This window comes from Sporosarcina sp. SAFN-010 (genome assembly GCF_059415065.1).
In genome coordinates this window covers 1-57,671 of the sequence record NZ_JBPFDS010000017.1, presented here as the reverse complement: position 1 = coordinate 57,671, position 57,671 = coordinate 1, and the positions used below count along the sequence as shown (strand labels likewise).

The window sequence follows — 57,671 nt, the reverse complement described above, 5'->3', positions numbered from 1 at the left end:
TGTAGATAAAATTAGATAATAATAGTTTTCATCGGATAAGATTGGTGCGAGAACTTGCATATTTTCAGTAGACTCGGATTGGATAGTAGTTATATGCTTAATATTAAGTTCTTCATCAAATGTTACTTCCTTTAAATCATATTTATTTGTTTCGAAATCTTGTGTGAGTATATGAACTGAGTTTTCAGTAGTTCCAGACGCAACGATATAATAAGGTATACTATCTACATTGAAACCTTTAGAATCGCCATATCGAACATCTGAACTGTATCCATCTTCTACAAACCCACTGTTATATATACTGAAGAATAATTCTTTTCCAGATAGATAACCAGTTCTTTCACCTGTATATTGTGGAGTGTCCATTTTAAATTTTTTAATAGTGTCGCTTATAATATTTATGTTGTTTTTATCTTCTAAAAGAATTTGATCTTTGCCTACAGCGACGCTTCCTAGTTCAAGTCCTTTCATAGCAAGTGCTTGAACTGAATCATCATCCTGTACAAAAACGCCATAACTTAATCCTTTATTATCAATATCCTGGTCAGCTGTTGTTGATAAATAAATAATTGCTTTAGTGTTCTGTAATAACTCCTTTTCAGAAATTTCATCTGTTGAAAGTAACGAAGTATCAGGGATATTTTTTTCTTTTGAAAGACTAATGACTAAAATAGCGATAAATAATAAGACGGCACCTATTAATATACTTTTCTTCATAGTCAGTACCTCCAGATTAACAAATAAGACCGTCTCAAATTATTTAGACGGTCTTGTTTGAAAGATTAAATGTTTCTTACTAGAGCAGTACCCTTAGCATCTCTAACATCACGTGGGTAAACACCTAATCCACCGTCTACATCTAAATCTAGCGAGCCATTTAGTTTATAAGCAGACCAAATTAATTTGGAGCAGTTTTTAGCTCCAGTATGACTCGTCGAACGATTTGTAGCAAAATTATAAGAATATGATTGTCCAACCTGAGTATTCGCCCAGTTTGCAGCGTTGTTACGATTTGTAGTAGATGTTGTGACCGATTTAACCATAGCTCCAGAGCTATCTACTTTACGTGCAGTAGTTGAAATTGTTCGAACGCCAGCAGAAGGAACAGACTCTACAATTGTTGTTGAAGAAAAGTACATACCAACATGACCATGATCTAAATAAGCAGTTTGTGAAGGTGTGTAATAGAAGTTTCCTTTTGTACTAGAACCCACACTTACAGTTCCCCCAGAACCTCCATAAATAGACATATCGGAGCGGGCTAATTTCTCCTCTTTACCCTTGTCTTGATCATTTTTTAGCTCCGTATAAATTTGCTCAATAATACTTTGTTCTGACTGTCCTGTATTAGATGCAATCATTCGAACATCCTGTAGCAATTCTCGTTTCGAGATATCAGGCTGTAGTTTTAAAATTTCATTTAAACTAGAACTAGCTTCTGCAGAACCTGCTTGGGTAAATAACATAGTTGTTGTTAAAGACAGGGCTAAAATAGTTTTTTTCATGCTTAAAACTCCCTTATATTTATTTGTATTCGCCTTGGCTGTAGATAACAAATAAAATATTACTTTTACAACTTCCAATTACTTAGTTACGTACTCAATAGAAATTTTGCAACAGTGGTACTTTGAAATGTCCGACAAATGATATCTAATTTACGTGTTCGGTTCTTCTTTGTAAATACGTTGAAAAAACGGTTTAAGTAATCACAATATTCAGTCATTTCATTGTGTAATGTATCCAAAATAAGTATTTAAAATAGGAAAGGTACTATTTTAAGGATCATGTACAAGGGTTTTGTACTTTTGTTTCGAAGATATTAACCACCACCAATAAACCATATATCTAACATCGAAATAATTAAATCTAACATGGTTGGCACCTCCTGTCTTTGTAAAAATATTTCCACTCTATGTAATAATACTTTTATTAGGATAGAATGGTTTTAAAAAAGTCGCAAATGACTATTATGGGAGTGATAATAGATGCAGACAAACATAGGTTCAACTATTAAGAAGATTAGAAGTGATAAAGATTTTTCACAGAAATATGTAGTAGATGGAGTAATGACGCAAAGTGCTTATTCGAAATTCGAGTTAAATAAAACAGATATTACTTACTCGTCTTTAGCTAATATACTTGAAAATCTAGAAGTAACATTTGAAGAAGTCTTATATATTCAAAATGGTTTCAAGCATACTGAAAAAGATGCGATATTCAAGAAATTCATTTCAACTTCTTACAATAATGAAGAAAATATAAAAGAGCTATTTAATATGGCAGTAAGCTATTTACACAAAAAAGACGACCAATTAATTACTGATATTAAGTCTTTATGCGAGGCTTTTTTAATACTCCTATACACTGCTGATACAAGAATTCTTCAAACAACTGTCTCAAGTGTATGGAGAAGACTTTCAGATAGAAATCAGTTTTACTTTTCGGATTTATACTTATTAAATTCGATTTTTTATTTTTTTCCACTTGAAACAATGCTTGAAATAAAAAAATTAGCATTTAAAAGTATTGAACGGTACGGGGATTTTCAAAACATACAGCGTTTAAAAATAAACTTCTGTGTAAATATTTCGCTAATGCTAATTAAAGAAAAATGCTATGTAGAGGCATTGGAAGAGATCGAAACAGCTATTCTATTATCAAAAAAACAAAAGGCGTATTTACAATTAGCGGTTTGTTATGTACGTAAAGGTATATGTTTAAACTGCTTAGATAATAACGGATTCCCATGGGTTCAAAAGGGAATCGAACTACTAACTGTTTTAGAAGAACATGAGCTATTACAAATGGCAACAGTTGAAATTAATCTATATTCAGAAGTTTAATAATGTAAACTGGACACCCTGGCGTTTTCAAGGAGGACGAGATTATCATCTCGCACAAGTATGGCTTATTTATCCTGAAAAGTAAGGGTTATTAGGTTATCTACAAAACAAAAAAAGCTGTCCACAATCAGGTTTCCCTTTTCGGCGGACAGCTTTTTTCTATTGTTTAGATCTGTAAATTATGTATGGAGGAGGTAGAGGGATTCGAACCCCCGCGGGTTTTGACACCCCTGTCGGTTTTCAAGACCGATCCCTTCAGCCGAACTTGGGTATACCTCCGTGTTAGACAAGTAATAATATATCAGGCATCAGAGAAGAAGTCAACAATTTTCATTAAAAAATTTAGAGCGGTAGACAAATAGGTGAAAGTTGATTTTTTTACGGGCTACTCGTATAATAAAAGTTGCCGTGCTAGGTGGGGAGGTAGCGGTGCCCTATAACTTGCAATCCGCTCTAGCAAGACTGAATCCCTTTCCTGAGGCCGTCCGTATTGTAGGGTCTGCCTTTTGCACGTAGTGTTGACATTTGGGTCCCGCGCAATGGGAACCCATGAACCATGTCAGGTCCGGAAGGAAGCAGCATTAAGTGGAATTTCTCATGTGCCGCGGGGTCGCCTAAATCGAGCCAACGACAAGAGTAACGCTTATGTGCGGCGGTCGAAGGAAGGTGCACGGCGTACATAGCAAAGCCTCTCATCCTGATGTGGATGAGAGGCTTTTGCATGTTTTTAAGCAGATTTTTTCAAAATCCTTACTTCTTCGTCTCCATAAAAACTCATTTGAAAACACCACTCTCAAACAACGTCTTATCTGTTCGTTTGTGATATACTTATAGGAATGAATGAAGCGAAAAGAAAGGGGAGCGGACGGTTGAGTTATCAAGCTTTTTACCGGGTATACCGGCCTCAGACATTCCACGAAATGTCAGGACAGAAACACGTAAAACAAACACTTCAAAACGCTCTCCTCCATAACAAAACGACCCACGCCTACTTATTTTCAGGTCCCCGCGGAACTGGAAAGACGAGTGCCGCTAAAATTTTTGCGAAGGCATTGAATTGCGAGAACGGACCCGCCAAAGAACCGTGTAACGAATGTGAGACGTGCCGAACGATCACAGAAGGATCGAATACAGATGTAATTGAATTTGACGCAGCGTCCAATTCTCGTGTTGAAGAGATGCGGGACATCATTGAAAAGGTCCGATATGCACCGGCTTCTTCCAAATATAAAGTCTACATTATCGATGAAGTGCATATGCTTTCCAATTCAGCCTTCAATGCGTTGTTGAAAACGTTGGAGGAACCACCTGCACATGCGGTGTTTATCCTAGCGACAACGGAGCCACACAAACTGCCGCTCACAATTATTTCTCGCTGTCAGAGATTCGACTTTAAGCCTATTACAGCCGTTGAAATTGTGGAGCGCATGACGCACGTTTTAAAAGATGCAGACATTGAAGCTGACGCCAGCGCACTAAAAGTAATCGCGCAAGCAGCTTCAGGTGGGATGCGGGACGCACTCAGCATGCTGGACCAAGTTGTCTCTTTCAGTGGTGATCGAGTCACTGCAGAAGAGGCGCTACTCGTCACAGGATCTGTTGGGGAAGATATCTTCCACCAACTTGCAGAAGCTTTGCTCACGAAAGATGCTGGTGCTGCACTGACATTGTTGAATCGTCTCATTGCAGAAGGAAAAGATGTCTCACGTCTAGCGGAGGATTTAATTACGTTCTTCCGAGATTTACTGTTATTGCGGACGGCGCCTGATCTTACAGACTTACTGGAAGTCGTTTCGGGTGATGAACGTTTCGTTGCCTTAGCACAAGCATTTGAGCCAGATACTTTGTACGCTTATATCGACATTCTAGGAGAAACCCAGCAAGAAATGCGTTTCTCTAATCATGCGAAAGTGTATATTGAATCTGCATTATTGAAGATGGTGCAAACGCGCGGCACTTCTAATTCAGGAACAAGCGGAACAGCAGCTTCTCCTGAACTGGAACAAAAGATTGCTACACTGGAACGGATCGTTGGAGAATTGCAGCAACAGCTTGCTAACGGTGGGGGACATGCTGCACAAGCGGGCGAGAAAGCACCAGCAGCACGCAAAAATTCATCCAATAATGCCCGTGCATACAAGATTCCGACCGGTAAAGTCCATCAAGTACTCAGTTCTGCGACTAAGCAGGACATTCAAGTGATCCGGGAAGAATGGGCACGCATGATGCAGACGATGCAACGTTCGCATTCCGCACTGCTGGAAGAAACAGAGCCAGTAGCAGCATCGGATAGCGCGTTTGTGTTAAAATTCAAATATGAAATCCATTGTCTCATGGCGTCTGAAAATGCATCCCTCCGTTCAGGTCTTGCGGAAGCGTTGCGTCAACAAACAGGCAAAGCCTACGACGTAGTTTACGTCCCTGAAGAGGGATGGCTTAAAGTTAGAGAGGATTTCATCCGTAAGAGTGGGATGTCTAAGCAATCATCTCAAACAGAGGAGAACTCCGCGACTAGCGGTGAACCAACTGATGTTTCAGGGTCTGAAGAACCCCCGGCGTTCCTTGATGGCGCCGAACTGACACAAGAAGACCCGGTCGTGTCGGAAGCAGAAAAAATATTTGGTAAAGAATTTATTACCGTCCATGACGAGTAACTTAACTTAAAGAGGAGGAAACAAGAATGCGTGGTATGGGAAATATGCAAGGTATGATGAAGCAAATGCAAAAGATGCAAAAGCAAATGGGTGAAGCTCAAGAAAAACTAGGTGAAGAGCGTTTAGAAGGTGCAGCAGGCGGCGGCATGGTGAAAGTAATCGTCTCAGGCGACAAAAAAGTTGTCGAAGTCATCGTGGACCCATCAGTCATCGATCCTGAAGATGCTGAAATGTTACAAGACCTGATCGTTATTGCAACTAACGATGCAATGGAAAAGGCAGAAGAATTAACGAACTCTACGATGGGACAATTCACGAAGGGATTGAACCTTCCAGGGATGTTCTAGGAGGCAAAACCATGCATTATCCTGAACCGATATCTAAACTGATTGACAGTTTTATGAAACTGCCAGGCATCGGCCCGAAAACTGCGGGCCGGCTGGCATTTTTTGTGTTGAGTATGAAGGAAGATACAGTGCTCGACTTTGCGAAAGCATTGGTTGATGCCAAACGTAATCTAAGATTTTGCTCCGTGTGCGGACATATTACAGACATCGATCCGTGTCATATTTGTCAGGACCAGTCGCGAGACCGCTCCCTCATTTGTGTAGTCCAAGACCCGAAAGACGTTATTGCCATGGAGAAAATGCGTGATTACAAAGGACTTTATCATGTATTGCATGGTGCAATTTCGCCAATGGATGGTGTGGGCCCAGAAGACATTAACGTCCCCGACTTGCTGAAACGTCTACAAGACGAGGAAGTCGAAGAGCTAATTCTTGCAACAAATCCGACGATTGAAGGCGAAGCGACTGCTATGTACATTTCGCGCCTCGTGAAACCGTCTGGCATTCCAACGAGTCGAATCGCTCACGGGTTACCAGTTGGTGGAGATCTGGAGTACGCCGATGAAGTGACGCTGTCTAAGGCATTAGAAGGGCGGCGCCAACTGTGAAGCGGTCCGGTGGACTATTCCGTCGGAAGCACAAGTTAAAACGAGAATATGATGAAAAGTTACGGACATTGATGGTAGATACACGAGAAGAGTGGGAACAGGCGAAATCGATTGAAAAGTATGCAGATGATTTCGATCAGGAAATCGTAATTCGAAAAAAAATCGCTGAAAGCAATCATTTCTATTTGTACAAAGAAGCTAAAATTAGAAATCTTGGCATCGAGTGAACTAAACAACGATTGCTTTGCATAGACTGCTAGTAGTCTATTGTAAAGGGGGCAACTTCTGCTATGAAAGTTGCTATAATTCTTGCACTCGGTGTTGTCCTGCTCTTCGTTCTGCGTTTGACCAAGCCCCAACTGCAAACAGCGGCTGAAAAACTGTCCATTTTATGGTTTAGACTCGCTTTTGCGTTTTTAATTCTATTCATCCTCAACATCGCAGGTGGGTTTGTTGGGTTGTACGTGCCGATTAATATTGGATCAGGCTTTTTACTGGCAGTGCTTGGTATTCCAGGATTGGCGTCTTTACTAGTCCTGGCAGTTTTCCTGTAAGGATGAATAGTTGAAAGATGTCCTACCACGAAGTCAGCCAATGTGTGCTGACTTTTTTTACATAGAAGATGGAGCAGAATCTCATGAGGAAGGAGGAGAAACGAATGGATCATACAAAAAAACCTGTAGTGGAAGCACTGCAGACCTTTCTAGGGTCACAGCCTGTATCTTTTCATGTACCCGGACATAAGCACGGCTTGCTTTCTGGACTACCTGAGGATCTTAAAGCTGCACTACGATACGACGTAACGGAATTGACGGGGCTGGATGATCTGCACGCACCTACTGAAATGCTCGCAGAAGCACAAATGATGTTGGCGGATGTATATGGAGCGGATCAAAGCTTTTTCCTAGTAAACGGTTCTACAGTTGGCAACCTTGCAATGATCCGTACAGTTTGTGCACCGGGGGATACATTGCTCGTACAACGCAACGCACACAAATCCGTGTTTCATGCAGTAGAGTTGGCAGGTGCACAAGCTGTTCTACTTACACCGGAGTGGGACGAAGCAACTTGCACAGCAGGCGCAGTTTCAAAGACAACTGTTGAAGAAGCGTTAGAACGGTATCCAGATGCAAAAGGCGTAGTCGTTACATACCCGACCTATTACGGAACAACAGGTAGTGACTTGCAGACAATTGTTGAAAAATCGCACGATAAGGGTATACCTGTACTGGTAGATGAAGCGCATGGTGCGCATTTTGTAGTAGGTACTCCATTTCCGGCATCTGCGCTTAGACTCGGTGCAGATATTGTTGTTCAATCGGCGCACAAAACATTGTCCGCGATGACCCAAGCATCTTTTCTACACGCAAACTCACAGCTAGTAGATATAGACCGACTAACGCGCATACTTTCCATGCTACAAACAAGTAGTCCATCGTATGTGTTGCTAGCATCTCTTGACGATGCCCGGGCGATGATTGCTACTTATTCAGAGGATGACAAGCAAGCATTTCTCGTATGGCGTGGTGAATTTATCGATCAGCTCAGTAAGATTAAAGCACTTGAAGTGATCGAGACAGAGGATCCATTGAAAATTCTGCTACGACAAAAAGAAGCATCCGGCTATACACTTCAGCATTCATTGGAAGAGGTGGGGATCTATACAGAACTCGCAGACGAACGACAAGTGTTATTCGTACTTCCTTTGCTACCTGAAGCGATTTCATACCCAACTCAGTCCGTTTGCGAAGCAGTCGAGTCAGCGGTACAACTTTTGCAAAGAGACTCTGTGCAGGTTCCTGAAAAGGATGAATCGAATGAGGAAGAGTCGCGTAAGTTGATAATTACAACGAGTTCCCATTCAAAAAAAGATACGGAATGGGTGCCTGCAGAGTCTGCAAATGGATTTCAAGCAGCTGCAGCAATTATTCCCTACCCACCAGGAATTCCACTGGTCTTAAGCGGAGAGCAATTGAATGCACAACTAATTCAAGAGGTATGTCATATGATGGATTCAGGGGCAAAGTTTCAAGGAGCAGTTCGAGTAAATGGACCAGCAACGGAATTTGAAGTGTTGAGTGCACAAGGAGAAGATTGGAATGGCTAAAGGATTATTCATCACATTCGAAGGACCAGAAGGCGCAGGGAAAACGACGGTCATTAAAGAAATTTATAACCGTTTGCAACAACAAGGAAAATATTCGGTTTTAACACGGGAGCCTGGCGGAATCCGAATTGCAGAGAAAATCAGGACGATTATTTTAGATAATGATCATGAAGAAATGGATGGTCGGACAGAGGCGTTATTGTACGCAGCTGCAAGACGACAACATCTTACCGAAAAGGTCATCCCTGCTCTGGAAGAGGGTGCGATTGTCCTTTGCGATCGGTTCGTTGATAGCTCTCTCGCGTACCAAGGGTATGCAAGAGGTCTAGGAATCGATGAAGTGCTCGCGGTTAACGAATTTGCGATTAATGGACTCATGCCTGACCATACAATTTACTTTGACTTATCCCCGGAAGCCGGTTTAGCAAGAATTGCAGCGAGTGGTGAAAGGGAACAAAATCGTTTGGATAATGAAACGCTGCAATTTCATAAAGACGTTGCAGAAGGTTACCGTCTCGTACAGAAACGGTTTCCAAAACGGATTCAACCCATTGACGCGAGCGGTTCAGTAGAAGAAGTTACAGAAATTGTCTGGAAAACGATTGCATCATTCATTTCTTAAGGCATTTCATGATATAATAAAAGAAAGCGGAAAAGGAGAGATACCTCGTGAAACTTATAGTGGCAGTAGTACAAGACCAAGACAGTAATCGACTTTCATCGGCATTGACGAAAGGTGACTTTCGTGCAACGAAATTGGCAAGTACAGGTGGATTTTTGAAATCAGGGAACACGACGTTTTTGATCGGTACAGACGATAGTCTTGTCCCGAAAGCGTTGGACCTCATTCGAGATAACTGTCGTTCGCGTGATCAAATGGTAGCTCCCGTCTCACCAATGGGCGGAAACGCTGACTCCTATATCCCATATCCAGTTGAAGTTGAAGTCGGTGGCGCAACGGTTTTCGTTCTGCCAATTGAACAATTCCGTCATTTCTGATTCATATCGGAGTGAATTTTAATGAAAGTTAATAATGAGTATCGCACGGGTCTCGATAAATTGCGTAACGACCCGTTAAAGTCTCCTCAAGGTGGGGAGCGATTTGGTCAAATGGTTCAAAAACAGGAATCACGCCTGCATGGAGAACAGATTACTCGTCTACTTGGCGACATTTCCAGCGCAGGTGACCGGCTTGCCCGGTCTCGTAACTTGCGGGACATGGCTAAATTTAAAATGCTCGTCAAACGTTTTCTAAAAGAGTCTGTCGAAACCGGTCTAGGTCTGAAACAGTCACATACGTGGAACCAGTACGGAGAAGGACGGCGGCTGAAAATTGTTGAGACAATTGACCAGAAGCTAATCGAATTAGCGGAACAATTGCTTCAAGATGAAGAGTCATCCGTGGAACTTCTCGCTAAAATTGGTGAAATCAAAGGACTTCTCATCAATCTATATACATGAGGACGTTTTCTGATACATAAGAAAACGTCTTTTTTATACGAAAGGGGGCAGCCGTATGGAAAATCAGTTAAACAGTCGAATCGCTACCGAACAGCCGGCAGTTGCTGCTAGATTCAGTGCTGCCTACCGCAATCATCGGATTGGTCATGCTTATATATTTGATGGTGAAAAAGGGATTGGGAAACAAGAGGCTGCATTATACTTCGCCCAATTATTATTGTGTGAACAACCAAACGAGGATGTTCCATGTGGAACATGTAGCGCCTGCAAGCGCGTTGCTTCAGGAAATCACCCAAACATTTTAACGATTGAACCTGATGGTCAAGACATAAAAAAAGAACAAATGGCAGGATTACTCACAGTTATGACGAAAAAGGGATATGAGAGTGGACGCCGTATTTATATGATTGATTATGCTCATCGAATGAATACAGCCGCAGCTAATGCACTCCTCAAGTTTTTAGAAGAACCTGAAGGAGATGTGACTGCAATATTGCTGACAGATGCCTATCATATGGTATTGCCTACAATTCAGTCTAGATGTCAGCGTATCTCTTTCCTTCCACCACAGCGGGAACAGCTGTTGGAAACCTTGAAAGCTGAAGGGATTTCTCCATCACTTGCAGCTACGGTAACTTCACTTACTGCAGATTCAACCCGTGCTGCTGAACTGGCATTAGACGAGCAGTTTGTAAGTTTGCGAAAAACAGTGGTAAAATTAGTTCAAGCCATCGATTTGAACGTGACAGACGCATTATTACTCATCCAGTCTGAATGGGCGCCATTCTTGAAAGAAAAAGTAGATACCGAGATGGGGCTGGACTTGCTTCTGTACATGTACCGTGATATTGTGGCGAAGAAAGCGGGACTGTCTGCAACACCCGCATACCCGGATTTAGATGAATTCATAACCAGTCTAGCAATGAAAATGACTTATGATCAGTTGTCCACAATCTTGGAATCAGTTTTGCAGGCAAAAAAGCAATTGCATCGCAATATGCACCGGACGCTTTTAATGGAGCAATTGGTGCTCAGTATGCAGGAGGGGTTATTCGTTGTATAACGTTGCAGGAATCCGCTTTAAAAAAGCGGGTAAAATACATTATTTTGACCCAATGGACTATGACTTGAAAGTCGATGATTACGTAATCGTCGAATCTGCACGTGGTACAGAGTATGGGAAAGTGGTTAGCATGATGGTGGATATGGATGGTTCAGACTTAGTTCTGCCTTTAAAGAAAGTGATTCGTCCCGCCAGCAAAGAGGATAAGGATAAGGTGGAAGAAAACCAACTGGATGCCCAAAAAGCATTTACTACATGTGTCGCCAAAATCCAAGAGCACAAACTTGATATGAAACTTGTCGATGTGGAATATACATTTGATCGTAATAAAGTGATTTTCTATTTTACAGCTGAAGGTCGAGTCGATTTCAGAAACTTGGTGAAGGACTTAGCATCTATCTTCAGAACTCGGATTGAGCTACGCCAAATCGGTGTAAGAGATGAAGCTAAAATGCTTGGCGGAATTGGTCCTTGTGGCAGAATGCTTTGTTGTTCTACATTTTTAGGTGATTTCGAACCGGTTTCTATTAAAATGGCAAAAGATCAAAATCTATCATTGAATCCTTCAAAGATTTCGGGATTATGTGGAAGATTGATGTGCTGTTTAAAATATGAAAACGATGAATATGAGGAAGCCAAAGCACTCATGCCTGATATTGGTGCACGTATTGAAACGCCAGATGGCTCAGGGAAGGTTGTCGGTCTAAACTTACTTGAGCGTTTGCTGAAAGTGAAGTTAACCGACCAAGACCAAACACTTGAATATGCTTGGGAAGAACTGTCGAAGAAGACGGGACAGCCCGTCAATTGATGAAGTGATGAGGTGACAAAGTTGAAAGAAGGGAACTTTCTCGATAAGGTAATCGAATACGAACAACAACTCGACTCTATGCACAAGCAATTCCGTGAAATAATCGGTTTTGTTGCCAAGATGACGGAAGAAAACCATTCACTTCAACTTGAGAATCATCATCTGCGCGCACGTCTGGACGAGTTGGATCAACAAGCTGCTACTGACAAAAAAAACGCAGAACGCTCGCAACGGGCAGACGTTGGCGAAGGCGTAGACAATTTGGCTCGTATTTATAATGAGGGATTCCACGTGTGCAATGTCCATTATGGAAGCACCCGTAAAGGTGAAGATTGTCTGTTTTGTCTCTCGTTTCTAAGTAAACAAAATTTGTGAATTTTAGCCGATCCCTATTACTATCTAGGTGTCGGTTTTTCTATATTATGAAGTCACTATTCTCTTAAAGGAGTATCCGATGGAACCAATTGAATTACGAGGTGACGAACGCCTCGATTACTTACTTGCAGAAGATCTGCGAATTATCCAGAGCCCATCTGTTTTTTCATTTTCACTAGATGCTGTACTTCTGTCACGTTTTGCTTATATGCCCATAAGACGCGGAAAAATCGTGGATTTGTGCGCAGGGAATGGCGCAATTCCGCTGTTTTTAAGTGCACGAACCTCAGCGGATATTATAGCGGTGGAGTTGCAAAAACAACTAGCGGATATGGCAAGTCGTAGTATTGCTTATAATCAGCTGGAGCAGCAGATTACAATGCTATGTGACGACGTCATTGGTATCGCCTCTAAAATAGGGTTTGATCAATATGATGTAGTGACATGCAATCCACCGTACTTTAAAGCGTATGAAAATAGTGAACAAAATCAAAAAGAACCGCTGACCATTGCTCGGCACGAAGTAAAACTGACTCTCGATCAAGCGGTTCGTTCTGCGAGTGAATTACTTAAGCAAGGCGGGAAAGCGGCATTTGTCCATCGTCCAGGAAGGTTACTGGATATTATAACTTCGATGAGAGCGAATCGGCTGGAGCCGAAGCGTATTCAATTTGTATATCCGAAAGAAGGAAAGGAAGCGAATACGTTGCTAATCGAAGCGACGAAAGATGGGAAGCCTGATTTGAAGATACTTCCGCCGCTATATGTTTATCAACAGGACGGTACGTATACTGAAGAAGTGAGGAAATTGTTGTATGGAACAGAAGCATGACCATCTGTTTTATGTACTTGAATGTAAGGATGGTTCCTACTACGGAGGATACACAACGGATATAGAACGTAGGGTTGCCATGCATAATTCAGGTAAAGGAGCAAAATATACGAGGGCAAGAAGGCCTGTTCGTTGCATTCATCACGAAAAGTTTGAGACGAAGCGGGAAGCGATGCAAGCTGAGTACCGTTTCAAACAGTTGACGCGACCCGCTAAAGAACGGTATTTGGAACAAGAGGAGGCAGGCGAATGATTACACAAAAAAGTGCGGAATACGAGAAGGGTGTGCTGTATTTAGTAGGTACACCAATTGGGAATTTGGAAGATATGAGTTTTCGTGCTATCCGCATTTTAAAAGAAGCAGACATGATTGCGGCTGAGGATACTAGAAATACTGTGAAGTTATCGAATCACTTTGAAATTGACACGCCTTTCATGAGTTACCATGAGCACAATCTAGAGGTGGGGGGGAGAAAGATTTTAGAGTTGTTGGCAGATGGTAAAACCGTTGCGCTCGTGAGTGACGCGGGGATGCCTTGTATTTCAGATCCTGGTGCCGATATTGCAGAAAAAGCAATCGCAGACGGTTATGCAGTCGTACCTGTACCTGGGCCGAATGCAGCCATTAGTGCATTAGTTGCGTCTGGTATTCCTACACAGCCCTTTTTGTTTTTCGGTTTTTTAGATAGACAGAAGAAGAAGCGTCGTATTCAGTTGGAAGCGTTACAGAATCGACAAGAGACTTTACTCTTTTACGAGGCACCTCATCGATTGAAAGATACGTTGCGTGCATTGAAAGAACAGTTTGGACCGAATCGGCGTATTACACTTGCGAGAGAACTAACAAAACGTTATGAAGAATTTGTTAGGGGGACAGTTGAAGAGGCACTTAACTGGGCAGAATCAACAGAGATTCGCGGAGAATTTTGTTTAGTCGTAGAAGGTACAGATGAAGTGAAATCAGAAACTGAGGAAGTATGGTGGAGTGCGTTAACTCCGGTTGAACACGTTGAACAATTGATAGAACAAAAAGGATACACATCAAAAGAAGCAATTCGTGAAACCTCAGCCGATCGGGGTGTGAGTAAAAGGGAGATTTACCAGGCATATCACGTTGAATAAAAAAATAACATCTGTGCCTACTTGAATAGGCACAGATGTTATTGAAATAAAATCATTAAATCAAGACATTTTGTCTTCGATTTCAGCAATAAGTTGCTTAGCACCTTCAGGACTAAGAATCAGTTTACCATCGATGAGTGTTAAGTTGTCATCTGAAACTTCTCCAGTTACTGAACACGTCATGTTAGGCATGTATTTCTTCAAGATGATTTTGTCGTCATCCACATAAATTTCTAGTGCGTCTTTTTGAGCTATGCCGAGTGTCCGACGTAATTCGATAGGGATAACTACACGACCAAGTTCGTCGACTTTACGTACGATTCCAGTAGATTTCATATCAGGTTTCCTCCTAAAGTAAAATGGTGATTCGTCAGATTTCGACATTTTTCTCTTGTCTGTCTATTATCATACCAAGTCTTCCAATTAACGTCAATAGCGAAGCCTATAAACTATTTAATGAATAATAGATACATGAAAAACGCACATAAATGTGAATGAAAGTTGCAGATTTTGAGTGGCTAGAAAGTATTTTACATAAAACTTTCTTAAAATTAAAAAGAGGTTGACTTTCCGTGTTACTCACTTTATAGTTGAAAATAATTCTTGCACAATCGAATAGCAATACATCACTTTCTTATCCAGAGAGATCGAGGGGCAGGCCCTATGACATCTCGGCAGCGGGTTCATTACACATGAACACTGTGCCAATTCCTGCAAATGCTTTATGCATTTGGAAGATGAGAACGGAGATGGTTTCATATTATATTGAAGCCCTCTTTTTTCTCGTTCTAATGAGAAAAAAGAGGGCTTTTTTCGTTCAACCAAAAGAAAGTTCGATGACTGCGCTCATTGCTGCACAGAATCATTACAGTAAGAAAAGGGGGCCCAGCATGATTGAATTTAAACAGGCGGTTAAGACATTTAAACTAGGAAAGCGAGAGGTGACGGCGGTTAAGGACGTGAGTTTGTCCGTTGCACAAGGAGAAATCTTCGGAATTATCGGGTTTAGTGGTGCAGGGAAAAGTACATTGCTTCGACTCGTTAATATGCTGGAGCGTCCGACCACGGGTTCTATTCAAGTACAAGGAGTAGACCTAGCAACACTTTCTCAAAAAGATCTAAGAAAGCTTCGTCGTCGAATCGGGATGATTTTTCAGAACTTTAATTTGTTTACATCCCGAACGGTTGCAGGGAATGTGGCATACCCACTAAAACTTGGGGGCGTAGCGAAAAAAGAAGTGACTGCGCGAGTAGCAGAACTATTGGACTTTGTGGGACTGTCTGATAAAGCGAATGATTACCCGGAACAACTTTCCGGTGGTCAAAAACAGCGGGTGGGTATCGCAAGAGCACTCGCTACATCGCCTGATATATTAATTTGCGATGAGGCTACCTCAGCTTTAGACCCGGATACGACAGCTGACATTCTTAGACTACTAAAAAAAGTGAACAAGGAGCTTGGAATTACGATTCTACTGATCACACATGAGATGCATGTCATTCAAGAAATATGTGATCGTGTCGCTGTGATGGAGGATGGAGAAGTGATTGAAACAGGTTCTGTATTCGACACATTTACAAATCCACAGCATCCAACGACAAGACGTTTCATCCAGTCAGTACAACAGGATCGACCTTCAAATGCATTGCTTAAGGAGTGGCGTGCAAAGGGAGGGAAAAAACTGTATCGAGTGATTTTTAAAGGTGAAGTAGCTGGCGATCCAGTTCTCTCAAGGCTCACTCAAAAGTTTGGTGTGAATTTCAACATTGTTTATGGATCCATACGTGAACTGCAGGAGAAGTTTTTTGGGAATTTGTTAGTTTCATTCGATGGAGATGAGCAATCTGTAAGCCTACTAATTGCTTCATTGAAGGAAAGCGTAGAGATTGAGGAGGTTGCTGTTCATGAAAGTTGATTGGACCACATTTTGGCCAAGAATTATAGAGTCGACCGGTGAGACAGTTCTCATGGTCATTGCAACGCTCGTCTTTGGCTCAATATTAGGAATAAGTATCGGTTTACTGCTTTACGTAACGAGAAAAGGAAATATTTTAGAAAAGCAATGGGTGTTTCAAACATTGAATATCCTCATCAATATCATTCGCCCGATTCCCTTCATTATATTCCTTGTTGCATTAAGTCCTGTTACAAGGGCAGTTGTAGGTTCCACAATCGGAACGTGGGCGGCTATCTTTCCAATGACGATTGCAGCCTCTTTTGGAATCGCTAGGATTGTGGAAAATAACTTGGTAGGAATAGATCCTGGTGTTGTGGAGGCAGCTAAAGCGATGGGGGCAAGCCCTTTTCAAATCATTTTTACAGTTCTAATACCAGAGGCTCTCGGTCCTCTAATTCTTGGTTTAACATTTGTAACAATTAGTTTAATCGACTTCTCAGCAATGGCAGGTACCGTCGGAGGAGGGGGATTGGGACACGTCGCAATGACATACGGATATCAGCGTTTCGATGGAAGTGTCATGTTGGTTACGGTAGTCATTCTAATTATTCTTGTCCAAGTCGCTCAATGGATAGGAAACACGTTTTCCAGAAAGGTTATGAGACGTTAGTTTTTTGATCAAACACATACTTGGAGGAGATTATAAAATGAAGAAAGCAATTATCTACTTAGGAACTATTTTACTGTTATTAACACTTGGAGCTTGCAGCCAAAAGACATCGGGACAAGAAAAAGATTCGAAAACGGTGAAAATTGGTGTGACGGGGTCAGATGGTGAAGTATGGCCAATCCTTAAAGAGAAAGCTAAAGCAGAAGGAATTGAAATTGAACTCATCGAGTTTGCCGATTACACATTACCGAACCAGGCTTTAGCAAATGGAGATATTGACCTAAACTCATTCCAGCACATTGCATTTTTAAGTCAGTTCACAAAAGAGAATAATGCAGACTTAACACCAATTGGTGCCACAATCATTGCGCCGATGGGGATTTACTCAGAAAAGCTGAAGTCAATTGACGATATTGAAGATGGAGCACGTATCGCAATCCCAGATGATCCATCTAACCAAGCACGTGCTTTGAAATTACTAGAATCCGCAGGCCTGATTAGACTAGCAAATGATTTCGGATTGTTCGGAGATCCGTCGAAAATTGTCGAAAATCCAAGAAAACTCGACATTTATCCAATAGTAGCTCAACAAACTCCGCGTGTACTGCCGGATGTTGCTGCTTCTGTCATTAATAATGGAGTCGCTGGGCAAGCAGGGTTTGATCCGGTGAAAGATCCTATCTATTTAGAAGACAGCAGTGATGAAAATACATTGCCATATGTAAATATCTTTGCAGCTAGGTCAGCAGATAAGAACAATGAAACCTATCAGCGAATTATTGAGCTGTATCATGAAGAAGATGTGAAAAAAGCGGTGGAGGCAGATACAAATGGCGGTTCTGTCGTAGTTGATATTTCAAAGAAAGAGTTACTAAAAGTCTATAAAGGACTATAAGGGAGGGAAATTATTATGAGCACAATTATTTCTAATCGTGATGTTATTGTAAGTTCAATTGAATCGAACCGGGATCTATACATTCAAACGAGTCAAGAAATCCATGCCACACCTGAAATCGGAAACCAAGAATTCTTTGCTAGCGAGAAACATGTCAAGCTATTAAAGGATGAAGGTTTTGAAGTTACAACGGCCGTTGCTGGACATGAAACATCATTTTACGCGGTGAAAGACAGTGGTGTTCCAGGACCCACCATCGCTTTTCTTGCGGAATACGATGCACTCCCAGGATTAGGCCATGCGTGCGGGCATAATATTATTGGTACAACTAGTGTAGCTGCTGGGATTGCTTGTTCAAAAATACTATCCGAGAGTGGAGGACAGATCGTTGTGCTGGGCACGCCTGCTGAAGAAGGCGGTCCGAATGGAAGTGCAAAAGGAAGCTTTGTCAGACATGGCTACTTAAAAGGTGTCGACGCAGCACTTATGATTCATCCATCTGGGAAAACAGCATTGACGAGTGAGACATTAGCTGTTGACCCGCTAGACTTCCATTTTTACGGAAAGCCTGCGCATGCATCAGGTTCACCTGAAAAAGGAATCAATGCATTGGACGCGGTTATTCAACTCTTTAATGGAATAAACGCACTTCGTCAGCAGCTTCCATCGGATGTAAGAATCCACGGAATCATTACACATGGCGGAGATGCTCCTAATATAATTCCGGAATACGCATCCGCACGATTTTTCATCCGAGCGAAAACGTGGTCAAAAACCGAGGAAACTTCTGCTAAGGTTCGAGCTATAGCTGAGGGTGCAGCACTTGCGACAGGAGCTAAAGTTGAAATAAAACGATTCCAAAATGAAGTCAAAGATTTTGTGTTGAACTCTGTATTAGATGAAGTTTTACATGAGGAATTAGAAACGTTCGGTGAAGTCGTTCATACTGATAAGAAAATAGGTAAGGGTTCTACAGATGCCGGGAATATTAGTTATGAAGTCCCCACAGCGCATCCTTATATAAAGATTGGCCCGGATGACTTAGTTGCCCATACGGATGAGTTTAGAGAAGCTGCAAAATCACCTGTTGGAGATGAAGCACTCATAAAAGGTGCAAAGGTTTTGGCGTCAACAGGCTATAGATTGTTAACAGACGCTGAGCTTCTGCATCGTGTTAAGAAGGAATTTGAAAAAAGTTTGAAAGAGAAACAATAAGGTCACTTATAATAAATTCATCTGTTAAATTGAATCGAGACTAACAAACAGTTTATTCTTCCTTATTCAAGGAAAGAATAAGCTGTTTTTGAATTGGAGATAGTTAATAGTAAAGGGAAATCCGCTCTTTATTTCAAAAAAGGTCTGGATGTGTCAAGGGTTCAAGGATTACATTGCCCAGAATAGTATTTGAAAAACATTTAAATGATAGTGAAGGTACGGATTTTCTGTGAAATCGATACAATCTTTACACACCTCACCATAGCTAAATTATCAGAAGTTCGATAAAATGAAATAATCGATAAGGGTACAGGAGGAATTGCAGTGGCTGAACAGAAAAAGACATTTTATATTACAACACCGATTTATTATCCAAGTGGTAAATTTCATATTGGTACGGCGTATACAACCGTGGCATCCGATGCGATGGCACGTTACAAAAGACTCCGGGGATACGATGTACGCTTCTTGACGGGAATGGACGAGCACGGACAAAAGATTCAAGAAAAAGCAGAAGAAGCAGGACGTCCTCCTCAAGAATACGTCAACGACATCGCTGACTATGCAAAACGGATATGGAAGTTGATGGACATTACGTATGATGACTTCATCCAAACAACAGAAGAGCGTCATAAAAAGACTGTCCAGAAGATTTTCCAAAAGTTTCTCGATAATGGAGATATCTATAAAGGGGAATACGAAGGGTGGAAATGTATTCCGTGTGAATCCTATTTCACTGAAGCGCAGCTAGTAGATGGGAATTGTCCAGATTGTGGGCGTCCTGTAGAACGCATAGCTGAAGAGTCGTATTTCTTTAATATGAAAAAGTATTCCGATCGCCTTCTTCAATATTACGAAGACAATCCAGGGTTCATCGAGCCGGAATCTCGTAAAAACGAAATGATTAATAACTTCATTAAACCGGGTCTTGAGGACTTATCCGTGTCGCGTGTTTCCTTCGACTGGGGCATTAAAGTACCAGGAGATCCGAAGCATGTCATTTACGTATGGGTCGATGCGTTAACCAACTACATTACATCACTTGGATACTTGTCGGATGATGATTCGCTATTTAACAAGTACTGGCCAGCTGACGTTCAAGTGGTTGGTAAAGACATCGTTCGTTTCCACACGATTTACTGGCCGATTTTCTTGATGGCACTAGACTTACCGCTACCGAAGAAAGTATTTGCACACGGATTCATCATGATGAAGGACGGTAAAATGTCCAAGTCTAAAGGAAATGTCGTCTATCCAGATATGCTTGTAGAACGTTACGGCCTGGACGCGACTCGTTACTTCCTATTACGTGAACTACCGTTTGGTCAAGATGGAACGTTTTCTCCAGAATCATTCGTTGAACGAACGAATTATGATTTAGCCAATGACTTAGGAAACTTGTTGAACCGCTCAGTTTCTATGATAAACAAATATTTTGATGGTGTGGTGCCTGTTGAACTCACAGAGCCAACGGAGTTTGACGAAAGTCTTCAATCCGCAATGACATCTACTGTGCAAAAGTATGAAGAGTCTCTTGAGAAAATGCAGTTCAGTATTGTGCTTTCCGAGCTATGGTCACTCGTATCGCGAACAAATAAATATATTGACGAAACGTCACCTTGGGTTCTTGCAAAAGAAGAGGCAGATCGCGGAAAGCTTGCCTCTGTAATGGTCCACTTAGCACAGTCACTACGCCATATCGCAGTGATGTTACAACCATTCATGACCGAGTCACCGAAAAAGATTATAGAGCAGCTCGGCTTAGACGAATCCCGATTGGCATGGGACACGTTAGGCGATTTCAATACTATTCCAGAAAACACGAAAGTTATTGAAAAGGGCGTACCAATTTTCCCTAGACTGGATAATGAAGTTGAAATTCAATACATTAAAGAACAAATGGCGATTACCGCTCCTAAAGAAGCAGAAAAAGAAGAGCCTAAGGAAGAAAAATTGGTGGAGGAAACTCCTGAAATTACAATTGACGCATTCAATGCCATCGATTTGAGAATTGCAACGGTAACTGCGTGTGAAAAGATACCGAAAGCGGACAAATTATTGAAGTTGCAAGTCGACTTAGGTTATGAGCAGAGACAAGTAGTTTCAGGTATTGCTGAACATTACGATCCAGACCAATTGGTTGGACAAAAAGTAATTGTGGTAGCTAATTTAAAACCCGTTAAATTGCGGGGCGAATTGTCTCAAGGGATGATATTAGCTGGTACGTCAGACGGAGTGTTAAAACTCGCTACAGCAGACGCATCTCTTGCAAATGGATCGCGTGTAAAATAATATAGGACAGCGGCTTTCTTCGGAGAGCCGCTGTTGTCTTTTGTTTGTAACCGTTTTGTAATGAAACTGCGATGTTTGTGTAAAGACAGGGCAGTACACTATAACTTATGTGAGGCGATAGAAATGTTAATAGACACACATGTCCATTTAAATGATAACCAGTATGAACAAGACATAGACCAAGTTATTCAGCGCGCACTTGACGCAGGTGTTGAACGAATGGTTGTTGTCGGTTTTGACCGCCCCACCATTACCAGAGCAATGGAGCTTACAGAAAAACATAGCTTTATATACGCGGTGGTCGGTTGGCATCCGGTTGATGCAATCGATTGTACCGAAGAAGATTTACAATGGATTGAAGAGTTAGCGGCACATCCGAAAGTTGTTGGAATCGGAGAAACTGGACTCGACTATCATTGGGATAAGTCACCAAAAGAGGTTCAGCAAGAACTGTTTCGAAAGCAAATACAACTTGCTAAAAAAGTGGATTTGCCGATTATCATTCATAATCGAGATGCAACAGCGGATGTCGTACAAATCTTGCAAGAAGAAGAAGCCGGAACGACGGGTGGCATTATGCACTGCTTTAGTGGAAGTGTAGAAACTGCTAAACAATGCATAGATATGAACTTTATGATTTCGCTCGGAGGCCCGGTGACATTCAAAAATGCCAAGATGCCGAAACAAGTTGCGACTGAAATTCCTCTCGAGTATTTACTTGTAGAAACAGACGCTCCATATCTTGCACCCCATCCACACCGTGGTAAAAGAAACGAACCTGCATATGTTGCACTAGTTGCAGAACAAATCGCAGAACTAAAAGGAATATCACTCAAAGAGGTAGCTCAAATTACTACTCAAAATGCTATGAAATTATTTGCCATCAACTGACTTGATTTGCCGGGAGAATCACCCATTCTTTGAAGATAGGTGACTTCCGGCATTCCTATGCGGGAAAGTTAGAACGGTTGACAGCGTGAAATTGAGCCTATATAATCAGCCGAGTGAATAAGGAGGAGATTTTTTTCATGACGAAACGTACCATGGGAAACCAATTCTTTCAATCACTGAGGATACAAAAAATCGCAGCTGGCATAGCGATACTAGCGATTTTTATAACTGTTCTTTCTTTTGCTTTCTACGAAGGCACGAAGAAAAACATCACGCTTGAAGCGGGTGGCGAAACAGTAGAATTTAAAACACACGCGAAAACAGTTAAAGATGTACTGGCACAGCGTGATATAGAGATTGGGTCCCACGACGTAATTTCACCCTCAGCAACAACATCCATCAAAGATGGAATGACGATTGATTGGAAACAGGCAAAACCCGTTGCAATAAATATGAATAACGACTCAACGACGATTTGGACGACCAAGTCTACAGTAAAAGACATCCTTAATGAAGCGGGTGTGGAACTGGCAGATCATGATTCAGTTGAACCAAGCCTAGAGAGTAGAGTTGGTAATTCAGATGAAATATCGATTGACAAAGCGTTCCAAGTTACACTTAAAGACGGTGAGAAGTCTACAAAAGTATGGTCCACTTCGACTACGGTCGCTGACTTTTTAAAGAACGAGAACATTCAACTTAGTGAGTTGGATCGATTGGAAAGTGATAAGGAGCAAATGCTGCTACCGAAATCTGTTGTCTCAATTGTTCGTGTGGAAAAGGTCACCGATGTAGTGGAAGAGCCGACGGATTTTGACGTGAAAACACGTACTGACGATAGTTTACTGAAAGGACGAGAAAAGGTTGTCCGAGAAGGTGAAAATGGTAAAGTCAGAAAGAGATTCGAAATCGTCAAAGAGAACGGAAAAGAAGTATCACGTAAGCTTATGCGTGAGCACGTTGTCGCACATCCAAAAACTAAAGTAGTTTCTGTAGGTTCGAAAGTTGCGCTTGCAAGTGCAGCACCGAAATCTTCTACTGTGAAGACTAGTGTTTCACGTGGAAATGGAAGTGAGTCCGGCAAAGTGATGTATATGAACGCAACTGCTTATACAGCACATTGCACGGGATGTAGTGGGATTACTGCTACTGGCATTAACTTAGCTGCCAATCCGAACTTGAAAGTCATAGCGGTCGATCCGAGTGTCATTCCACTCGGTTCAAAGGTATGGGTTGAGGGCTACGGCTACGCAATTGCTGGCGATACAGGTGGTGCTATAAAAGGCAATCGTATCGATTTGCACGTACCTAATGACGCTGTTGCCAAAAAGTTCGGTAGACGTCAAGTAAAGATCAAAGTATTAAAGTAATAGCACGCCGCACAGTCTATAGAGGTAGGTCCAACAATCCGCATGGCTTGAAACTAGCCATGCGGATTGTTGTGGTATTTACGTATTCTGTACAATAATGGGTACAGCCGTTAGAATTGAAGAAGACTTATTTTCAGGAAAGAGGAATACAGTGGATATAAAAGAAGTTATCGTCGTCGAAGGAAAGTCTGACACGATTGCCATAAAGCGGGCAACTGGAGCAGATACCATCGAAACCAATGGTTCAGCAGTCAGTCAAGAAGCCCTTACTAAAATTCGTCATGCTCAAGATACACGTGGGGTTATTGTATTTACGGATCCGGACTATCCTGGTAGAAGAATCCGAGCAATCATCGAACAACAAATTCCAGAAGTTAAGCATGCCTTCTTAACAAGAGATCGTGCGATTGCGAAGAACGGAAAAAAAGTTGGAATTGAGCATGCCACGGATGAGGACATTAGAACTGCTCTCCAAGCCGTCTACACAGTTGATACAACTATAATAGAAGAAACACCGCGCGAACTACTAATTGAAGCACGTTTAATTGGGCATCCTGAAGCTAAAAAGCGCCGTGATCGCTTAAGTGAGCTTTTGAAAATTGGTCATGTGAATGGTAAAGGACTCCAAAAACGGCTTACCATGTTTCGGATTAGTGAAACTGTGCTCATGCAGGCACTTTTAAAGATAGACGAGGAGGAACAAGAATGGTGAAAGACATCGCAACCCCCGCAAGAACAAAGGAAATTCTGGAAAAGCACGGATTTTCTTTTAAAAAAAGTTTAGGGCAGAACTTTTTGATCGACCCGAATATATTAAAAAACATCATTTATCATGCTGGTATCGATAAGCGATCGGGTGTCATCGAAATTGGACCGGGTATTGGTGCACTTACAGAACATATTGCACGTGCAGCAGGTAAAGTTGTCGCTTATGAAATAGATGATCGTTTGCTACCAGTTTTAGAAGATACTCTTTCTCCCTACTCAAACGTCACAGTCATTCATCAAGACATACTGGACGTTGATTTAAACGCGGCTATTGAAGAACAATTCTCAGATGTTGATGAAGTGACCGTCGTTGCAAACCTCCCATACTACGTCACGACACCGATCATTATGAAGTTTTTGATGGGCAAGGTACCCATTGAGCGAATGGTCATTATGATGCAACACGAGGTGGCTGATCGTATCACTGCTGTTCCGGGCACAAAAGCGTATGGATCTCTCTCGATTGCGATTCAGTATTATATGGACGCAGAGGTTTCGATGGTTGTCCCAAGAACGGTATTCATGCCACAGCCTAACGTAGAGTCTGCTGTCCTTCGTTTGTCGAGAAAAGCACAACCACCTGCTTCAGTTATTAATGAAGAATTTCTATTTCAAGTGGCGAGAGGATCTTTTGTGCAACGACGAAAGACCATCTTAAATAACTTACAAACGTCTCTTCCTCAAGGAAAGGCGAAGAAGGAAGCAATCATTGCTGCACTTACTGAAGCAGGAATAGATCCAGTAAGAAGAGGAGAAACTCTTTCTATTGAAGAATTCGCGAACCTGTCGAATGCTTTGTATGAGGAGTTTTATAGTAGCGAAAAGTAAGGCATCCTGAAGTTATGACTATTTTAAGAAAAAAAGAATGTCGAAAGGTGAGAAATTGCTATAAAAGGATTGACAAAGAGGATTTCAACCTGTTAAAATTTAAATTTTAATTGACAGAACTTTTTAACTGTGTTATGATAATACACAGTGAGGTGGAAGCGACGTGCCAAAAACATTAGCGGACATTAAAAAGTCATTGGATGCTCACTTAGGAAAACGTCTGCACCTTCGTGCAAACGGCGGTCGTAAAAAAACGATCGAAAGAGCTGGAATCCTTCGTGACACGTATCGTGCGGTATTTGTAGTGGAACTTGATCAGGACGAAAATGCGTTTGAACGGGTATCATACAGCTATGCGGATATTTTAACTGAAGCAGTTGAAATAACGATACTGGACGGTGGAGACACCACAGCGTTTGAGATTAAATAGCACTTTTATCATTTTTGATTTATTTTTAAACAAAACACCTCCTACTTTCCTTTGAAAGTAGGAGGTGTTTTTTTGTGGTTCATGTTCATACTACACTTGTCAGCCAAGAAGGAGGAAACCTAAATGGCGAGAAGAAACGGCGTAATGTCTGAGCAACTTAAAGAAGAGATTGCAAAAGAACTTGGATTTTACGATGTGGTTCAACGTGAAGGTTGGGGAGGCATCAAGTCTCGAGATGCGGGCAACATGGTGAAGCGCGCAATTGAGATGGCAGGACAAGGTATGGCGGATAAAGATCGACCACAATAATGTTCATTGGACCTTGTACGACCCAAATCCAACGTAAGGCTGACAAAAGGGGCTGTTGCTATGCACACTGTGTGCCTTGCACGGCTCTTTTTTTGTATTCAACCATTGTTTTTTTATCGAATCTAGGCACTTTTAAACCCTCCTATGGTAAAATAGTGAGCAATGAAGTTTGAATGGAGGCAGCCAGATGAGTATGGTATCTGAAAAAGCGCCAGCTAAAATAAATTTAACGCTCGATGTCCTACAAAAACGTCCGGACGGTTTTCATGAAGTTGAAATGATAATGACAACAGTGGACCTAGCAGATCGTATTTGGTTAAAACCTTTAGATCGAGGCATTACAATCCGTTCTTCGGAACGGTTTGTACCGAATGATAAACGCAATCTAGCGTGGCAAGCAGCAGACATTCTAAGGAAAAAATTTGATATCCGAAGTGGTGTGGAAATCACTCTCGACAAAAACATTCCGGTTGCTGCAGGCTTAGCGGGTGGTAGTTCCGATGCAGCTGCTACCTTAAGAGGATTAAATAGATTGTGGAATCTTGGACTCTCATTGGACGAGTTAGCGGTACTCGGTGCAAGTATTGGTTCGGACATCCCGTTTTGTGTGTATGGCGGAACAGCACTTGCTTCCGGACGCGGTGAACAAATTCAACACTTACCCGTTCCACCGAATTGCTGGGTTGTGTTAGCAAAGCCTCCTATCTCAGTATCGACTGCAGATATTTATGGGGGTCTGGACATTCGAGGTATTCAGCATCCTGATACTGCGGGCATGATGCAGGCACTCGCTTCATCCGATTATCAAACGATGTGCAAGAAGGTAGGCAATGCATTAGAGCCGGTCACGATGCGTCTACATCCCCAAGTAAGTGTACTAAAAGATCAAATGTTGAAGTTTGGAGCGGACACAGTACTGATGAGTGGAAGTGGTCCTACGGTGTTCGGACTCGTTCAACATGAATCCCAGGTCGCTCGTATTTATAATGGACTAAAAGGATTCTGTCCCGAAGTTTATGCAGTTCGAATGATGGGGGAACGTATCAACCTTGCTTGAAAACGGACGATTGTGGTAGTCTGAAGTTATAATATTCGGGTTTTAGGAGTTGTTGGATATGAAATGGAAGAGGAGTGAACGTCTCGTTGAGATGACACGCCATCTGTTGGAGAACCCTCATCAACTCATTCCGCTAACGGTTTTCTCAGAACGTTTTCAGGCCGCAAAGTCATCAATTAGTGAAGACCTGACGATAATCAAAGAGACATTTGAAGAAAGTGGAACCGGAAAGCTATTGACAGTTTCTGGAGCTGCTGGCGGGGTGAAATATATTCCGTTGATGTCTGATCGAGCGGTGCGAGAGGTGATCGCACAAATGATCGAAGAATTGAGTCACTCTGACCGGTTATTGCCGGGAGGATACTTATATTTGACTGATTTACTTGGGAATCCGCAGCTGATGGACAAAGTAGGGCGAGTGTTTGCCTCAGCTTTCTCGAATCACAAAATTGACGTTATTATGACAGTAGCAACGAAGGGTATCCCAATTGCCCAAGCGATTGCCCGTCATTTGAATGTTCCTGTTGTGATTGTGCGGAGAGACAGTAAAGTGACAGAAGGATCGACAGTTAGTATTAATTACGTTTCCGGATCGACCCGAAGAATCCAAACAATGGTGTTGTCAAAGCGTAGTATGAAAAGCGGACAGCGAGTCTTATTGACGGATGATTTCATGAAAGCTGGAGGTACAATGCTCGGTATGCGCCACTTGGTTGAAGAGTTTGACTGTGAACTGGCAGGTGCTGCCGTACTCGTTGAATCTGAACACTCAGAAGAGGTCCTTGTCGAAAACTACCGATCTCTCGTGAAGTTGTGCAAAGTGAATGAGAGAAATCGAACAATTGAGCTGGAAGAGGGAAACTACTTTTTGGAAGGTGGAGATGAAAGATGAATTATGTAGCTACTGATCAAGCACCGAAAGCGATTGGACCTTATGCACAAGCAGTGAAGGTGAATGGTTTGGTTTACACGTCTGGCCAAATTCCGTTGCAAACAGATGGGGAAATTGCAGGGACGACGATCGAAGAGCAAACGAACCAAGTGTTTGAAAACTTGAAAGCAGTGCTTGCAGAAGCGAACTCATCTCTATCTCAAGTGGTCAAAGCTACGGTTTTCATTAAAGACATGAATGAGTTTGGCGCACTTAACGAAGTCTATGCAAAGCATTTTGGAGATCACACGCCAGCGCGTTCAACAGTAGAAGTGGCGCGACTTCCTAAAGATGTAAAAGTTGAAATTGAAGTTGTTGCAGTTACAGCAGAATAATAGAAAACGTTCCTTTAAGGGGACGTTTTTTTGTGATTCAATGAAATTTTAAATTATCCGAAAAATTTAAAATTGCAAAAAGGGATTTTAAAAGATTTGTAGAATGGTTACAGCATACAGTTTTCACGAAAGGGGAATGGGAACGAGTATGCAAGTTACTAATGTTCGCTTACGTAAGATAGAGACCAATGGGAGAATGCGCGCAATCGCTTCAATTACATTTGACGAAGAATTTGTCGTGCATGATATACGAATTATTGAAGGGAATGACGGTCTGTTTGTTGCAATGCCAAGCAAACGAACGCCGGACGGAGAGTTTAGGGATGTAGCGCACCCTATTAATCCTGCATCGCGGACAAAGATTCAAGATGCCGTTTTAGATGCATATTTTGCAGATGAGAAAGAACCAGCTTTAGAGGAAGTAACTGTTTAAAAGAGAAACTGTCGATGAATTGTCACAGAGCCGCCGCCATTTTGCGCAGCGGCTCTTTCCACGCGATTCTGACTAACTTTAAATAGAAAAAGATATTAATAATAGAATATTGACTTCAACTTGTCAAGTAGGAATAGTTGAAAAATCCAACCCACTCAGCTATAGTCATATATGAAAAAATAGATGGAGGACGACTCATGACACATACATATGCAATTGTTTTGGCGGCTGGTCAAGGCACACGCATGAAGTCCAATTTATATAAAGTGCTTCACCCCGTTTGCGGTAAACCTATGGTTGAACATGTGATTGATCACGTAAAAGGTATAGGGGCAGACCGAGTAGTAACTGTCGTTGGCCATGGCGCGGAACTCGTTGAAGAGACGCTAGGTCAAAAAAGTGAATATGTCCTTCAAGCTGAGCAGCTTGGGACGGCACATGCAGTTCAGCAAGCAGAAAACCTATTAGGTGACTTGGAAGGAACTACACTCGTTATTTGTGGAGATACACCGCTAATCCGTTCTGAAACAATGGAGGCACTTGTGAGTAAACACAAAGAACTTGGTGCGAAAGCGACTATTCTTACTGCGATTGCAGATAATCCTACTGGATACGGCCGAATCATCCGGGGCGACCAAGGACAAGTCCTTCGAAATGTGGAGCAAAAGGATGCAACACCTGAAGAACAAGCAGTCACTGAGATCAATACCGGAACGTATTGTTTTGATAACCGTGCTCTTTTTGAAGCACTCAAAAAAGTGAAGAATGACAATGCGCAAGGTGAATACTACTTACCGGACGTAATGGGCATACTTCAATCTGAAGGAGCACTTATTGGTGCTCACGTTTCAGACGATTTCAGCGAAACACTTGGTGTCAATGATCGTGTCGTACTTGCGCAAGCAGAATCAGTTATGCGCCATCGCATTGCAGAGAAGCACATGCGGAATGGAGTTACAATAATTGCTCCTGACACAACTGTGATTAGTGCAGATGCGATCATCGGTCGAGATACGGTTATTCAACCAGGAACAATTATTGAAGGCCCGAGTGTAATTGGTGAAGAGTGTACCATTGGACCGAATAGCCACATTGTGAACAGTGAAATCAGTAATCGGACATCGATACATTCTTCTGTGGTCAAGTCGAGCAAAATCGGATCGGATACAACAGTGGGACCGTTTGCCCACATCCGTCCAGAGACAGATCTCGGTGATCACGTGAAGGTCGGAAACTTCGTTGAAATTAAGAAATCTTCATTTGGACATGGAAGTAAAGTATCACATCTAAGTTATATCGGGGATGCGGAAGTTGGATCTGCTGTTAATATTGGTTGCGGCTCTATTACGGTTAACTACGATGGAAAAAACAAGTTTAAAACGACGATTGAAGACGAAGCATTTATCGGCTGTAATTCGAATTTAGTAGCACCTGTCACAGTAGGAAAAGGCTCTTACGTTGCTGCAGGTTCAACGGTTACTAAGGATGTTCCACAAGATTCACTTGCAATTGCACGGGCTCGCCAGGAGAATAAAGAAGGATATGCAACAAAACTAAATTCTAAACGATAAAACAGGAGGTCCATCATGGGCAATGAATATCCGAATCACAAACTGAAACTTTTTACGTTGAACGCAAACGAACCTTTAGCGAAAGAGGTAGCTGATGTAATTGGACGACCACTCGGCGAATGCTCTGTAAAGCGTTTCAGTGATGGAGAAGTTCAAATTAATATCGAAGAAAGCATCCGGGGCTGTGATGTTTTCGTAATTCAATCGACATCGTATCCTGTAAATGACAACTTAATGGAGCTCCTTATTATGATTGACGCATTGCGTCGAGCATCTGCCCGGACGATTAACGTTGTTATGCCCTACTATGGTTACGCACGTCAGGATCGTAAAGCTCGTTCACGTGAGCCGATTACAGCGAAACTTGTTGCAAACTTGCTTGAAAAAGCTGGAGCAGATCGCGTAATTGCAATGGACCTTCATGCACCACAAATTCAAGGATTCTTCGATATTCCTATTGATCATTTGGTTGCAGTACCTTTGCTATCAGATTACTTCAAAAACCAGGGATTCAAGGGTGACGATATCGTTATCGTTTCGCCAGATCATGGAGGAGTAACACGAGCTCGTAAAATGGCAGACCGTTTGAAAGCTCCAATTGCAATTATCGACAAACGCCGACCAAAGCCGAATGTCAGTGAAGTGATGAACATTGTTGGGCAAGTAGATGGTAAAATTGCAATCCTGATCGATGATATCATTGACACAGCGGGTACAATCACTGCAGGTGCAAATGCAATTATTGAAAGCGGAGCTAAAGAAGTATATGCATGTTGTACACACCCAGTGTTGTCAGGACCTGCTATTCAACGCATTAATGACTCAAAGATTAAAGAACTAGTCATTACAAATACGATTGAACTCCCAGAAGACAAGAACTCACCAAAAATCAAGCAACTATCTGTTGCAAAACTTATGGCTGATGCAATTGTACGTGTCTTTGAAGAGAAGTCGGTCAGCACTCTATTCGACTAAGCCGACAACATAGCTAACTGTGAACGTGCATGAAATGTTTTGGAACGTCTTGTAACGGGTATTTACTATGTAAGAAAACTTTTATATACAAAGGGGATTAAACATATGAGTACAGCATTACAGTCAAAAAAACGAGAATCTGCACCACAATCAGCATTGCGTCAATTACGTCATGAAGGAAAAGTTCCTTCTGTCGTATACGGTTTTAAAACAGAGTCAACTTCAATCACTGTTGAAGAACGAGACCTCATTAAAACGATTCAAGAACATGGTCGTAATGGAGCGTTCAAATTAGACGTTGATGGGAAGAAAGTAGACGTCATCTTAAGTGACTTTCAGGCAGACGCATTAACAGGGAAAGTCGAACATGCTGACTTCTTGGCAATCAACATGTCTGAAGAACTTGAAGTAGACGTTACAATTCACCTCTCAGGAGAGTCTGTTGGTGAAAAAGCAGGCGGCGTTGTTCAGCAGCCACTTTGGGAAGTGAAAGTGAAAGCGAAGCCTTCTGATATTCCAGAGCACATTGATGTGGATGTATCTAAATTGGATATCGGTGAAGCTATTCAAATTTCAGACTTACGTGCAGGCTCGAATTTTGAAATCCTTAACGAAGACGAAGAAACGGTCGTTCTCATTTCTGCTCCACGGACAGCTGAAGAACTAGAAGCGCTCGATGAAGATACTGCTAGCGAAACTGCAGAACCTGAAGTTGTAAACGAGAAGGATGAAGACCAAAAATAATCACCGAGAGCGCACGGCAACCCGTGCGCTTGTTTTTTCGTTTGTCGATTTTTTCTAAAGAAAGTGAGTAATTAGATGAAAATGATAATTGGACTCGGAAATCCGGGCAAACAATATGCGTCGACCCGCCATAACGTTGGATTTCAAGCAATCGATTTATTGGCAGAGCAACTAAATGCACCTGCTATGCTAACAAAATTCAATGGAATGATTACTACAGTTCATGTGGGATCGGAAAAAGTCATGCTCGTAAAACCATTGACGTATATGAACCTATCCGGTGAATGCGTACGCCCTCTTATGGACTATTACGAAATAGATGATGACGAGATTGTCGTCATTTATGATGATCTAGACCTGGCGCCTGGAAAGTTACGTCTTCGTGCGAAGGGTGGTGCGGGTGGACATAACGGTATGAAATCTTTGATTGCCCATATAGGAACAAACGAATTCAACCGAATCCGTGTCGGTGTCGGCAGACCTGATGGACCTATCAGTGTCGCAGATTATGTACTAAGTGCATTTAGCAAAGACGAACAGCCGCTCATTCAGGAGGCTGTGGTGAGAAGCGCATCCGCTTGTCGTGCGTGGTTAGATCGCCCGTTTCTTGAAATAATGAACGAATATAATGGAGCTTAAGCATAAGTCATTCCATCCATGCCTATACTTGTACAAAAAGAGAGGCGGTCTACTGGGTGATTTCTTATCGTTGTAAACATTGCCAAACGGAAATCGGCTCGATTCCGTTCGCGTCCGTCGAGGAAACAATCCGAGACTTATTAAAGGCTGATGAAACGAACGAGGAGCGCTTTGTCGAAGTATCTCATCATGGCGGGCTTGAAGTTCGTTGTATTTGCGAACAGTGTGAGCGTGTGATGCATGCGACTCCAGAGTATTATACAGTTGAAAAATGGCTTCAATAAGAAGCCGGGCTTTGGCACCTCATCGAGGGTGTGCAAAGCTTTTTGTGCTTATGCATTTCAGGGAGAAAGGGACGGATTCGAATGGATTCACTAGTAAACTATTACGAAACGACTTCGGAAATTGAGCGATTGACGAGCGAACTGAAACAAGGCCGAGATCGACAATTGCTGACTGGGTTGACGGGCGGTGCAAAAACACTTCTATTCAAAGCACTACAAAAAGATACGAGCCGTCCAATGCTCATCGTCTCGCCGAATATGTTGCAGGCACAGCGTACATATGAAGACCTTGTCAAGCTGTTGGGCGAAACCCAAGTCCATTTATATCCTGCAGAAGAGCTAGTTGCCGCTGACTTTGCTTTTGCCAGCTTTGAACTGCGCGCGGGACGAATTGACACACTCAATCATTTGGCAAAACACCGTGAAGGCATTTATATCACACCTGTAGCGGGTCTGAAAAAAATTGTTCCTTCCAAGGAACGGTGGGAAAGCAGCACGTTATCTGCAGCAATCGGTGATTCGATTCAAACAGACGAATGGCTTCAGCGCTTGATAAGTATGGGATACTCCCGACAAGATATGGTCACGGCGCCGGGTGAATTTGCCCTCCGTGGCGGTATTTTAGACGTCTACCCACTCACTACGGAAGACCCTGTACGGATAGAGTTATTTGATACGGATATCGATTCTATTCGTACGTTTTCAGCTGAAGATCAGCGCTCTACAGGAAAACTAGACCAAGTGACTCTCTTACCTGCAACCGAGTTCACCTGGTCTGAAGAGGATCTCAAGCAGATTGCAGACAAGCTTGAGGGAGCTCTTTCAAAAAGCTTGAAGAAAGTAAAAGATGAACTTGTAAAAGAGAACTTACTGCTATCTATCTCAGGAGATATAGAACTGATGAGGGCTGGAGTTCAGCCGGAGAATATGGTGAAGTATGCTGGTTTTGCGGGAGACCAAGTAGCGGAACTTGGGAGTTATCTGCCTGAAAATGCGCTTGTCATATTTGATGAAATCAATCGCATACAAGAAACAGCTGCAACTCTTGAAAAAGATGAAGAAGAATGGCGCATGTCTTTGTTGGAAGAAGGAAAAATCGTTCATGATGCTAAACTCTCGGTATCATTCATCGAAGCCCATGTAGCGCTGAACACGAAAACTATATACATGTCACTATTTACAAGAAGTCTGCCTGGAATTACGGTGAAAGAAATCATTTCCTATTCGTGTAAACCGATGCAGCAATTTCATGGTCAAATGAATTTGTTAAAATCGGAAATGGAACGTTGGCAGCAAAATCAGTTCAATGTTTTCATCCTTGCTGAAGGGAAGGAACGTGTCGATCAGGTCCACTCTATATTGAGCGATTACGATATAGATGCGACAGAGAACGGGGTTGCGACAAAAGAAGGAATGATCACTGTTGTGGATGGAAGTCTGCATGCGGGCTTTGAGCTTCCGTTGCATCGCCTTGTGGTTCTTACGGACGGGGAGCTATTTAAAGGGAAACCCAAACGGAAAACACGTCCACAAAAAGCTTCGAATGCAGAGCGTATTAAAAATTATTCTGAGATCCAACCTGGCGATTACATCGTTCACGTCAATCATGGTATTGGTAAGTATTATGGAGTCGTCACACTGGAAGTCAGTGGGATCAGTAAAGACTACCTCGATATTCGGTACCGTGGAGAAGACAAGTTGTTTGTCCCTGCCGACCAAATCGACTTGATCCAAAAGTATGTTGCTTCCGGTGATAAGGAACCGAAACTCCATAAACTAGGCGGAGCAGAATGGAAAAAGACGAAAACGAAAGTCACTGCCGCAGTTAAAGATATTGCGGATGATCTCATTAAGCTCTATGCCGAACGTGAAGCACAAAAAGGATACGCGTTTTCAGAAGACGATGACCTTCAACGGTCGTTTGAAAATGCTTTTCCTTATGACGAAACCGAAGATCAACTTCGCTCGATTGTTGAAGTGAAGAAAGATATGGAAAAAGAGCGCCCTATGGATCGGTTGTTATGTGGAGACGTAGGATATGGCAAGACGGAAGTTGCAATTCGTGCTGCTTTCAAAGCAGTATCAGACGGCAAACAAGTTGCCTTTCTTGTACCGACGACTATCTTAGCGCAGCAACACTACGAGACTATGAAGGCCAGATTTGCAGATTTCCCGCTAGAAGTATCGTTGTTAAATCGCTTTCGTTCCAAGAAACAACAAACCGAAACGAAAAAAGGACTTAAAAATGGAACAATCGATGTAGTAGTTGGAACCCACCGACTACTTTCTAAAGACGTGGCCTATCAAGACCTAGGATTGCTGATTGTTGATGAAGAGCAGCGGTTCGGTGTTACGCATAAAGAAAAACTGAAACAGTTAAAGACGAATGTCGATGTCTTAACGCTAACTGCAACTCCTATTCCACGGACGTTGCATATGTCGATGATCGGGGTCCGTGATCTGTCGATTATCGAAACCCCACCTGCGAATCGTTTTCCAGTTCAGACGTATGTCATGGAAAATAACCTTGCGTTAACACGTGAAGCGATAGAACGTGAGATGTCTCGAGGGGGACAGGTTTTCTATTTGTATAACCGTGTGGAGGATATGGCGAAGAAGGTCGATGAAATCCGTCAACTTGTCCCTGAAGCGCGCGTTGGATTTGCCCATGGTCAAATGGGGGAAGCGGCGTTAGAAGAAGTCATTCTTAGTTTCCTGGAGGGGGAATACGACGTTCTCGTCACCACAACGATAATTGAAACGGGAATCGATATCCCGAACGTCAATACGTTACTCGTTCATAACGCAGATCGAATGGGTCTCTCTCAGTTGTATCAGCTAAGAGGGCGCGTTGGACGTTCGAATCGTGTAGCGTACGCGTATTTCCTATATGAACGTGACAAAGTCCTAACGGAAGTTGCTGAAAACCGCCTTCAAGCGATTAAAGAATTTACGGAATTAGGATCTGGTTTTAAAATTGCAATGCGTGATTTGTCTATTCGAGGAGCGGGTAACTTACTTGGCTCCCAGCAACACGGATTCATCGACTCTGTCGGATTTGACTTGTACTCGCAAATGCTTCAAGACGCGGTTGAGGAGAAACAAACAGGTATCTCCAAAGAGGATCGTCCTGATCTAGAGATCTCGCTCCCAATCAACGCCTATCTACCGGATACGTATATTAAGGATGGCTATCAGAAAATCCAAATGTATAAACGTGTCAAAGCAATTGAGGTGGAAGAAGACTTTAATGAGTTGTGGGATGAAATGACGGATCGCTTCGGAGATCTGCCGTTTGAAGCCGAATTATTGCTTCGTGTTGGTCGTATCAAGGCATGGGGGAAAGCAGCAGGAGTGGTGTCGATCAAAAAACGACAAACTATGATTGAAATTCGCTTTTCATCCGAAGGAACCGCAAAAATAGATGGAGCCAAACTTGTTTCGGAGACGCTCAATTACGGTCGAGCTGTCGGTTTCACAATGGATAATGGAACTTTGCTCATTACAGTCGATGATCGACGATTAGGACAGCACACGGAGTTCGATATATTGGAAGCAATTATGCAACTTTTACAAGATGCATCGAAGGAAACAACTGAAGTTGATGCCGGATAGAGCCACCCCTGCATAAAATGCCCATGTATGAACCATACTGAAACCGTAGCGCGGATTTCATATGGAAAGTGAGGCATCATGCATGAAGGCAACCGGTATCGTCCGCAGAATCGATGACTTAGGAAGAGTGGTCATCCCGAAAGAGATTAGACGAACACTTCGGATACGAGAAGGAGATCCACTCGAAATTTTTACAGACCGTGATGGGGAAGTCATTTTAAAGAAGTATTCCCCGATTTCAGAGCTCGGCCAGTTTGCAGTAGAATATGCAGAAACCCTATATCAAACACTTGGGACTCCCACACTCATCAGTGATCGGGATGAAGTAATTGCTGTAGCGGGGCTTGCGAAAAAAGATTACATGAATCGGCAAATCTCCGCCGATGCAGAAGAAATGTTAACTAAGCGTACAATGATCACTGAAAAGATGGAGAAGACCGTTGAATGGGTACCTGGACAAACCGAACAGGTAAAATCGTATTGTGTGACTCCCATTGTCGTAAACGGCGATACGATTGGAGCCATTTACCTTCTCTCGAAAGTCCATTTCATTGGTGAAGCGGAACAGAAAACTGCTGAAACGGCAGCTCTGTTTTTATCGAAGCAAATGGAACAATAATGCACCTGCACAACCTGAGTACATCGGGATGTGCAGGTTTTTTTGTGCGTATCTTGTCATGCTGTCGTTTCAAGCTTCGAATGGTATAATGGACACCATCTACAAGACGAAAGAGGATTCAGTATGGCAGCATCGGAATGGAATATGAAAACATTCATGAAAGGTGCATCGATTTTAACGATATCTGCACTGATTGTGAAACTACTTGGGGCTGTCTATCGCGTACCGTTTCAAAACTTGGTCGGGGACAAGGGATTTTATATTTACCAACAAGTGTATCCTTTTATCGGGATATTCATCATCTGGACAACGTATGGAGCAGCAGTTGCAATCTCCAAGTTACTGGCGAGTACTCAACTTCCAGAAGAACGACGTGCCATTTTAAAGTTATCTTTTGTATATTTAGGTGTGCTGAGTATCGTCGCTTTCATCACTCTGCTTGCGGGCGCGTCTTGGATAGCCTCTTTGATGGGGGATCCTGAGTTAGCACCTCTGTTACAAACCGGCGCATATGTACTGCTTATTATGCCGTTTCTAGCGGTATATAAAGGAACCTTTCAATCCCGTGGAGAAATGGTACCTATAGCAGTGTCTGGTGTCGGGGAGCAAGGAATCCGTGTTGCGATTATTCTTGTCGGCACATGGATAGCAGTTCAATCAGGCGCATCGCTATACGAAACTGGAACGATAGCCGTTTGGGGGGCAGTCATCGGTCAAACAGCTGGGGTTGTACTGCTTTTTTTATGGAGCCGCAAGTCGGTAAAGGCGCCGGCTATCGCATTTCCTATTGATAAGCGAAAAGTAATAAAAGAGCTCACACTGATCAGCTTAAGTGTCAGTGCAAGCTCACTTATTTTACTGCTGTATCAGATGGCGGATGCGTTTACGATTTTGAATTTATTGACAAATCATGGTGTTCAAGAAGAAGCTGCTATGACAGTAAAAGGTGTGTACGATCGTGGGCAACCCCTCGTTCAGCTCGGTAGCCTCATTGCTACAACGCTAGCAATGGCAATTGTTCCGCTCATTTCACACCATACAACGATGTCTGGCGGACGAAGCGCATGCCCATTTGTTCGTTTGACCTTCCGTGTAGCAATTTTGTTTGGGTTGGCAGCGGCAGTAGGACTCGCAGCTCTGTTACCGCAAGTAAACGTGTTGCTATTTGAAACGAGCGAAGGATCATTTGCACTTGCTGTGTTTTGTGTACAGATATTCTGGCTGTCGCTTGTGTTGCCGTTATGTGCAATTTTGCAAGGGGCGGGTTTAGGAAAAGTACCAGCAGGGTTACTACTTGTTGGGCTTGCTGTGAAAATCGTCGCGAACGTTCTGCTCGTTCCCTTATACGGAATAACGGGGGCTGCATTCGCTGGAAACATTGGATTTGCTGTGACTGCAGCAGGGTTAATCGTGTACTTTAAGCGCATGTGGCCAGAGCGGCTAGCCCCCGGACGTTTTTACGGCTGGATTTCACTTGCAACGATAGCCATGGTTGGTGTGGTTGAGTTGTGGTTATGGATTAGTAGCACCTTCACTCTAGGTGAAAGCGCGAGGCTAGCTGCAGCACAGTCTGCATTTCCTGCAGTGGTGCTGGGGGCGACGGTGTTCCTTATAATCGTTATGAAGTCTCGTGTCCTCGCAGAAAAGGACTGGTACTTACTGCCGTTCGGGAAGCGATTGGCACGAGTGCAATTATTATTGACGAAAAAGAGAAGGTGAAGGCATGTATCCAATTACGATTGTAGGACTTGGTTCAGGTGAACTGGATCAGCTGTCTGTGGGAGTTTATCGGAAACTAAAGGCTGCACAGACACTCATTGTTCGTACAGATCAGCATCCAGCTGTGGACGAATTGAAGGCAGAAGGCGTACAAATGACGAGTTTTGACAGTGTGTATGAGTCTCAAGATGCATTTGAAGCCGTTTATGATGAAATCGTTGCGAAGTTACTAGTGATGGCAAAAGAGAAGCCAGTCACTTATGCAGTACCTGGTCATCCGCTTGTTGCGGAGCGTACGGTTCAATTGCTCATTGAGCAGGAAAAAGAGGGACAGGCTGTACTCGACATTGCAGGAGGGAATAGCTTCCTAGATCCAATATTTGCTGCGCTTCGAATTGATCCGATTGAAGGATTTCAGTTAGTAGACGGCACAGAATTACGTCAAGACGATGTGCAGATGCGTCAGCACGTGCTGATCGGCCAAGTGTATGATGCGTTTGTTGCTTCTGATGTAAAATTAACGCTGCTTGAAAAGTATGCAGTTGACCACCCCGTCACGATTGTGACAGCTGCAGGGACGTCTGCTGAAGAAGTGCGTACCGTTCCTCTAGTTGAACTAGACCGAGAAACACGTATCGATAATTTAACGACCGTTTACGTGCCGCCTGTTGTTGAACAGACGGATCGTTTGAAAGAATGGCAGACATTCCGCGAGATTATTGCAAAACTACGGAGTCCTGAAGGATGTCCTTGGGATCGCGAGCAGACACATGAATCGTTGAAGCGATTCATGATTGAAGAGGCACATGAAGTGTTGGATGCGATCGACCGTGAAGATGATAACGACCTAATTGAAGAATTAGGGGATGTTTTGCTGCAAGTATTCTTGCATGCCCAAATCGGCGAGGATGATGGATACTTCACGATGGAGGACATTTTGCAGGCGGTTGGCGATAAGATGATTCGCAGACATCCGCACGTCTTCGGAGAAATTGAAGTGGCGGATTCTGATGAGGTCTTGAAAAACTGGCAAGACATTAAGAGTGAAGAGAAACCGAAGAAGAATTCATTGCTAGACGGACAAACGTTGTCCAGTTCTTCTCTACTAACGTCTTTCAACTACCAGAAAGCCGCTGCGCGAGTCGGATTTGACTGGCCGGACGTTGCTGGTGCATTCGATAAGTTTGAAGAGGAATGGCAAGAATTCAAAGACGAAGTGGTAGGCGGAACTCAGGACTCGCGGACAGACGAGCTGGGGGATGTCTTTTTCACACTTGTGAACATCGCACGATTCTTAAAGTTGTCTCCAGAAGAAGCGATGCAACACGCCAATCAGAAATTTAATAATCGTTTTTCTTATATTGAACGTTCTGTAGCTGCAGGTCGTGGGTCGTTTGAAGATTATACGGTGGATGAACTTGAAGAATTTTGGCAACAAGCAAAACGATTAGGGGGAAACTAGAATGAGACTCGATAAATTTCTAAAGGTGTCAAGGTTAATCAAACGTAGAACTCTTGCGAAACAAGTAGCTGACCAAGGTAGGATTACAATTGATGGAAAAGTAGCGAAAGCATCGTCGGACGTTGCACCGGGGAATGAACTTGCGATTCGCTTCGGCCAAAAGATCGTTACAGTTAAGGTAAACGAGTTGAAGGCATCTACGAAAAAAGAAGATGCGGCGATGATGTATACGATTGTGAAAGAAGAAAAACTTGAAAAAGTCGATCCGGAGTTCGTGGATGACGAAGACTAATTGGACATGACAGGAAACTTCCTGTCATGTTTTTTGTTGTACGTGCATAGGATGGCAGTGTACAAATCAGACAGGGGGACAGACTATGCAAACTCAAACTGAAAGCCCAGCTTACACAATTCCATCCGGTGATCACGTTGTGACCATGCGGAACCGTAAACGAATGGATCTTACATCTGTTAAAACGATTGACCGGTTTGACCAGGAAGAGTTCTTAGTCCGCACATCGCAAGGGATGCTTACCATTAAAGGAGAAGAATTACGCATCGTTCACTTGGATGTGGACAAGGGACTTCTCACACTCGAAGGTTCTGTTGCCACGCTTCAGTACGATGAAGAAGAGACTGGTTCACGTAATTTCCTCCATAAATTGTTCGGATGAGCATATCCGCGCAGTTTGTGAGCTTACTTGCAATGATTGGAACAGGAATCATTGCAGGTGCATTCATGGATATGCTTGGAACGGGTATTGCCAATACAGGGAAAGCGTCCATTATTCGCAGAAGAGCCATTTGGCTTGAAACAATTGGGTGGTTACTTGCCGGATGCTTCGCATTTGCTGTGTTGTTCGTCTTTCGAGATGGGGCGTGGCGGATGTACGACCCGCTCGCCCAGCTGTCGGGATTGTTGTTGTATGCAACAGTATTCCACAAACCTTTTAGACTCCTTGGGAGAATTATTATTGCCTTGCTCATTCGTCCAGTCCTAATGGTTTTTCGATTGATTTTCTGGTTCATCAGATATGTATTGCGAGTGATTCGTGCAATTATTTTGCTTCTGTCCCAGCCCTTTCGGTTCATCTATCGTAGATTTTTCAGATATCACTTCAAAAAAAAGCCAAAGTAACGTATACTAGATAATTATGATATCTGTAAAATTGTAATTGAGGGGATGTGCAGGAGATGGAGCAAAAGGGTAGGAAGTTCACTTCCTCATCGGTTGCATCGATTGAAACTGAATATGTCCGCTCCATGCAACGAAAAGAGGACTGGCGACGTAAGCAAAAGAAGCGGCTTAAAGTGAAGCTGCTCATTTTTGCAATGATTGTCGTAGTCACATTCGGAGGCATTGCGAGCTACAATCACCAACAGAAAAAGATGTTGGCCTCAAAACAACAAGAAAAACAGGAACTGGTAGAACAGCTAGCTGTAAAAACTAGTGAGCAAGAACAACTCAAGAAGCAGTTGTTGAAACTGGATGACGAAGAGTACATTGCAAAGCTTGCACGTAAGGAATACTTTGTATCGAACAAGGATGAAATCATCTTCTCTCTTCCAGAAGGGAAGAAAAAATTAAACAAAAAAGACGACGGAAAAGAGTAGTCTTATTGACACTCTTTTTTTGTTGGATATAATGAAAGTAGGAATCTTGCGCAGGCAAGACCCGTAAAAACGGTTGCTAGGCTTCTGAAACAGGAGCCCGCTTAAATTCTAAGGAGGAGCATTTTTTTTATGTCAATTGAAGTAGGCAGCAAGCTAGAGGGTAAAGTGACAGGGATTACAAATTTTGGGGCATTCGTTGAATTGCCGACCGGCGTAACAGGACTCGTCCACATCAGTGAAGTGGCAGATAACTACGTCAAAGATATTAATGACCATTTAAAAGTCGGCGACATGGTTGAAGTGAAAGTCATGAACGTCGGTTCTGATGGCAAGATTGGTTTGTCGATCCGGAAAGCAAAACCGGAATCGGAACAACGGCCGCAGCGCCCGCAGCGACCGTCACGCCCTCGTCAGGGAGGGGGACGTCCTCCTGAGCGTCCAGAGAATTTCGAGACGAAAATGGCGAAATTCATGAAGGAAAGCGAAGAAAATCTAACAACACTTAAGCGAGCAACTGAGTCGAAACGCGGAGGCCGCGGAGCACGCAGAGGCTAAAAGTGCTTTAGAACGGTTGGAAACGACCCTTTTGAGCTGTTTCAATGCAGGAAAAAATGTCTTATAGATGAAAGCTGAGGATGCGCGTTGCGTGCACTCAGCTTTTTTTGTGGTTCTATAATATTTGTTGGGCTAAAATGAGAAAACTGCTGGATTTGATGGAGGATCCAGTTCTGGTCCGATTCGATTGTTAGTGCAAAGGAGTCTTCCCGAAAAACAAGCGAAGCGCTACCAATTAATGTCCTAAATCGGTTGAATTGTGTCCCGTTCTCGAGAAATTCCACGTTGTGTCGGAGAAATTCATAGATGTGATTGAGAAACTTTCCTCTCTGATGAACAAATTATTCTCAGTGTCGGGCAATACCTCACGACTGAAGGAGAAAGTTAACAGGTGCGTAATGGAGTTCTCTTTGTGAGCGGAAGATAGATTTTATGATCACAAATCGAGGTTTATGAGCGGAAAGCAGAGTTTATGATCACAATTCGAGAGTTATGAGCGGAAAGCAGAGTTTATGATCACAATTCGAGAGTTATGAGTGGAAAGCAGAGTTTATGATCACAATTCGAGAGTTATGAGCGGAATCCAAAGTTTATGATCACATTCCCAGATATATGATCATCCCTCGCAATACCAGGATCCGTAAGCACAAAAAAGGACTTGTCCAAGTGGACAAGTCCTTTCCAAAACATTTTTATGGCGGCAGAGGGGATCGAACCCCCGACCTCACGGGTATGAACCGTACGCTCTAGCCAGCTGAGCTACGCCGCCGTATTAGGGTGCGTCAACATGTTGTTCACGACCTTATTCATCATACAGATTATTTTTCAATCTGTCAACGGTTTCTAAAAACTTTGTGTGGCATAGAAAGTTGCTCGTAGTCATCATCGTCCACTTACTGATCTTTCCCTATTGAAAACATCCCCGTAAACCGTCGAAATGTTTTTAGGACCAGGTGTCAGAAACAGACAAATTATTAGACAACGGGTCTGTATACTAATGGCAATAGGTCATAGGGGGAATGAGATGATGAAGATGATCAGTAGTAATACAGAGAGATCACTGTGGCAACAAGTTCAGGGTGTAGTAGGGTCAATCTTACAACGGAAAGTCCACTTGCTGACAACGTTTCTATTCACGATTGGATCGTTCTTTCTATCACAAGCCGTGTTGTTTGACGCGGCGGTACCATTTTTCTTACCTGTTTGGGCCCTAGCAACGATGCGCTATCCTAAGTATATGTTACCTGTATTCATCGGGGGAATCAGTGGAAGTTTGTTCGTCGGTTTGGGACAATCTATTATTTTCATTTTGCAATTGCTTTTATTTAACTTGGTCATTCGACATCCGTTTACGAGAAAGTCCATACCGCTTACTGTCGCAGGTACCGTTATTTTCACACAAGTGTTTTGGCAATTGATTATGTATGCAGGACAACCACCGCTCACCGTACAGGTTGCGATTGGATTTGAAGCATTGCTTGCCTTACTTATGACAGTCTTTCTTTTCATCGCATTTCCGCAAGTGGATAAGTTGCTGTATACGCCATGGCGAGCAGAACAACTCGGGGCAGCGTGTATCGTAGCTGCTATGGCAACAACAGGCATGAACAATCTGATTATTGGGTATATTTCAGTCCCGGGGTTGTTACTGTATACAGCTATTTTGATTGCCGCTCTTGCTGGCGGCGTGTTATTTTCAACGACAATCGCCATGCTGATTGCCGCGATTACAGGGATGGCAGAACTGTCGTTCACTGGAATGATGACGGTTTACGGAATGACTGGATTCGCAGCTGGATCTATGAAGGGATTCGGAAAGCTAGGTGTCGCAACAGGAGGCATCTTTGCATCTGTCTTTTTCCTATTATATGACTTGACGTTGCCTCTTGATGAAACACATTTTGCGACAATAGGTGCCGCGACGCTCCTATTTCTTCTTATTCCGTCGAAACGACTCGCATCCGTCCGCGAAGTACTCGTTCCAGAGCAACAGGATTTATCAGAAAAACGTCAGCAATGGTTGGCGCGACGGTTGGATGAACAACTCACGGACTTCCAACAATTCGCCTCCTTTATGTCGACAATGGTGAATGATCAGTTCCCTGTTCAAGAATCGCGTCAATTGGAACAGGTACAAGAAACGCCGAGTGCGTGTCGATCTTGTTTCCGCTACTCTAAATGCTGGGCATCAGATGATGACAGTATTCCGAATTTACTTTCTGAGTGGGAATCGACGTATTCTGCTACGAAAAAAGCAGCGCGTCATAGGGTGGAAGAGAAAATTAGATACAAGTGTGTACGTCATACGGGATTGCTCGAAGAATTGGAAGAGCGTGGTGCAGACCGGTTGCTGATGGGACAATTGCAACACGGAAGAAAAATGCTCGCTTTACAGTTACGGGATATGAGTACGCATCTAGAAAATATGATGAATGAGATTAAAGAAGATGTGACGATTTATCGCCCATCTGAAGAAGAACTTGGGAAAAATCTACGAGCACAAGATATCGATTTCTTCCAAATCGACATTTTGTCTGAAGAAAAAGGAGCCATGCGCATTGTGTGCTCCATTCCAGAAAGACGATCCTCCTTTGAAACAGATACCACTGTTGCAGAAAGGCTTATTCTACCGATTCTTGAAGAGATGTATCAGGAGCCGTTCCAAGTTGAAAAGGCACTTATGCGAGAGCAGCCATTCGCCCATTTGCAGCTAACCTTTACATCGGCAGTTCGTTTTTCGATGCAGTATGGTGTTGTCGCAACCGCAGGAGGGGGATCGTTTTACGCGGGTGATGCGTATGAGGTGTTCCCGATCCATGATGGGTTAACTGCAGTGTTGCTATCAGATGGGATGGGACAAGATATGAATGCCTACTATGAAAGTCAGAAAGTAATCCGATTGATGCGCGAATGTTTGGATCGTAAAATGGGGCCTGAGACAGCGATGCATACCCTCCACTACATGATGGCGTTAAACGGTTTGGATGATATGTATGCGACGCTTGACTTGGCGCTTGTCGATTTACAGGATGGGAGACTGTGGTCGTGGAAAGCGGGCTCTATGAGTACCTACATTAAACGGGGAGAAGAGTTTTTGCGTGTAGATAGTAAAGCTGTTCCATTCGGTTTTCTACCATCATTCACAGTAGAAGCAAAGAACGAAGAGTTGAAGTCAGGGGATATTATTGTGATGATGACGGACGGAATGTTTAACGGGGACGTCTTATTAGAACAGCAGGAGAAGACGTTATGTCAAACTCTTTCGCACCATGCAAATCTCGAGTGTGATGCGCTAGCGGATCGAATTATGGGGGAAATGGAGCGTAAATATAAAACTACAGCGGATGACCGTACCGTGTTAGTCATGAAAATAGACCATATTGTTCCAAGATGGTCTAGTGTGAAAGTACGCACACCCTCACTATTTCGTCAAAAAGTGGTAGGATGAAGATAGAAAATGGCGGAGGTGGTTAAGATGAAGGATAAGCTATACAAAAAGGTTCTGGCCTTCATCCGCCAGGAACGTTTGTTGATTAAAGGTGACCGAGTGCTAATTGCATGCTCAGGAGGAGTCGACTCGGTCGCCCTATTACATTTTTTAAGTGCGCAACGCGAGAGACTGGAAATCGAAATAGGGGCCATCCACGTAGATCACTGTCTTCGAGGAGAGGAATCTGCACTCGATGGTGAAGTTGTTCGGATACTTTGCGATAGTCTTCAAGTACCGTTTTACGGAACTGCCTTACCGGTTCCGGATTTACTGGAAGCACATGGGGGAAATGTTCAAGAAGTTTGCCGCACCGGACGCTACGCGTTATTTGAAGGAACGATGCAGAATGAAGGATTTACTGTTCTTGCTGTTGCTCATCATGCAGAAGACCAACTAGAAACGATTTTAATGCAGCTTGCTAAAGGGAAAAGACCACAAGGAATGCCTGTTTCCCGTCCTTTTGGGGAGGGACTTCTCATCCGACCGTTTTTGTCGCTTATGAAAACAGACTTGTATGAGTATGCTAGGTTACACAAGCTACCGTTTAGAGAAGATCCAAGCAATGAAAAAGATGATTATACCCGCAATCGGTACCGTCATCACATCGTCCCTGTAATGTTAACTGAAAATCTCATGACCGCTGAGAATTCTGTACGTATGGCGGCGACACTTCAAGAAGAGGATGAGTTTCTGGAAGGACTGGCAAAAGAACATCTGGAAGGCCTTTTAACCTTTACGGATAAAGGGGTGCCTGTTATCCATTCAGCTACATTCCGTACCATGCACCCCGCTTTACAAAAGAGGGCAGTTCCTCTACTATTAAAGTATCTTTACAATGGGGAAACTATACCTGCAATTTACAATGCCGACTTGTTGAATCATCTCATTCGTCAGTTGTCTGCTGACACGGGGAGTGCGTCAATTAGCCTTCCGGAAAAGTGGTCGTTACAAAGAGACTATGGAGTTTCAACGTTTGTTTGTGAGGAAGAAGAGCCGATGAACCAAATCGTCCCATTTCCACCAAACGAATGGGTTCAATGGGGACAGATGAGATTGCGTTGGTGCAAGTCCTCAGCTGTTGAACCAGCCACGCTAGAAGGTGTGACCGACTGGCGTTATTTCCAATCGGAAGAAGGGGAGTTACCTTCTGGAATTCGATCGAGACGATCTGGAGACCGGATCCGATTACGTGGAATGGAGCACCCTAAACGGTTGAGTCGTCTGCTGATTGATGAGAAAGTCAAACAATCGGAACGAGACAGACTTCCTGTCGTCGTATCTGAGCAGGGTGACATCTGTGCAATTCCCGGCGTGCGATACAGCGAATCATTTACTAAACAAACGTCTTCTGATCAGGCGTACATACTGATGATGGTTTGGCAGCAATAACAGCAACTGCTGACATTTGTACAGACCTACACACTTTAGGAGGAATTTTTTCATGTTGGAAAAAGATATTCAAGAAGTTCTGATTTCTGAAGAACAGTTACAAGAAAAGGTTGCAGAACTTGGAAAGCAGTTAACAGAGGAATACCAAGACAAGTTTCCGCTTGCTATTGGTGTGCTGAAAGGCGCTTTGCCGTTCATGAGCGATCTTATTAAACGGTTCGATGCATACATAGAACTCGATTTCATGGATGTTTCTAGCTACGGAAATGCAACAGTCTCTTCAGGTGAAGTTAAAATTATCAAAGACTTAAACGCTAGTGTAGAAGGTCGTGACATTCTGATTGTCGAAGATATTATCGACAGTGGAAAGACGCTTAAGTATCTAGTGGAACTGTTTAAGTATCGTAAAGCAAAATCGATTAAGATTGTAACTCTACTTGACAAGCCGACTGGCCGGAAAGTTGACTTGAAAGCAGATATGGTAGGTTTTGAAGTGCCGGATGCTTTTGTTGTCGGTTACGGACTTGACTACGCAGAAAAATATCGTAACCTCCCGTATATCGGTATCTTGAAAAAAGAAATTTACACAACGTAAGTGCTTTTTGAACCCTTTAGAGAAAGAGCGTTATAAGACTTTTTTCTTAAGGCATTTTCTTTGTGATTCAAATTGCATATGTGATAAGATTGTCAATAGTTTTCTGTTGAAGAAATGAGGAGGCTTGGGATGAATCGAATATTTCGATACTTTCTATTATATGGGCTGATTTTTCTAGCGATCATGGGAATCTTCAGTTCGCTGAACAATCCAAACCCTAAGATGGAAAAGATCCGTTATGACGAATTTCTCACGGCATTAGAACAAGGGAAAGTAGAGTCTGTCGAAATTCAACCTGTCCAACTAGTATTAGAAGTAAAAGGACATATGAAAAACGCCAAAGACGATGCAACTTTCACTACAAACGTTCCGATGAATGATGAGATGACAATGAACGATATTCGCGATATTGCACTTGCAAAGAACGCGAAAGTAGAAATTTTGCCAGCGCCTGAAACAAGCGCATGGGTTTCATTCTTCACCGGCCTAGTGCCATTTATCATTATCATCATCTTGTTCTTCTTCTTGTTGAACCAAGCTCAAGGTGGCGGTGGTGGCGGAAAGGTTATGAATTTCGGGAAAAGTAAAGCGAAATTGCATACCGATGACCGCAAGAAAGTTCGTTTTACAGATGTAGCAGGTGCGGATGAAGAGAAACAGGAACTGGTCGAGGTCGTCGACTTCCTGAAGGATCCTCGTAAGTTCGCTGCCGTTGGTGCACGTATTCCTAAAGGTATCCTCCTTGTAGGACCTCCAGGTACAGGTAAAACTTTGTTGGCTCGTGCAGTTGCTGGTGAAGCAGGCGTCCCATTCTTCTCGATTTCAGGTTCTGATTTCGTTGAAATGTTTGTCGGTGTCGGTGCTTCCCGTGTTCGTGATTTGTTTGAGAATGCAAAGAAAAATGCACCATGTATTATCTTCATCGATGAGATCGATGCTGTTGGACGTCAACGTGGCGCGGGCCTTGGTGGCGGACACGATGAGCGTGAACAGACGTTGAACCAGTTGCTAGTTGAGATGGATGGTTTCGGTGAAAACGAAGGAATCATTATCGTAGCAGCAACAAACCGTCCGGATATTCTAGATCCAGCATTACTACGTCCAGGTCGTTTTGACCGTCAAATCACTGTAGGTCGTCCAGATGTTAAGGGTCGTGAAGCAGTACTTAAAGTACATGCTCGCAATAAGCCGCTTGACGAAACGGTCAACTTGAAAGCACTAGCTCAACGGACACCAGGTTTCTCGGGTGCAGATCTAGAGAACTTGCTGAACGAAGCAGCGCTTGTTGCAGCTAGACGCAACAAAACAACAATTGATATGTCGGACATCGACGAAGCGACAGACCGTGTTATTGCAGGTACTGCGAAAACGAGTCGGGTCATTTCTGAGAAAGAGCGTAATATCGTTGCGAACCACGAAGCAGGTCACGTTGTCGTCGGTTTAATACTTGACGATGCAGAGATTGTGCACAAAGTTACAATCGTACCTCGTGGGCAAGCAGGCGGTTATGCTGTCATGCTACCTAAAGAAGATCGATACTTCATGACTAAACCAGAACTCCTCGACAAAATTGCTGGACTTCTTGGTGGACGTGTATCTGAAGAAATCGTCCTTGGCGAAGTGTCTACAGGTGCCCATAATGACTTCCAACGGGCAACCGGAATCGCACGCTCCATGGTGACGGAATACGGAATGAGTGATAAGCTCGGACCGATGCAGTTTGGTCAAGCACAAGGTGGAAACGTCTTCCTGGGCCGTGACTTCAATTCCGAACAGAACTATTCAGATTCAATTGCTTATGAAATTGACCAAGAAATGCAGTCGATTATCAAAGGTGAGTATGAGCGTACAAAACGGATTCTTACCGAAAACCGTAGCTTACTCGATTTGATTGCGAAGACGCTTCTAGAAGTAGAAACGCTCGATGCAGAACAAATCAATCACTTGAAAGACCACGGCACACTTCCGGACCGCCCTTATGAGCGAAAAGAAGTTGGCGAAGGTGCTGAAAGTGAGGCGAATCCTGATGTTACTGGAGCTCCAGCAGATCCTTCTGTAGGTGATTTACCGAGTAGCGAAGGAACAAACGAGCCGCTAGATTCGATTGACGAAAAACGAAGAGATTAATAATAATCAGCTGACTGTCCGTTAAAAGACAGTCAGCTGTTTTTTTTGAAATGATATGTGGTATGATGTGAGGGAAAAAAGACTATTGACGTTAGTGAGGAATCAGTCATGCTCTTAGTTTTAGATACAGGGAATACGAATATTGTACTTGGTGTTTATGAAGGCACGGAGTTAAAACACCATTGGCGGATGGAAACATACCGACAAAAGACAGAAGACGAATACGCAATGCAAGTGAAGGCATTATTTTCGCACGTTGGACTAGAATTCACGGATATTGATGGGATTATTATTTCATCTGTTGTACCACCAGTTATGTTCCCGTTGGAGCAAATGTGCAAAAAGTATTTTAATCAGGAACCAGTCATTGTGGGTCCTGGAGTGAAAACAGGACTCAACATTAAATATGAAAACCCACGTGAAGTGGGAGCGGATAGGATTGTCAATGCAGTAGCAGCGATTAGCGAGTATGGAAGTCCACTCATAATTGTTGATTTCGGTACAGCGACTACGTATTGCTACGTAAACGAACATGCAGAATACATGGGTGGTGCAATTGCTCCAGGCATTAACATCTCCATGGAAGCGCTGTTTGACCGTGCTTCTAAATTGCCACGCGTGGAATTGACACGTCCGGAACACGTCGTTGGGAAAAATACAGTGTCTGCGATGCAGGCAGGTATCTTATACGGGTATGTCGGACAAGTCGAGGGACTTGTGGGGCGGATGAAGGCCGAAAGTAAGAAAGTACCTACTGTTATCGCAACTGGAGGACTTGCTCCTCTAATTGGCAAAGAGACGGATGTAATCGATGTTGTGGATGACTATCTCACATTAAAAGGGTTAAAACTGATTTATGAACGTAACCAGCAAGGAGAGAATGGTAAATGAATGATTATCTTATAAAAGCACTAGCGTTTGACAGCACAATTCGTGCGTATGCTGTTACAACTACAGAAGCAGTAGGTGAAATGCAACGTCGCCACTATTCATGGCCGACTGCAACAGCTGCGATTGGTCGTACGATGTCAGCGACAGTCATGATGGGCGCTATGATGAAAGGCGAAGAAAAGTTAACGGTGAAAGTGGATGGAAACGGCCCGCTTGGTGCGATCGTTACAGATGCCGATGCAAAAGGGCGCATTCGTGGCTATGCGCTTAATCCACAAACACACTTCGACTTGAATGAACAAGGGAAATTGGATGTCCGTCGCGCTGTCGGAACCGAAGGGATGCTGACGGTCGTGAAGGACCTTGGTTTACGGGATATGTTTACCGGCCAAACTCCTATCGTATCTGGAGAAGTTGCAGAAGATTTCACGCAGTACTTTGTTGTTTCCGAACAAGTACCTTCCGCTGTTGCGCTAGGCGTTCTTGTTAATCCGGATAATACAGTAAAAGCTTCAGGTGGGTTCATCCTGCAAGTGATGCCGGGTGCTACAGACGAAACCATTACAGAATTGGAGCAGCGCATCAGTCAGATGGAACCGATTTCTAAAATGATTGACCGTGGTCTAACGCCTGAAGAAGTTTTAGAAGAGGTTCTTGGGAAGGAAAATGTCCGAGTTGTCGACCAAATGGAGGTCAACTTTGATTGTAATTGCTCGAAAGAACGTTTTGGGACTGCTATAAAGAGCTTAGGTGAAGAAGAAATTCTTACAATGATGAGTGAAGATGGCCAGGCCGAGGCGGAATGTCATTTCTGCCTGGAAAAGTACGTCTATTCAAAAGAAGAGTTAAAGGAATTTGTCGATGAAATCCGGTCTGGATCGTAATCGGGGAGGGAACGAACCTCCGAAGCGCCGGTTAAAAGCCAAACCACTCGTTATGCTGATTGCGATTTTAGCGCTAGGGAATCTCTTGTGGTTCATCGGCTGGCTCATTCCGGACAAAGCGGAAAGTCCATTTCAAGCTGGTGAAGAAGTGGCATCCGTTGCGGGAAAGCCGATTACGCGAGAAGAGTGGATGACCGCGATGGAACAAGAGGTCGGTCGTGAAGTGCTACTTGACCTGGTAAATGACAGGGTTATGGAAACCGCTGCGAAAGAGTACAAAATCGACGTTTCTGATGAAGACGTTGACCGTGAATTAGCATTGCTCTCTTCTCTTGATGGTAAAGCATATACAGGACTGGATGCCGATCAAATGCGTAGAAAAGTTCGTTCTGAACTCATTCTGAACCGTGTGTTAACAAAGGATATTGTAATTGAGGACAAAGCGGTGAAATCGTATTATGAGAAGAATGAAGATCAGTTCGAAATTCCGACCACTTACCGGACTTCTTTACTTGTCGCATCCACGGAATCAGATGCGAATCGGGCGCTCGAGGAATTGAAAGACGGGTCTAGTTTTGATGTTCTCGCTAAAGAACGTTCTGTCGATTCGTCCTCTGCTTCTATTGGAGGCGATCTTGGGTATATTAGTAGTCGAACGGAAGAAGTTGACCAGTCGATTCTAAAGACAGCGAAGAAGTTGAAAGAAGACGGTGTTAGTGATGTGTTTAAACTTGAAGAAGGTACGTATGCAATTATTCAAGTGCGCGACATTCTGAAAGGTCGTTCATTTAAGTTCAAAGAAGTTAAAGAACATATACGTAGTGAATTGGCTCTGCAGCAACTTTCCCAATCGGTGTCGCCGGAAACGTTTTGGAAAGAATTCGATGCACACTGGTTTTATGGAAAGTAAAAGCTTCGCTCTTGTAGCGGAGCTTTTTGCTGTTTTGAGGCGATTGGTTTGGTTTGACAAATGGCACATTTCTTCTGTAAACTGAATACATTATAAAACCTACCTATTAACTAAGGATTGGAGTGTTGGAAATGAAGAAAGTAGGAAACTCTGTTGCGGATTTAGTCGGTCAAACACCGCTGGTAAAGCTGAATCGCCTTGTAGGACCCAATGATGCTGACGTCTATTTGAAACTGGAATACTTCAACCCGGGCTCCAGCGTGAAAGATCGTATTGCACTCGCGATGATTGAAACGGCTGAAAAGTCAGGAGAACTACAAGAAGGCGGTACCCTGATTGAACCAACGAGTGGAAACACCGGAATTGGGCTTGCGATGATTGCGGCTGCAAAAGGTTACAAAGCAGTACTCGTGATGCCGGATACGATGAGCTTAGAGCGGAGAAACCTATTACGCGCATACGGCGCTGATCTAATTTTGACGCCAGGCTCTGAGGGGATGAAAGGTGCCATTTCGAAAGCCGAACAATTGGCGAAGGAAAACGGATGGTTCCTCCCACAACAATTTAACAATGAGGCGAATCCGGAAGTTCATCGACTGACAACGGGACCTGAAATTGCAGATGCGCTAGACAAGGTAGATGCATTCGTTTCTGCAGTCGGTACAGGTGGTACAATTACTGGTGTAGGTAGCGTCCTAAAAGAACGTTTCCCGGATATTAAAATCATTGCAGTAGAGCCGACAGATTCTCCTGTACTTTCAGGAGGGCAGCCGGGACCGCATAAAATCCAGGGAATCGGCGCAGGATTCATTCCTGGAGTACTCGATACCGATATTTACGATGAAATCACACAAGTGACAAATGACGAATCCTACGAATATGCGCGCAAGATGGCGAAAGAAGAAGGGATCTTAGGCGGGGTTTCATCTGGCGCAGCTGTGTTTGCAGCACTTAAAGCCGCGAAGGAACTGGGGAAAGGAAAAACCGTCGTTGCGATTTTGGCTTCGAATGGCGAGCGTTACTTGAGCACACCGCTCTACCAGTTTGAAGAAGAGTAATGAAGAAGCGAGAGGGAGCGTAATTGCTTCCTCTTTTTTATATCGTTCCAGTAGGAAAATGAGAGAGTAACCGGTAAACTGATACAAAAAGCTGTTTTAGGATGAACGGCAAGGAAAGAAGTGTGCGCAGTGGAATTGGATTATGCAAAAGCACCGTACCGGTTGGGCGGGACGGACATCGACTTTTCAAAAGAAACGGTCGTTATGGGGATATTGAATGTAACACCGGATTCATTTTCGGATGGCGGACGATATAGCCAAACGGATGCAGCGCTTCTTCGTGCAACAGAAATGCTGAAGGACGGTGCGAAAATTATCGATATTGGCGGGGAGTCTACACGACCTGGGCATACGCCAGTTTCGTTAGAGGAAGAACTAGAACGTACGATTCCTGTAATCGAAGTGCTATCTAGGGAACTGGACTGTGCGATTTCGATTGATACATATAAAGCAAGTGTTGCTGAAGAGGCGATGAAAGCGGGTGCTCATATCATTAATGATGTATGGGGGGCGAAGCGTGAGCCGCGGATTGCAGAAGTTGCGAACCAGTACGGAGCTCCAATCATTTTGATGCACAACCGGGAACAGGCGATCTATGAAGGGAACTTTGGGGATGAATTACTTGCTGATATCGAAGAGAGTATTAGGATTGCGCGGAATGCGGGGATAGCGGAGCATAATATTTGGTTGGATCCAGGAATCGGGTTTGCAAAAGATATTCACGAAAACATTGAAGCAATGCAAAGTTTGGATCGACTATCGGCGCTAGGGTACCCCGTGCTGCTCGGGACATCGAAAAAGTCGTTGATTGGAAAAGTGCTAGACTTACCTATAGATGAACGAATGGAAGGAACAGGGGCAACCGTTTGTTACGGCATCGAACATGGTTGTCACATTGTGCGTGTCCATGATGTGAAAGAGATTGCTCGAATGGTCCGGATGATGGATGTGCTAACGAGAAAGCAGAAACTTACAATCTAGGGGGAATACAAATGGATTTCATACATTTAAACGAAATGCAGTTTTACGGCTATCACGGTGCACTAGCGGAAGAAACGGTTTTGGGACAACGGTTTACGGTGTCGGTATCAATGGCTGTCGATTTGACTGAGGCGGGAACAAATGATGATTTATCCAAAACAGTGAACTATGCTGAAGCTTATTCAGTCGTCCAGTCTATTGTGGAAGGGGAACCTGTTAAGCTCATTGAAGCAGTTGCGGAGCGGGTTGCTGGGAAACTACTTTCCGATTATAAGGACCAAGTTTCGGGGGTTCGCGTGTTGATCGTGAAACCAGATCCTCCGATTCCAGGACATTATGCGTCTGTGTCAGTAGAGATTGAACGAGGTCAGTTGTCATGAATACAGCGTTTTTGTCGGTTGGGACGAACATGGGAGATCGCGAAGCGTATTTAAAGTTGGCGACTGCATCCTTGAGGGCGATGGAAGGAATCGAATTGGTTGAAACATCCTCAATCTATGAAACCGCGCCGGTAGGGGTTACTGATCAAGCTGACTTTCTAAATATAGTTGTCCGTTTAGCAACCACGCTTGCACCGCTGGAACTACTGGCGGTCTGTCAACGAATCGAGCAGGAGCTGGGCAGGGAGCGGACGATTCGTTGGGGTCCTAGAACGGCAGATCTTGATATTTTACTATATAATGACGACGCTATTGAATCGGAGACGCTTTCCGTTCCTCATCCTCGGATGCGGGAGAGAGCTTTTGTGTTAATCCCTTTAACGGAACTGGCTCCAGAGTGTACAGATCCGGTTACGGGACGTCAATTTCGAGATGAGCCTGCAATGCAAGAAGGCGGGGTAGCATTGTGGGGATCATTAGAGGTGGGGCGTCTGTAATATTCATTGCAGGGGGTGTACCCTCCATTCTGGTTAGCGATAACAGAATTTGGTGCGGGTCTCGTGATTGGTAATAAAAGATATCATGTGAAATGCGAATTAGCGGGGGAGCGAATGTGTGTTTGTTTTGGAGGGTGTACAAGTAAGGTGGTTCACCGTAAATTCATCAACGTCTCTGATCTTCGTAGCTGCAATGACGGAGTGTGATCAGGCAATGTGGAGAAGCATTGTGGAATGGATTTTTAAAGCCGCTAACTCAGCGGCTTTTTTTACATGATGAAATTGTGTACAATAAGGTTATAATAGGCGGATAGCGCATTAGAATTTAGAGGAGTGAACAGGATGTCGAATATAGAAGAGTTGAATGACCAACGTCAAGTAAGACGTCAGAAGATGGAAGAGATACGTAACGGTGGATTGGATCCATTTGGTGCACGGTTTGAGCGGACTCATTTATCAAACGAGTTGATAGAAGCGTATAGCGAACTATCTAAAGAAGAGTTAGACGAAACACCACACGTTGCTAAAATTGCTGGGCGTATAATGACGAAGCGTGGTAAGGGGAAAGCTGGATTTGCACATATCCAGGATCTCGGTGGCCAGATTCAAATTTACGTCCGTCAAGATGCGATTGGAGAAGATTCGTATAAGCTCTTCACGATGGCTGATTTAGGAGATATCGTGGGAATCGAAGGAACGGTATTCAAAACCAAGGTTGGGGAACTCTCTATTAAAGTGACAGAGTTCACGTTTTTATCAAAAGCACTTCGACCGCTTCCTGAAAAGTTTCATGGATTACAAGATATTGAACAGCGTTACCGTCAGCGCTACTTAGATTTGATTTCTACTGAAGGTAGTAAAGAGACATTCATCTTACGTAGCCGTATCATTCAGTCTATGCGTCGCTATTTAGATGGACAAGGTTTCTTAGAAGTAGAGACGCCGATGCTGCATTCTATTGCAGGTGGTGCTTCTGCCCGTCCATTTATCACTCACCACAACACATTAGATATGACATTATATATGCGAATTGCGATTGAGTTGCACTTGAAACGTCTGATTGTTGGCGGATTAGAAAAGGTATATGAAATTGGTCGTGTGTTCAGAAACGAAGGAATCTCAACGCGTCACAATCCGGAGTTCACGATGATTGAGTTATATGAAGCCTATGCGGACTATAACGACATCATGGCATTAACGGAGAATATGATTGCTCATATCGCTGAAGAAGTGTTAGGCACAACGAAGGTGCAATACGGAGAAGACATTATTGATGTGTCACCTGGCTGGAAACGTCTGCACATGGCGGATGCGGTTAAGGAGTATACAGGCGTAGACTTCTGGACGCAAATGACGAAGGAAGAAGCGCATGCACTTGCTAAGGAACATGGCATAGATGTACAGCCGACAATGGAAGTCGGACATGTGCTGAATGAATTCTTTGAGCAAAAAGTGGAAGAGCAACTTGTTCAGCCGACGTTTGTCTACGGACACCCAGTTGAAATTTCACCACTTGCGAAGAAGAATCCTGAAGACGGTCGCTTTACAGACCGGTTTGAGTTATTCATCGTACGTCGTGAACATGCAAATGCTTTTACTGAGCTAAATGATCCGATTGACCAACGTCAACGTTTCGAAGCTCAACTTGTGGAAAAAGAACAAGGTAACGACGAAGCGCATGAAATGGATGACGACTTCATTGAAGCATTAGAGTATGGTCTTCCACCAACAGGCGGACTAGGAATAGGTATTGACCGTCTCGTTATGCTATTAACAAATGCTCAGTCGATCCGTGATGTATTGCTATTCCCGCAAATGCGTTCGAAAGACTAAGTGTGAATGAAAGAGTGTATCTCGCTTGTCGAGGTACACTTTTTTTATTTTAGAATAAAGTACTTGCATTAGTTTCTCGTGCGTGGTATATTTGAACACGTTGCTTTTGACATAACTATTTATGTACTACAACTTAAGCGAAACAAACTTTTAAAAAAGTGCTTGACGCGGATTATACAGTGTGGTATTATATAAAAGTTGCCAAAACAACTTGAACACAAAACAGAAACACTATGAACCTTGAAAACTGAACAGCAAAATGTCAACGAATTATCGTTTGGGAAACCGGTTCTG

The 57,671-nt window shown here is 43.2% G+C and carries 60 protein-coding genes, 2 tRNA genes, 1 other RNA gene and 1 riboswitch (1 of these 64 running past the window's edge); of the genes, 58 read left to right on the top strand and 5 right to left on the bottom strand.

Features of this window, described 5'->3' with window-relative positions:
* Both ACR65F_RS15910 and ACR65F_RS15905 read right to left on the bottom strand, forming a co-directional pair.
* A protein-coding gene (locus tag ACR65F_RS15910) for a YycP family beta-propeller protein (protein WP_440504992.1) crosses the window boundary here: on the bottom strand, positions 1–717 show its 5' portion. The gene continues 465 nt to the left of window position 1, outside the view; 717 of the gene's 1,182 nt are visible here — the first part of the coding sequence; its start codon is at positions 715–717; the stop codon falls past the left edge of the window.
* Between the two features lie 65 nt (positions 718–782).
* Complete coding sequence (locus tag ACR65F_RS15905; protein ID WP_440504991.1) at positions 783–1,505, bottom strand: hypothetical protein; 723 nt, start codon at positions 1,503–1,505, stop codon at positions 783–785.
* A gap of 480 nt (positions 1,506–1,985) precedes the next feature.
* On the opposite strand from ACR65F_RS15905, the gene ACR65F_RS15900 reads away from it, so the two are divergent.
* Entirely contained in the window at positions 1,986–2,843 is an 858-nt protein-coding gene (locus tag ACR65F_RS15900) for a helix-turn-helix domain-containing protein (RefSeq protein WP_440504990.1), read from the top strand.
* Between the two features lie 186 nt (positions 2,844–3,029).
* Here the strand turns inward: ACR65F_RS15900 and ACR65F_RS15895 are convergent.
* Positions 3,030–3,122: transfer RNA gene (locus ACR65F_RS15895), tRNA-Ser, on the bottom strand.
* 127 nt (positions 3,123–3,249) lie between these two features.
* On the opposite strand from ACR65F_RS15895, the gene ffs reads away from it, so the two are divergent.
* The 16 genes from ffs to rsmI all read left to right on the top strand — a co-directional run bounded on the left by ffs (position 3,250) and on the right by rsmI (position 14,223).
* Positions 3,250–3,517, top strand: an RNA gene (ffs, locus tag ACR65F_RS15890) — signal recognition particle sRNA large type.
* A gap of 195 nt (positions 3,518–3,712) precedes the next feature.
* On the top strand, positions 3,713–5,497 hold the full coding sequence (gene dnaX / locus ACR65F_RS15885) for a DNA polymerase III subunit gamma/tau (protein WP_440504989.1): 1,785 nt from the start codon (positions 3,713–3,715) through the stop codon (positions 5,495–5,497).
* A gap of 26 nt (positions 5,498–5,523) precedes the next feature.
* The gene (locus ACR65F_RS15880; protein ID WP_039043168.1) at positions 5,524–5,844 is read left to right on the top strand and encodes a YbaB/EbfC family nucleoid-associated protein; all 321 of its coding nucleotides are present in this window, start codon (positions 5,524–5,526) and stop codon (positions 5,842–5,844) included.
* Between the two features lie 11 nt (positions 5,845–5,855).
* Positions 5,856–6,452, top strand: a complete 597-nt coding sequence (gene recR, locus ACR65F_RS15875; RefSeq protein WP_039043167.1) for a recombination mediator RecR — start codon at positions 5,856–5,858, stop codon at positions 6,450–6,452.
* Complete coding sequence (locus tag ACR65F_RS15870) at positions 6,449–6,679, top strand: YaaL family protein (protein WP_039043166.1); 231 nt, start codon at positions 6,449–6,451, stop codon at positions 6,677–6,679. The genes recR and ACR65F_RS15870 overlap by 4 nt, the downstream gene beginning before the upstream one ends.
* Before the next feature lie 63 nt (positions 6,680–6,742).
* A complete protein-coding gene (locus ACR65F_RS15865; protein ID WP_025783659.1) occupies positions 6,743–7,006 on the top strand; it encodes a pro-sigmaK processing inhibitor BofA family protein in 264 nt (87 codons plus the stop codon).
* Positions 7,007–7,110: 104 nt separating this feature from the next.
* Positions 7,111–8,559: an aminotransferase class I/II-fold pyridoxal phosphate-dependent enzyme gene (locus tag ACR65F_RS15860; RefSeq protein WP_440504988.1), complete on the top strand. Its 1,449-nt coding sequence runs from the start codon at positions 7,111–7,113 to the stop codon at positions 8,557–8,559.
* A complete protein-coding gene (gene tmk / locus ACR65F_RS15855; RefSeq protein ID WP_440504987.1) occupies positions 8,552–9,181 on the top strand; it encodes a dTMP kinase in 630 nt (209 codons plus the stop codon). Before ACR65F_RS15860 ends, tmk begins: the two co-directional genes overlap by 8 nt.
* Positions 9,182–9,228: 47 nt before the next feature.
* Entirely contained in the window at positions 9,229–9,558 is a 330-nt protein-coding gene (darA, locus tag ACR65F_RS15850) for a cyclic di-AMP receptor DarA (protein WP_025783662.1), read from the top strand.
* Positions 9,559–9,579: 21 nt separating this feature from the next.
* Entirely contained in the window at positions 9,580–10,020 is a 441-nt protein-coding gene (locus tag ACR65F_RS15845; RefSeq protein ID WP_039043163.1) for a YaaR family protein, read from the top strand.
* Between the two features lie 55 nt (positions 10,021–10,075).
* Complete coding sequence (gene holB, locus ACR65F_RS15840) at positions 10,076–11,083, top strand: DNA polymerase III subunit delta' (protein ID WP_440504986.1); 1,008 nt, start codon at positions 10,076–10,078, stop codon at positions 11,081–11,083.
* Positions 11,076–11,894, top strand: a complete 819-nt coding sequence (locus tag ACR65F_RS15835) for a PSP1 domain-containing protein (protein WP_039043162.1) — start codon at positions 11,076–11,078, stop codon at positions 11,892–11,894. The genes holB and ACR65F_RS15835 overlap by 8 nt, the downstream gene beginning before the upstream one ends.
* 21 nt (positions 11,895–11,915) lie before the next feature.
* On the top strand, positions 11,916–12,269 hold the full coding sequence (yabA, locus tag ACR65F_RS15830) for a DNA replication initiation control protein YabA (RefSeq protein ID WP_025783666.1): 354 nt from the start codon (positions 11,916–11,918) through the stop codon (positions 12,267–12,269).
* Positions 12,270–12,348: 79 nt separating this feature from the next.
* Complete coding sequence (locus tag ACR65F_RS15825; RefSeq protein WP_440504985.1) at positions 12,349–13,101, top strand: tRNA1(Val) (adenine(37)-N6)-methyltransferase; 753 nt, start codon at positions 12,349–12,351, stop codon at positions 13,099–13,101.
* Positions 13,085–13,354 carry a GIY-YIG nuclease family protein gene (locus tag ACR65F_RS15820; protein WP_039043160.1) on the top strand — a complete coding sequence of 90 codons (270 nt, stop codon included), beginning with the start codon at positions 13,085–13,087 and terminating at the stop codon, positions 13,352–13,354. The genes ACR65F_RS15825 and ACR65F_RS15820 overlap by 17 nt, the downstream gene beginning before the upstream one ends.
* A complete protein-coding gene (gene rsmI / locus ACR65F_RS15815; protein WP_440504984.1) occupies positions 13,351–14,223 on the top strand; it encodes a 16S rRNA (cytidine(1402)-2'-O)-methyltransferase in 873 nt (290 codons plus the stop codon). The genes ACR65F_RS15820 and rsmI overlap by 4 nt, the downstream gene beginning before the upstream one ends.
* Positions 14,224–14,283: 60 nt before the next feature.
* Here rsmI and abrB read toward each other — a convergent pair whose 3' ends face one another.
* Positions 14,284–14,559, bottom strand: coding sequence for a transition state genes transcriptional regulator AbrB (abrB, locus tag ACR65F_RS15810; RefSeq protein WP_025783670.1), 276 nt, complete (start codon positions 14,557–14,559; stop codon positions 14,284–14,286).
* Positions 14,560–14,854: 295 nt separating this feature from the next.
* Positions 14,855–14,967, top strand: a riboswitch (SAM riboswitch).
* A gap of 146 nt (positions 14,968–15,113) precedes the next feature.
* On the opposite strand from abrB, the gene ACR65F_RS15805 reads away from it, so the two are divergent.
* The 29 genes from ACR65F_RS15805 (at position 15,114) to ACR65F_RS15665 (ending at position 42,342) form a co-directional block, all read left to right on the top strand.
* Complete coding sequence (locus ACR65F_RS15805) at positions 15,114–16,139, top strand: methionine ABC transporter ATP-binding protein (RefSeq protein ID WP_039043158.1); 1,026 nt, start codon at positions 15,114–15,116, stop codon at positions 16,137–16,139.
* Entirely contained in the window at positions 16,129–16,791 is a 663-nt protein-coding gene (locus ACR65F_RS15800) for a methionine ABC transporter permease (RefSeq protein ID WP_440504983.1), read from the top strand. The genes ACR65F_RS15805 and ACR65F_RS15800 overlap by 11 nt, the downstream gene beginning before the upstream one ends.
* A 37-nt stretch (positions 16,792–16,828) precedes the next feature.
* A complete protein-coding gene (locus ACR65F_RS15795; protein ID WP_440504982.1) occupies positions 16,829–17,686 on the top strand; it encodes a MetQ/NlpA family ABC transporter substrate-binding protein in 858 nt (285 codons plus the stop codon).
* A gap of 15 nt (positions 17,687–17,701) precedes the next feature.
* Positions 17,702–18,901, top strand: coding sequence for a M20 family metallopeptidase (locus tag ACR65F_RS15790; protein ID WP_440504981.1), 1,200 nt, complete (start codon positions 17,702–17,704; stop codon positions 18,899–18,901).
* 324 nt (positions 18,902–19,225) lie between these two features.
* Positions 19,226–21,193 carry a methionine--tRNA ligase gene (gene metG, locus ACR65F_RS15785; RefSeq protein WP_440504980.1) on the top strand — a complete coding sequence of 656 codons (1,968 nt, stop codon included), beginning with the start codon at positions 19,226–19,228 and terminating at the stop codon, positions 21,191–21,193.
* Between the two features lie 123 nt (positions 21,194–21,316).
* Positions 21,317–22,084: a TatD family hydrolase gene (locus ACR65F_RS15780; protein WP_440504979.1), complete on the top strand. Its 768-nt coding sequence runs from the start codon at positions 21,317–21,319 to the stop codon at positions 22,082–22,084.
* A gap of 137 nt (positions 22,085–22,221) precedes the next feature.
* Positions 22,222–23,454 carry a ubiquitin-like domain-containing protein gene (locus ACR65F_RS15775; protein ID WP_440504978.1) on the top strand — a complete coding sequence of 411 codons (1,233 nt, stop codon included), beginning with the start codon at positions 22,222–22,224 and terminating at the stop codon, positions 23,452–23,454.
* Positions 23,455–23,605: 151 nt separating this feature from the next.
* Positions 23,606–24,166: a ribonuclease M5 gene (rnmV, locus tag ACR65F_RS15770; RefSeq protein WP_125102730.1), complete on the top strand. Its 561-nt coding sequence runs from the start codon at positions 23,606–23,608 to the stop codon at positions 24,164–24,166.
* Positions 24,160–25,050, top strand: coding sequence for a 16S rRNA (adenine(1518)-N(6)/adenine(1519)-N(6))-dimethyltransferase RsmA (gene rsmA / locus ACR65F_RS15765; protein WP_440504977.1), 891 nt, complete (start codon positions 24,160–24,162; stop codon positions 25,048–25,050). Before rnmV ends, rsmA begins: the two co-directional genes overlap by 7 nt.
* A gap of 163 nt (positions 25,051–25,213) precedes the next feature.
* Complete coding sequence (gene veg, locus ACR65F_RS15760; RefSeq protein WP_025783693.1) at positions 25,214–25,480, top strand: biofilm formation stimulator Veg; 267 nt, start codon at positions 25,214–25,216, stop codon at positions 25,478–25,480.
* A 123-nt stretch (positions 25,481–25,603) separates the two neighbouring features.
* Complete coding sequence (locus ACR65F_RS15755; protein WP_025783695.1) at positions 25,604–25,789, top strand: small, acid-soluble spore protein, alpha/beta type; 186 nt, start codon at positions 25,604–25,606, stop codon at positions 25,787–25,789.
* Positions 25,790–25,982: 193 nt separating this feature from the next.
* On the top strand, positions 25,983–26,846 hold the full coding sequence (gene ispE / locus ACR65F_RS15750; protein WP_039043172.1) for a 4-(cytidine 5'-diphospho)-2-C-methyl-D-erythritol kinase: 864 nt from the start codon (positions 25,983–25,985) through the stop codon (positions 26,844–26,846).
* Positions 26,847–26,904: 58 nt separating this feature from the next.
* On the top strand, positions 26,905–27,738 hold the full coding sequence (purR, locus tag ACR65F_RS15745) for a pur operon repressor (protein WP_039043149.1): 834 nt from the start codon (positions 26,905–26,907) through the stop codon (positions 27,736–27,738).
* Positions 27,735–28,112, top strand: coding sequence for a RidA family protein (locus ACR65F_RS15740; RefSeq protein WP_039043148.1), 378 nt, complete (start codon positions 27,735–27,737; stop codon positions 28,110–28,112). Before purR ends, ACR65F_RS15740 begins: the two co-directional genes overlap by 4 nt.
* 148 nt (positions 28,113–28,260) lie before the next feature.
* Positions 28,261–28,545: a septation regulator SpoVG gene (gene spoVG, locus ACR65F_RS15735; protein ID WP_039043147.1), complete on the top strand. Its 285-nt coding sequence runs from the start codon at positions 28,261–28,263 to the stop codon at positions 28,543–28,545.
* A gap of 197 nt (positions 28,546–28,742) precedes the next feature.
* Positions 28,743–30,116 (top strand): bifunctional UDP-N-acetylglucosamine diphosphorylase/glucosamine-1-phosphate N-acetyltransferase GlmU, encoded by a 1,374-nt coding sequence (glmU, locus tag ACR65F_RS15730; protein ID WP_039043146.1) that lies wholly within the window; start codon positions 28,743–28,745, stop codon positions 30,114–30,116.
* 15 nt (positions 30,117–30,131) lie between these two features.
* A complete protein-coding gene (locus tag ACR65F_RS15725) occupies positions 30,132–31,091 on the top strand; it encodes a ribose-phosphate diphosphokinase (RefSeq protein WP_039043145.1) in 960 nt (319 codons plus the stop codon).
* Between the two features lie 105 nt (positions 31,092–31,196).
* Positions 31,197–31,835, top strand: coding sequence for a 50S ribosomal protein L25/general stress protein Ctc (locus tag ACR65F_RS15720; protein ID WP_039043144.1), 639 nt, complete (start codon positions 31,197–31,199; stop codon positions 31,833–31,835).
* A gap of 75 nt (positions 31,836–31,910) precedes the next feature.
* On the top strand, positions 31,911–32,474 hold the full coding sequence (pth, locus tag ACR65F_RS15715; protein ID WP_440504976.1) for an aminoacyl-tRNA hydrolase: 564 nt from the start codon (positions 31,911–31,913) through the stop codon (positions 32,472–32,474).
* A 56-nt stretch (positions 32,475–32,530) separates the two neighbouring features.
* Positions 32,531–32,758 carry an anti-sigma-F factor Fin gene (locus ACR65F_RS15710; RefSeq protein WP_039043142.1) on the top strand — a complete coding sequence of 76 codons (228 nt, stop codon included), beginning with the start codon at positions 32,531–32,533 and terminating at the stop codon, positions 32,756–32,758.
* A gap of 81 nt (positions 32,759–32,839) precedes the next feature.
* Positions 32,840–36,373 carry a transcription-repair coupling factor gene (gene mfd, locus ACR65F_RS15705; protein WP_440504975.1) on the top strand — a complete coding sequence of 1,178 codons (3,534 nt, stop codon included), beginning with the start codon at positions 32,840–32,842 and terminating at the stop codon, positions 36,371–36,373.
* An 82-nt stretch (positions 36,374–36,455) separates the two neighbouring features.
* Entirely contained in the window at positions 36,456–36,992 is a 537-nt protein-coding gene (gene spoVT / locus ACR65F_RS15700; RefSeq protein ID WP_125102722.1) for a stage V sporulation protein T, read from the top strand.
* A gap of 123 nt (positions 36,993–37,115) precedes the next feature.
* Complete coding sequence (locus ACR65F_RS15695) at positions 37,116–38,711, top strand: putative polysaccharide biosynthesis protein (RefSeq protein ID WP_440504974.1); 1,596 nt, start codon at positions 37,116–37,118, stop codon at positions 38,709–38,711.
* A gap of 4 nt (positions 38,712–38,715) precedes the next feature.
* Positions 38,716–40,173, top strand: coding sequence for a bifunctional methyltransferase/pyrophosphohydrolase YabN (yabN, locus tag ACR65F_RS15690; protein ID WP_440504973.1), 1,458 nt, complete (start codon positions 38,716–38,718; stop codon positions 40,171–40,173).
* 1 nt (position 40,174) lies between these two features.
* Positions 40,175–40,465, top strand: a complete 291-nt coding sequence (locus ACR65F_RS15685; protein ID WP_025783712.1) for an RNA-binding S4 domain-containing protein — start codon at positions 40,175–40,177, stop codon at positions 40,463–40,465.
* 85 nt (positions 40,466–40,550) lie between these two features.
* Positions 40,551–40,847: a sporulation protein YabP gene (yabP, locus tag ACR65F_RS15680; protein ID WP_025783713.1), complete on the top strand. Its 297-nt coding sequence runs from the start codon at positions 40,551–40,553 to the stop codon at positions 40,845–40,847.
* Complete coding sequence (yabQ, locus tag ACR65F_RS15675) at positions 40,844–41,311, top strand: spore cortex biosynthesis protein YabQ (RefSeq protein ID WP_440504972.1); 468 nt, start codon at positions 40,844–40,846, stop codon at positions 41,309–41,311. Before yabP ends, yabQ begins: the two co-directional genes overlap by 4 nt.
* A 56-nt stretch (positions 41,312–41,367) precedes the next feature.
* The gene (locus tag ACR65F_RS15670; protein ID WP_039043136.1) at positions 41,368–41,787 is read left to right on the top strand and encodes an FtsB family cell division protein; all 420 of its coding nucleotides are present in this window, start codon (positions 41,368–41,370) and stop codon (positions 41,785–41,787) included.
* Between the two features lie 129 nt (positions 41,788–41,916).
* A complete protein-coding gene (locus ACR65F_RS15665; RefSeq protein WP_039043135.1) occupies positions 41,917–42,342 on the top strand; it encodes a S1 domain-containing RNA-binding protein in 426 nt (141 codons plus the stop codon).
* A gap of 695 nt (positions 42,343–43,037) precedes the next feature.
* Here ACR65F_RS15665 and ACR65F_RS15660 read toward each other — a convergent pair.
* Positions 43,038–43,111, bottom strand: a tRNA-Met gene (locus ACR65F_RS15660).
* 255 nt (positions 43,112–43,366) lie between these two features.
* Here ACR65F_RS15660 and ACR65F_RS15655 point away from each other — a divergent pair.
* The 12 genes from ACR65F_RS15655 (at position 43,367) to lysS (ending at position 57,377) form a co-directional block, all read left to right on the top strand.
* Positions 43,367–45,790: a SpoIIE family protein phosphatase gene (locus ACR65F_RS15655; RefSeq protein ID WP_231567259.1), complete on the top strand. Its 2,424-nt coding sequence runs from the start codon at positions 43,367–43,369 to the stop codon at positions 45,788–45,790.
* A 27-nt stretch (positions 45,791–45,817) separates the two neighbouring features.
* On the top strand, positions 45,818–47,221 hold the full coding sequence (gene tilS, locus ACR65F_RS15650; protein ID WP_440504971.1) for a tRNA lysidine(34) synthetase TilS: 1,404 nt from the start codon (positions 45,818–45,820) through the stop codon (positions 47,219–47,221).
* Between the two features lie 52 nt (positions 47,222–47,273).
* Positions 47,274–47,816, top strand: a complete 543-nt coding sequence (gene hpt / locus ACR65F_RS15645; RefSeq protein WP_440504970.1) for a hypoxanthine phosphoribosyltransferase — start codon at positions 47,274–47,276, stop codon at positions 47,814–47,816.
* A gap of 129 nt (positions 47,817–47,945) precedes the next feature.
* Positions 47,946–49,943 (top strand): ATP-dependent zinc metalloprotease FtsH, encoded by a 1,998-nt coding sequence (gene ftsH / locus ACR65F_RS15640; protein WP_039043134.1) that lies wholly within the window; start codon positions 47,946–47,948, stop codon positions 49,941–49,943.
* 108 nt (positions 49,944–50,051) lie between these two features.
* On the top strand, positions 50,052–50,834 hold the full coding sequence (locus ACR65F_RS15635; RefSeq protein WP_039043133.1) for a type III pantothenate kinase: 783 nt from the start codon (positions 50,052–50,054) through the stop codon (positions 50,832–50,834).
* Entirely contained in the window at positions 50,831–51,718 is an 888-nt protein-coding gene (hslO, locus tag ACR65F_RS15630) for an Hsp33 family molecular chaperone HslO (protein WP_440504969.1), read from the top strand. Before ACR65F_RS15635 ends, hslO begins: the two co-directional genes overlap by 4 nt.
* Positions 51,696–52,628 (top strand): peptidyl-prolyl cis-trans isomerase, encoded by a 933-nt coding sequence (locus tag ACR65F_RS15625; RefSeq protein ID WP_039043131.1) that lies wholly within the window; start codon positions 51,696–51,698, stop codon positions 52,626–52,628. The genes hslO and ACR65F_RS15625 overlap by 23 nt, the downstream gene beginning before the upstream one ends.
* Positions 52,629–52,759: 131 nt before the next feature.
* Positions 52,760–53,686, top strand: coding sequence for a cysteine synthase A (gene cysK, locus ACR65F_RS15620; protein ID WP_440504968.1), 927 nt, complete (start codon positions 52,760–52,762; stop codon positions 53,684–53,686).
* Positions 53,687–53,815: 129 nt separating this feature from the next.
* On the top strand, positions 53,816–54,667 hold the full coding sequence (gene folP, locus ACR65F_RS15615; RefSeq protein WP_440504967.1) for a dihydropteroate synthase: 852 nt from the start codon (positions 53,816–53,818) through the stop codon (positions 54,665–54,667).
* An 11-nt stretch (positions 54,668–54,678) separates the two neighbouring features.
* Positions 54,679–55,047, top strand: a complete 369-nt coding sequence (folB, locus tag ACR65F_RS15610; RefSeq protein WP_440504966.1) for a dihydroneopterin aldolase — start codon at positions 54,679–54,681, stop codon at positions 55,045–55,047.
* Complete coding sequence (folK, locus tag ACR65F_RS15605) at positions 55,044–55,544, top strand: 2-amino-4-hydroxy-6-hydroxymethyldihydropteridine diphosphokinase (RefSeq protein ID WP_440504965.1); 501 nt, start codon at positions 55,044–55,046, stop codon at positions 55,542–55,544. Before folB ends, folK begins: the two co-directional genes overlap by 4 nt.
* Before the next feature lie 342 nt (positions 55,545–55,886).
* The gene (lysS, locus tag ACR65F_RS15600; RefSeq protein WP_440504964.1) at positions 55,887–57,377 is read left to right on the top strand and encodes a lysine--tRNA ligase; all 1,491 of its coding nucleotides are present in this window, start codon (positions 55,887–55,889) and stop codon (positions 57,375–57,377) included.
* Positions 57,378–57,671: the final 294 nt, after the last annotated feature.

Bases quoted from the DNA above. Each gene is read 5' to 3' on its own strand.
- ACR65F_RS15685 (WP_025783712.1), top strand. From the start codon at position 40,175: ATGAGACTCGATAAATTTCTAAAGGTGTCAAGGTTAATCAAACGTAGA.
- spoVT (WP_125102722.1), top strand. From the start codon at position 36,456: ATGAAGGCAACCGGTATCGTCCGCAGAATCGATGACTTAGGAAGAGTG.
- ACR65F_RS15860 (WP_440504988.1), top strand. From the start codon at position 7,111: ATGGATCATACAAAAAAACCTGTAGTGGAAGCACTGCAGACCTTTCTA.
- ACR65F_RS15695 (WP_440504974.1), top strand. From the start codon at position 37,116: ATGGCAGCATCGGAATGGAATATGAAAACATTCATGAAAGGTGCATCG.
- ACR65F_RS15670 (WP_039043136.1), top strand. From the start codon at position 41,368: ATGGAGCAAAAGGGTAGGAAGTTCACTTCCTCATCGGTTGCATCGATT.
- ftsH (WP_039043134.1), top strand. From the start codon at position 47,946: ATGAATCGAATATTTCGATACTTTCTATTATATGGGCTGATTTTTCTA.
- folB (WP_440504966.1), top strand. From the start codon at position 54,679: ATGGATTTCATACATTTAAACGAAATGCAGTTTTACGGCTATCACGGT.
- ACR65F_RS15740 (WP_039043148.1), top strand. From the start codon at position 27,735: ATGAATTATGTAGCTACTGATCAAGCACCGAAAGCGATTGGACCTTAT.
- ACR65F_RS15625 (WP_039043131.1), top strand. From the start codon at position 51,696: ATGAAATCCGGTCTGGATCGTAATCGGGGAGGGAACGAACCTCCGAAG.
- ACR65F_RS15905 (WP_440504991.1), bottom strand. From the start codon at position 1,505: ATGAAAAAAACTATTTTAGCCCTGTCTTTAACAACAACTATGTTATTT.
- glmU (WP_039043146.1), top strand. From the start codon at position 28,743: ATGACACATACATATGCAATTGTTTTGGCGGCTGGTCAAGGCACACGC.
- ACR65F_RS15795 (WP_440504982.1), top strand. From the start codon at position 16,829: ATGAAGAAAGCAATTATCTACTTAGGAACTATTTTACTGTTATTAACA.
- ACR65F_RS15880 (WP_039043168.1), top strand. From the start codon at position 5,524: ATGCGTGGTATGGGAAATATGCAAGGTATGATGAAGCAAATGCAAAAG.
- ACR65F_RS15805 (WP_039043158.1), top strand. From the start codon at position 15,114: ATGATTGAATTTAAACAGGCGGTTAAGACATTTAAACTAGGAAAGCGA.
- holB (WP_440504986.1), top strand. From the start codon at position 10,076: ATGGAAAATCAGTTAAACAGTCGAATCGCTACCGAACAGCCGGCAGTT.
- yabQ (WP_440504972.1), top strand. From the start codon at position 40,844: ATGAGCATATCCGCGCAGTTTGTGAGCTTACTTGCAATGATTGGAACA.
- ACR65F_RS15790 (WP_440504981.1), top strand. From the start codon at position 17,702: ATGAGCACAATTATTTCTAATCGTGATGTTATTGTAAGTTCAATTGAA.
- folK (WP_440504965.1), top strand. From the start codon at position 55,044: ATGAATACAGCGTTTTTGTCGGTTGGGACGAACATGGGAGATCGCGAA.
- spoVG (WP_039043147.1), top strand. From the start codon at position 28,261: ATGCAAGTTACTAATGTTCGCTTACGTAAGATAGAGACCAATGGGAGA.
- ACR65F_RS15900 (WP_440504990.1), top strand. From the start codon at position 1,986: ATGCAGACAAACATAGGTTCAACTATTAAGAAGATTAGAAGTGATAAA.
- mfd (WP_440504975.1), top strand. From the start codon at position 32,840: ATGGATTCACTAGTAAACTATTACGAAACGACTTCGGAAATTGAGCGA.
- rsmA (WP_440504977.1), top strand. From the start codon at position 24,160: ATGGTGAAAGACATCGCAACCCCCGCAAGAACAAAGGAAATTCTGGAA.
- ACR65F_RS15665 (WP_039043135.1), top strand. From the start codon at position 41,917: ATGTCAATTGAAGTAGGCAGCAAGCTAGAGGGTAAAGTGACAGGGATT.
- yabN (WP_440504973.1), top strand. From the start codon at position 38,716: ATGTATCCAATTACGATTGTAGGACTTGGTTCAGGTGAACTGGATCAG.
- hslO (WP_440504969.1), top strand. From the start codon at position 50,831: ATGAATGATTATCTTATAAAAGCACTAGCGTTTGACAGCACAATTCGT.
- recR (WP_039043167.1), top strand. From the start codon at position 5,856: ATGCATTATCCTGAACCGATATCTAAACTGATTGACAGTTTTATGAAA.
- ACR65F_RS15720 (WP_039043144.1), top strand. From the start codon at position 31,197: ATGAGTACAGCATTACAGTCAAAAAAACGAGAATCTGCACCACAATCA.
- ACR65F_RS15725 (WP_039043145.1), top strand. From the start codon at position 30,132: ATGGGCAATGAATATCCGAATCACAAACTGAAACTTTTTACGTTGAAC.
- cysK (WP_440504968.1), top strand. From the start codon at position 52,760: ATGAAGAAAGTAGGAAACTCTGTTGCGGATTTAGTCGGTCAAACACCG.
- ACR65F_RS15865 (WP_025783659.1), top strand. From the start codon at position 6,743: ATGAAAGTTGCTATAATTCTTGCACTCGGTGTTGTCCTGCTCTTCGTT.
- abrB (WP_025783670.1), bottom strand. From the start codon at position 14,559: ATGAAATCTACTGGAATCGTACGTAAAGTCGACGAACTTGGTCGTGTA.
- tmk (WP_440504987.1), top strand. From the start codon at position 8,552: ATGGCTAAAGGATTATTCATCACATTCGAAGGACCAGAAGGCGCAGGG.
- purR (WP_039043149.1), top strand. From the start codon at position 26,905: ATGAAATGGAAGAGGAGTGAACGTCTCGTTGAGATGACACGCCATCTG.
- ACR65F_RS15800 (WP_440504983.1), top strand. From the start codon at position 16,129: ATGAAAGTTGATTGGACCACATTTTGGCCAAGAATTATAGAGTCGACC.
- ispE (WP_039043172.1), top strand. From the start codon at position 25,983: ATGGTATCTGAAAAAGCGCCAGCTAAAATAAATTTAACGCTCGATGTC.
- pth (WP_440504976.1), top strand. From the start codon at position 31,911: ATGAAAATGATAATTGGACTCGGAAATCCGGGCAAACAATATGCGTCG.
- ACR65F_RS15655 (WP_231567259.1), top strand. From the start codon at position 43,367: ATGATGAAGATGATCAGTAGTAATACAGAGAGATCACTGTGGCAACAA.
- ACR65F_RS15780 (WP_440504979.1), top strand. From the start codon at position 21,317: ATGTTAATAGACACACATGTCCATTTAAATGATAACCAGTATGAACAA.
- ACR65F_RS15845 (WP_039043163.1), top strand. From the start codon at position 9,580: ATGAAAGTTAATAATGAGTATCGCACGGGTCTCGATAAATTGCGTAAC.
- rsmI (WP_440504984.1), top strand. From the start codon at position 13,351: ATGATTACACAAAAAAGTGCGGAATACGAGAAGGGTGTGCTGTATTTA.
- ACR65F_RS15820 (WP_039043160.1), top strand. From the start codon at position 13,085: ATGGAACAGAAGCATGACCATCTGTTTTATGTACTTGAATGTAAGGAT.
- ACR65F_RS15635 (WP_039043133.1), top strand. From the start codon at position 50,052: ATGCTCTTAGTTTTAGATACAGGGAATACGAATATTGTACTTGGTGTT.
- tilS (WP_440504971.1), top strand. From the start codon at position 45,818: ATGAAGGATAAGCTATACAAAAAGGTTCTGGCCTTCATCCGCCAGGAA.
- ACR65F_RS15775 (WP_440504978.1), top strand. From the start codon at position 22,222: ATGACGAAACGTACCATGGGAAACCAATTCTTTCAATCACTGAGGATA.
- ACR65F_RS15825 (WP_440504985.1), top strand. From the start codon at position 12,349: ATGGAACCAATTGAATTACGAGGTGACGAACGCCTCGATTACTTACTT.
- hpt (WP_440504970.1), top strand. From the start codon at position 47,274: ATGTTGGAAAAAGATATTCAAGAAGTTCTGATTTCTGAAGAACAGTTA.
- ACR65F_RS15755 (WP_025783695.1), top strand. From the start codon at position 25,604: ATGGCGAGAAGAAACGGCGTAATGTCTGAGCAACTTAAAGAAGAGATT.
- lysS (WP_440504964.1), top strand. From the start codon at position 55,887: ATGTCGAATATAGAAGAGTTGAATGACCAACGTCAAGTAAGACGTCAG.
- yabP (WP_025783713.1), top strand. From the start codon at position 40,551: ATGCAAACTCAAACTGAAAGCCCAGCTTACACAATTCCATCCGGTGAT.